This is a genomic window from Arthrobacter sp. MYb221 (genome assembly GCF_002979835.1).
GTDB lineage: Bacteria > Actinomycetota > Actinomycetes > Actinomycetales > Micrococcaceae > Glutamicibacter.
This window is the reverse complement of the sequence record NZ_PCPW01000017.1, coordinates 1-55025: the sequence shown is the minus strand read 5'-3', so window position 1 is coordinate 55025 and position 55025 is coordinate 1. Positions and strand designations below refer to the sequence as shown.

The window sequence follows — 55025 nt, the reverse complement described above, 5'->3', positions numbered from 1 at the left end:
ACCGCGATAACCCGCAGCGCGGTCTTCTCCCGGCGTCCGGGGTCGGGCGCGGCGAACTGCCAAGCCACCGCCGCGGCAGAGAGGACCTCGACGATCGAGTCCAGTCCGAAGCCGATCAGCGCCGCCGAGGAGGCGGCCGAACCGGCGATCAGCGCGATCACGGCCTCGATCACGTTCCAGGAGATCGTGATTGCCACGACGATCTTGATCCGCCGCCGCAGCACGTCCCTCCGTGCCAGCGTGAGCTCCGCGGCCATCACTGCACGGCACCCTTTGCGCAGCAGCCCGGGACCACACAGGCCGGATCCAGGCACGTCGCGCTTTCGTCCACGGCCAAGGTCACGTCCACGAGCGCGGTGAGCGCCGCGGCGAGGTGCGGGTCGGCGATCTCGTAGCGGGTTTGCCGGCCCTCGGGTTCGGCGACCACGATCCCGCAATCGCGCAGGCAGGCCAGGTGATTCGAGACGTTCGAGCGGGTCAATTCCAGGTCCCGCGAGAGCACCGCCGGGTAGCTCGCCCCACCGAGCAGGGCCATCAAGATGCGGGAGCGGGTCGGATCGGCCATGGCCCGGCCGAGCCGGTTCATGACATCCAGGCGAGAAGCAATAGTCAGCATACAATGACTATACAGCGCATACTGACCTATATGTCAGGGGCTCCAGATCAAGTGCCCGATCCCCTTGACATCGCCATGTGCCGCTCAACCGGCCCACTCGCTGCGCAACAAGCCATACACCCAGGAGTCGGATACCACGCCATCGACGATGCAGTCCTCGCGCAAGGTGCCTTCCAAGCGGAAGCCCAGTTTTTCGAGCACCCGAGCCGATGCGGCATTGCGGGTATCGACCTCGGATTGGATGCGATTGAGGTCGAAGGCGCCGAACGCCCAGCGCAGCAGGGCGTGTCCCGCTTCCGTCGCATAGCCGTTGCCCCAGGCGGCCTGGTTGAGGCAATATCCCAGAGAAGCGCTTCGAAATGCCGGATTCCAGCTGTTCAGCGTGCACCAGCCGACGAATGCCTGGTCGGAGCGGCGTTCAATGGCCACGCGGGCACCGCTGCCTTCCTCCGCCATTTTCCTGCACCCCGCCATGAATCGGGCGATCGACGCCCGGTCATCCCAGGGCGGCGAGTCCCAATAGCGCAGCACCTGGGCATCGCTTTGCAAGGCGAAAAGGTCCTCCGCGTCGGCATCCGTGAAGGGACGCAAGCGCAGGCGTTCGGTCTCCATGGTCGGGGTCGGCAGAATCATGAAATCATTCTGGCACAATCTCGAGAATCTCAACCCGGAGCCTGAGGTTGAAGTCGTGGATCGGCCCGGCTCGATTCGATTGTCGCCGCGAGGCCCGGACCGTGGGGATTCAGGCGCTTGCAGAACCATGCAGACCGTCCAGAAAGGCCTTGGCCGCCGGCGAGAGGTTGAAGCCGCTCCACGCCAGGTACTCGATGCGCGTCGGCCCGTCGCTGATCGGGATGGCGCGGAAGTCGCCGCTGTCGGGGATCACCGCCGGGGAGAGGAGCGCGATGGCGAGGTTGCTGCGCACCAGGCCCAGCATGAGGTCGGTGCTCATCGCCTCGAACGCGACCTCACGACGGATCCCGGCCGCCGCGAAGGCAAGATCCGAGGGGGCTCGTCCGGTTGTGCCTACGGGGAAGTCCACAAACGTCTCCTCGGCCAGCTCCGCCAGCCGCAGCTCGCGTCGGCCGGCGAGCTCATGCTGCGCGGATACGACGGCGACGAGCCGTTCACGCGCCAGCACGCTGGCGTCGACCCCGCCGTGCGGTATCGCCCCGGGGAGCCCCAGCACGGCCACATCCATGCTTCCGTCGGCGATGGCTGCGATGAATTCGTCGCTGCCTCCGCTGCGCAGCCTGATCCCCACTGCTGGATGTGCACGGTGGAAGGCTCCAAGCACCGCGGGAATGTCGAGCGCCGTCACCGTCGGAATCACCCCGATGGTCAGCGTGCCGCGGATCTCTCCGGTCGCGGCGGCGGCAGCCGAGACCGCGCGTTCGGCAGCCTCGAGGCTCAGCCGGGCCGAGACGAGGAACGCTTCGCCGGCGGCGGTGACTTCGACGCGGCGGCTGGTGCGGGCAAATAGGCTGAGACCCAGTTCGCGTTCCAGGGCCTTGATCTGGTGGCTGAGCGCGGACTGCACCACGTGGCAGCGCGCGGCGGCGCGGGTGAAGCTGCGTTCCTCGGCGACCGCGACCGCATAGCGCATCTGCTGAAGTTCCATGCATTCATGATTGCAGTTCATCGATGGCATGACAACAATGTGTTGGACTCATTCATCGGTGCGGCAGAAGATGAATATATGAACACAACGACGATCCCGCTGCCAGTTCCCGGCACCCTGCTGCCCTCGCGCATCGGCTGGACGCTGCTGACGGCGATCGCCCCGGCCGTATGGGGCACGACCTACATCGTCACGACGCACTTGCTGCCCGAGGGGCATCCCTTCTTCGCGGCGCTGATGCGCTCGCTGCCCGCCGGGTTGCTCACCCTGCTGATCGCCCGGCGGCTGCCGCGCGGGTCCTGGTGGTGGAAGTCCCTGGTTCTCGGCACGCTGAACATGGGCGCGTTCTTTCCACTCTTGTTCCTCGCCGCCCAGCGCCTGCCCGGCGGCATCGCCGCCACCTTGGGTGCGTCGCAGCCGATCGTGGTGGCGCTGCTCGCCGTGGCAATCCTGCACGAAAAGCTCTCCGCATGGCGGGTCATCTGGGGCCTCGGCGGCATGGCCGGGGTCGGCCTCGTGGTGCTCGGTCCCGACGCGGGGCTTGATCCCCTCGGCATCCTCGCGGGCCTAGCCGGGGCCGCCTCGATGGGCACCGGCGTCGTGCTCACGAAGAAATGGGGCAGGCCCGAGGGCGTCTCGGCGATCGGACTCGCCGGCTGGCAGCTCACCGCCGCCGGACTGCTGCTGCTCATCCCGGCCATGCTCTTCGACGGAATCCCGCCGGGCATCGATGGCCCGGCGGTCGCCGGATACCTGTGGCTGAGCCTGATCGGCACGCTGTTGACCTACGGACTATGGTTCTCCGGCATCCGCCGGCTGCCGGTGACCGCGACCGCACTGCTCGGGCTGCTTTCCCCGCTGGTAGCCGCAACCCTCGGCGCGGCCATCGCCGCCGAGGTCCTCACACCAGGCCAACTTTTCGGCTTCGCCGTCGCGCTCATCGCCATGGTCGCCGGTCAACTGGGCCCAACGAAGAAGAAAGCACGGTTCCCCGCATGAACATTGCAGTTCTCGGCGCCACCGGCATGGCCGGCAAAGCCATCGCCGCAGAAGCCCTCGACCGCGGACACCACGTCATCGCGCTCTCCCGAGGGCACCACGCCGCAGCACCTCGCCACGACCGACTGAGTACACTGGCCGTTGATGCAGCCGACACCGCAGCGTTGCACCCGGTGCTCGCCAAGGCCGACGCGGCGGTGCTCGCCATCCGGCTCGGCCCGGGCGAAGAGTCCCGATTGGCGCCGCTCACCCGAGGCGTTTTGGACGCCGCCGAGCAGCACGGCACTCGGGTGCTGATCGTCGGCGGCGCGGCACCGCTGCGCTCCCCGACGGATCCCGGCCGGCTCTTGATCGAAGACCCCGACTACGTGCCCGCTGCGTGGAAGCACGTCGCGCAGGCCAGCCTCGACCAGTTCAAAACCTGCCAGAGGCACCCCTACAGCGGATGGATCTATCTGAGCCCGCCGGCGCTTCTCGAGCCCGGCGAGCGCACGGGCGGTTATCGGCGCGGGCGGGGCACACTGCTCACCGGTGCGCATGGCATCTCGCGGATCACCGCGGCCGACCTAGCCATTTCCGTGCTCGACGAACTTGAGGGCGCCGGCGGCGGCCAGCATTTCACCGTCGCGCAAGCCGCCTCCTGCTGATCCACTCTCCCGGGCAGCCCGGCGGTAATTCCGAAATGCGGCGCATCGGTACCATGTATAGTTTCAGGCATGTCGAGTCCCGAGTCAGACAAGTCGGGGACTGCCGGTCACCCCGCCAGTCCCCCGAACCGCTAAGCACCAGCGCCGCACCCTGCGCGCACGCGTGCCTGACTTATCCGGGCCCCTGGCCGTGGTGACAAAAAGGAACCCCTTTTTTGACCTCTCACCTCGGAGTCCTCGATGCCTTTTGCTCTCTACCTGCTTGCCCTGGCCGTTTTTGTCATGGGCACCTCAGAATTCATGCTCGCGGGCCTGCTGCCCGCTATCGCCACCGAACTTGACGTGCCCCTCGGCACTGCCGGGCTGCTGACCTCCGCCTTTGCGCTCGGCATGGTCATCGGCGCGCCGGTGATGGCCGCTTTCGCCCGGCGTTGGCCGCCGCGGCTCACGCTGCTGCTCTGCCTTCTCCTCTTTGCCGCAAGCCACGTCATCGGAGCGATAACGGCCCTGTTCTCGATTCTGCTCATCACCCGCGTGCTCGGCGCCCTCGCCAACGCCGGATTTCTCGCCGTCGCACTGAGCGCGGCCGGCACGCTCGTGCCGGAGAACCAGAAGGGGCGCGCGCTGTCGATCCTGCTCGCTGGAACCACGCTCGCAACCATCGCGGGCGTGCCCGCGGGGGCGCTGCTGGGCACGGCGATGGGCTGGCGCACCACATTCTGGGCGATCGCCGTCCTCTGCATTCCCGCAGCCATTGGCATCCTGCGCGGTCTCGGGCCAACTGCCGGGCAGCCCGCGGACGCTTCGGGTGCTCCGAGGCTGCGCGTGGAACTCGGCGAGCTAGCCACGCCGCGCCTGATTCTCGCCCTGGGACTCGGCGCCCTGGTCAACGGCGGCACCTTCGCCGCGTTCACCTTCCTGGCACCGGTAGTCACCGAACACGCGCAGCTGGCCGAAGGGTGGATACCCGTAGCCCTGGTGATCTTCGGCGGCGGGTCGTTCCTCGGCGTCACGCTCGCGGGGCGGCTCGCGGATCGGCATTCGGGGGCCGTGCTCGCCTTCGGCGGACCGCTGCTGCTTGCAGGCTGGGTTGCCTTGGCCTTGAGCGCATCCCATCCGGGCGCCCTGATAATCCTGCTGTTCGTGCAGGGAGCGCTGTCGTTCGGCGTGGGCAGCACCCTGATCACACAAGTGCTGTACGCGGCTTCGGGGGCGCCGACGATGGGTGGCTCGTACGCCACCGCGGCGCTGAACATCGGAGCCGCTGCCGGGCCCGCGCTGGGTGCATTCGGCCTGGCCACCGGGCTGGGCCTGCTCTCCCCCATCTGGGTGGCCTCCGCGCTGACGGCGATCGCGCTGCTGATCATGCCCTTGGCGGGGCGCACCCAGGCGAAGACTCCTGCGGACGCCAATTGCTGACGCTCTGCAGTTCGGTGCCTGCCGCAAATGCCCCGGGGCGCACAGCTCTGCAGCTCTTATTCAGCGGCCAATTCGAGGAGCCAGAGCAGCAATCATGCTGATGCGGTGACCGCAAGGAAATCTGCGTCGAGTCGCAAGCCTGGCCTTCCGGGGAAGGGACGAGCTGGATATTATCCAGATAAGGACTACGGATCGTGCGAATCGCGAATCCCGCTATTGTTCCGTGGCGAAAACATCGACGGTCAGCCATTCGATAACAGATGAGCATTGCACGCCAGGTCTGAAATCCATAGAATGAACATCAGTTCATTCTATGGAGGTGTTCGTGCGTGTAGCAGAACAGAATCGGGCCTTGCGCGAGACTACGCGCCAGGCGATCGAGCGCGCCGCCGTCCGCATTTTTGCACGGCATGGATTTGCTGCGTCGAGCATCCGGCACATCGCGGAAGAAGCTGGGCTCAGCATCGGATCCATCTACCGGCATTATGCGAGCAAGGAAGTCCTCTTCGACGACCTGCTCAAGCAAGCCGCGGCCGGCCTAGAAGCGGTCTCCGATACTCTTTCGGGCGACGGCGATCCGCTCGCCTTAGTGCGCGGTTTCACACATGACTTCCTCTCCGACCTTGCGGGAGATCAAGAGGCAGCCGAGTTCTATCTCGTGATCAACCAAGGATTCCTGAGCGACACCCCGGCAGGAACGGCGGCACGGCTCGCGGCCGAACAGGGCTCTCTCTGGGAAGCCTTCGCCGAGCTCATCCGTCGGGGACAAACCTCCGGACAGTTCGCAGATGGCGATCCGGAGCAACTAACCGCCTATTATTTCGCAATGCTGTCGGGTATTGCGAACATGCGCCTGGTCATCCAGGACGCGTTGACCGACTCAGGCGCAGACGTTGTGCTTCGCCTACTAACTGGCGAGGGAAACCCATGATCGAGATCAAACGTGGCGACGAGCTTGGCGAGAACTCCCGCCGGGACATCACCGCGGTGCTAATCCACGGATTTGCCGACGACTTCAAGTACTTCTCGAAAGACCCGCAGGTTCTGGCGGACGCTTTCGAACACATGATCATCCTAGAGCGCTTCTATATTGCACTGGTCGATGGAGAACCTGCGGCGGTTGCGACCCTGACGGAAGGAGATCAGGAGTGCTTCAAGCCCAGCGGACGTGAATTTCGGCGTGCGTTGGGAAACTGGCACGGAGCAATCAGCTACTTTATCGTTCGGAGCCAGTTCCTCGGGGCCTACGCGGACGCACGGCCCGCTCTGGCCGAGATCGGCTTCGTGACCACCGTGCCACAACGTCAAGGCCAGGGCGTCGCAACCGCTCTGATGAAGCATTTGCTGCGGTTGCCTTACCAGGAATTCGTGCTCCGAGACATCAAGAATACGAACACCGCCGCGTTGGCGCTATACCGCAAGCTCGGATTCCGTGAATCGCACTCGCGCCCGGTGAAGTTTGCCAAGCGTGCCGGATTCTCGAACTATCTGTCGATGAGAATCCGGAGCTCAGAATAACGAGGAGAACAATGGACTTGACGGAACCACAGCTTTGCGACTTTTCAAGGTGCTACTCCATTGCCACTGTGCTCCGTAGTAATTGAATGGCCCGTTGGATCCTGCGTTGAACCCCCTGAGCTCGTCCCGGATTGAGCGTGCTCGCGATTTTTGGGGATACCGCTATTCCCGCACCGTGTAGCTGCTTGCGAAAAGTCAGCCGATCCCAGCAGAAACATTCAATAGCCACGGGCAGGGCAACGCGCCCGAGGCTGGCGCCCGCACCGGAATCAGACGCAGCTCAATGGCTTAACTAGATTGATCAATTTCATCAAGGTGCCCGCCGGTGCTTGTTCCCTCGCTAGCCGTTGCGCTCGGCCAGGCACGTGCCGAGCCGGAGCAATTCATCGAGGGAACCGGCGTTGCGTTCCATGCTCTGCTCATCCATGACGCCCATGTCCACCTCGTAGATGCCACGGTCCTGCAGGTTCAGCAGGATCGCGGTCCCGCCGCCGTCGTCGCCGATCATGAAGTAGCCGGGCAGGTAGGCCTGCACCTCGTAGTCGACGTTGCGTTGCACTACGCCCTCGGCCCCGAGGATGCTCAGGTTCCCTTCGGTGTACAGACCGTTGGAGATCCGAAGCAAATCCACATATTCCTCGGGCAGCGGACCGCCATACTCGCCCCGCTCGGTCTCCAGAACAGCGGGCGAGGCGGGCGGATGCAGGGTGAACTTCTCGCTCAGTGCCTCTCTTGAAAGCATGGTTCAACCATCCCACACGATGAATGCGTCGCGGTCGAGATAGTGCTGGAACGCCAGGAGCAGCTCCGCGGTTGTCGCGCCCGGTCGCTGCGCTAGGGCGTTGGCGACGATGCTTTGCACGTCATCGATCGCGAGGACATACTCGTAGTCGAGCGCGATCGCTTCGGCCGGCAGATCCATGGCGGCATCGGAGACGTCATCCACATCCCAGACCAGCACCGGCGCGGACTCCTCGAAGGACCGCCGGCCTGCGGAAGCATACAGGGCGTGCGTCCACGGCAGATCGCCCGCGGTCCGCAACACATCCCCCAGCAGCATTCTCATGGTTCTCAGCTTCCCTCGTTCAGACAGGCCAGTGGCGTGCGGCAGGATGCATGCACAGTTCCCAGGCAGGCGTTGGACGCAGAAAGGCAGAATTCCAGTTCATGGTTTCCACTTGGTGGCCACATGAGGACTTCACTCGCGGCTCGTCCTATTCCACAACTGATGGGTCAGTCCGCTGGAGGTGCCAATGGATTCGACGCTGAAGCGGTCTTCCAAGCCGGCCAGGTGATCCCAGATCCGGACACCGGAACCGAGCACGATCGGAACGATCACCACATGCAGGAAGTCGATGAGATCAGCCTGCAAGAACTGGCTCACGGTCGATGGTCCACCGCCAATCCGGACATCCAACCCGCCGGCCGCTTCCTGCGCCAGGCCAAGCGCTTGCTTCGGCGACGCATCGACGAAGTGGAAGCTGGTGCCGTTGGCGAATTCGAGTTTCTGGCGTGGATAGTGGGTCAGGATGTACACCGGGGTGAGGAAGGGCGGTTCGTCTCCCCACCACCCTTCCCAGCCGTCATCGGGCCATTCGCCCGTCTGCGGACCGAATTTACGGCGGCCCATGATCTCCGCCCCGATCCCCTGGCCCCACATGCTGAACATGGCCCGATCCACGGTCACCGGGTCATCGATGCCATGGATGCCGTGGATGACGCGTCCGTCGAATTTGCCGAAAAGCGCGCGGGCGTCACCGATCGGCTTCTCGAGCGTCACGTACTCACCTGCGGCATAGCCATCCGAGGAAACTAGCAAGTTATGTACCCGCGTCCGGACCATGGCAACTCCCTAAGCTCTTGAGATCTGGAATCACTTGAACCCTAGCGCAGAGCATTTTCGATCCGCAATCGGTTTGGCGGCCGAATATCTGGAGAGCGAGCTCCTTGACGGGCATGATGTTCTCAGCTCCACTGCTGCGATCCGGGAAAACGCCTCTCAGAATGCGGGTTTCTTGGCATTATTAGATCTTGATGCGGGCCCCTATCTCGTCGCCACACCTAACAATCACCGGTAAGTCCAACCAATCCCCCGCCACAGACACCCGGCTAGCAACCTTTGTTGACAGGCGATTGCTTGGCAACGTAGGTTGACAGCATGGAGTCAACACAGATCACCACGGTCGCGGCAGACACCAGCGACCCACGCTCCGGGCTTCGCGCTATCGCTTCCCTGCGTGCACTCACCGAGCGGCTCGAACTCGCGCAAGTTGAGGCGGCCCTGCGCTTGGGCATGAGCTGGCAGAACATTGCCGACGCACTCGGGGTCTCCCGCCAGGCAGCGCACAAGAAGTACGCGAAGAAGGTCGATCAGACTATCCCCGTAGCAAGGAGGGCCCATTGAGCAAGTTCAGCGACGCGGCAACTACATCGCACACGCTCTCGCTCGCCGCCATGGAGGAAGCCTCCCGCATCGGACAGCGCACCGCCGACATCGAGCATCTGCTTCTTGCACTCGTCCTCAGCGAGCAGAGCGCCGGACAGGTCCTGCGAAGCATGGGGATCACTCTTGAATCGGCAAGAGCTGCCGTCAACGAGCAGCATTCGGCACAACTCGCCTCGCTCGGCGTCAACAGCGGACTCCCGCCACAAGGGCGGATCGTCTTCCATGAAACCGGTGGCTACGAATGGAGCGACCGCGCGTTAGCCGTGATCAAACGCGCGAGCGGCGGCGGGCGTCGGGGAACTGCCGCTGACGTACTGGGTGAACTCATGACGGAGCCGAGCGGCATGATCGACCAAATACTACGGCGGCTAAATACGGCACCCGATCAGGTGATCGCGCTAATCGATGAAGCCCAGCACTTCACTGCCTTCAAGCCACGACACAGCATTCGGCCGGACCAACGTTCGGGAAGCATCGAGGCATTTATTCCCGCTGCCGTTGAACAGGTCTGGGATTTGCTCTACAGCCCGTCGCGGATACCTCAGTGGGAACCGACTATCAATGAAATCGCCGGCAACGATCCACTGGGACGCATCCATATTGGCGAACGCTGGAGCGCACGCACTCGCACGCAGCGGCCCGATGGCAAGCAGCTTCGAATTAAGCCTGAATTCCAGACCCAGGATGTCGAGCTTGTCGCATGCAGAGACGCAACATTGATCGAGTGGCAGTTCACCTTTCCAGAATCGGCGCGGGCCAACATCAAGCGAATACGTATTGAGTTGGAGCCTGCAGCTGGCGGCACCCAGCTTCATATCCACCTGCGCTGGGAACGCAATGCCAACCGCGTCGTTCACCCATGGATCGAACTGCTCCTTCGCCCGCTCGTTCGTTTCGGGATCTGGATGCACCTGTCGCAACTGAGCGGTGGCATCGGCCGAGTTTTCCGCTAAGCGCTCCACTGCTCACAGCTCTGTGGTGCCTCTTCGCTGCCAGTCCAAGCGACAAACCAACTATCGGGCCCGTCCAGATTCCAGAGGCGAGGGAGACTAAATTCAAACGGGCCAGCGCCATGCCTGGATCGAATCGCCACCCCAGTCCCTCGACGAAAGGTTGGGCTTCGCGGCCTTGACGGGGCCCTCGTGCTCAGCGGCTCGGTGATGTTCAGCCGGCCAGGTGCCAGCACCGCTATGTACTTTTCCCGCTCAACCAGCAAGGCTGGGATCATGGAAAACTCTGCGATTCGAGAAATTTGTGCGCTGGCCGAGATCCACGGATTGACGCTGGATCCTTCGAGTATCACCATCAACGAACTAGGCTTGGATTTCCAGGTCGCCATCGGCACCACAAATTCCGGCGATTCCTGGGTACTGCGGATTCCACGTCGCCCCGATGTCACCGAACGCGCGGCGGTAGAAGGCCGGCTGCTCCACTGCCTAGCGCCGCACCTGGACGTAGCGATTCCCGATTGGAAAATCCATAGCGAGCAGTTGATCGCCTATCCGCTATTGCCCGGCGAACCGGGGCTCACCCTCGACGAGGCAGGGCAGCCACACTGGCATTTCGACCTGGAATCCCGGCACTACGCGCACTCCTTGGCGGATGTGATTGCGCAATTGCATGCGGTGGATCCACGGGTAGTTGCCGACAGCGGGATCGAGGTGTTCACTCCCGACTCCGTGCGCCAACGCAAGCGAGAGGACATCGCCACAGTCGTGAACGAATTTGAGGTAGCCCCAGATTTGCAGGACCGCTGGAACGCCTGGTTGGCCGATGACCGGTACTGGCCGCAGCACACCACCGTGACGCACGGAGAAATTTATCCCGCGCACCAACTGATGACCGGCGAGCGCATCGACAGCATACTGGACTGGACCACCGCGGCCATCGGCGACCCGGCCCGGGATTTCGTCTTCCACCAGGCAAGCGTTTCTCCGCAGGCGTTCGATGCCACCGTGGCCCGGTACGTAGCTCAAGGCGGGGTGGTTTCTCCGCTTTTGGCGGAGCACTGCGCCGAACTTTTCAGTACCGCCGCCGTTGATTACGGCCTCTTCGCGCTGCAGACCGGGGCCGACGAACATCTCAAGGCCGCAGCGGCCCAGCTCAATTCCTAGGCCGACTGCCCAGAGACTTTGCCGCCGCGCTGAGTACCGGACTTCGTCCATGGCTGTCCGGCCGACAAGTGCAATCTAGTCCGCTCGGATTCTTGTCTCTTGAGCGTTGCTCGCCTCGGCAAGTACGGTGAGCTCACCGCTGATTGGTTTCCACAGTGCCGCCCGGATAGCGGTGAGCTGCTCCAAATTCCGTGGAGTCAGCTCATCCAATGCACGAATGTAGTCCGGGACGATTTCTCGTGGCAACCGCAGGCCCATCGTCAGATGCGGAGTCCATCTCGACCCTCGACCATCCGGGTTCAGCGCGCTAATCTCGCGTGCAGCAGATTCCAGTTCTTCGGAGGTTTCAAGCAACCAGGCGACGGTTTGCTTTCGCTTCGTTCCGAAAACAACGGTGCCCACACGCTCCAGCCGTGCCGGGATCAGCGCAGGAAGCAACCGCGCAGAACATTGCGCAACCTCATCGGCCATTGCAGGTGAAAAGGTGATGGTGATATGCGGCGTCTGCTGTTGCACCGGAAACCCACACTCGGAAAGACGCGCGAACACCTCGCGGATCTGTTGCTCCTCGGCATCCGCCAATCGCAACAAGATGTTTTCTGGCGAGCTTCTCATCAGCGCTTCCTTATCCTGCACCTTATCCCTTGACGGCGACAGTTTACCGGTTGGGCTTCCCCACCATATCGCTCATGGAGCGGGTCGATGAAAAGGCAGAGGTATTCCCAATAACTCTCGTTGGCCGGGGTAAACAACAGAGTGCTTACTCCCTTGGCTTTGCCACAGCTTAGAGGCCTAGTGCTTGAGGCAGTTCAAGGGCTTCCCGGCGGTCCATATAATTGCGCGAATCCCGGATTGCAGTGCGGTACAGATCAGACCCGAGAATAGTCGGTTCAGCTTCGACGCCTGATTGTTGCCTTCGGGAATAGCGGCTTCACCATAATCAGACAAGGGGTATCTTCGCCCCACAGGTTGGTCTCCTCCAGAGCAAGAAAACCGCACTTTTCATAAAAGTGGCGCGTGCGTCGATATCCTTCATCCGGATGAGATGCTCCGAGCGTCTTCACTTCCAGCAGCTTGACCCCGTTGCCGATCGCCTCGGCTTCAAGCGCCTCAACCATCGCACTACCCACGCCGGATCCATGGAATTCACGATCAACAACTATCAGATGGATTTCCGCGACATGCGGAAAATGTCGGTCAACCAGCGTGAGTCCAATGACTTTCCCCGCGTTGTCCCGAACCGTCCAGGTTTCTTTGGTGCGCGCGGCCTCGATGTACTCCGCGTTGGATTCAGGCTGCCCAAACCACTCGGGAACGGTTGACAACAGTCGTGCGGTGTCTTCCGGGAGCTGGGCATCTCGTCCCGCCGTCCAAGGTGCACTATTCATCTTCACAACCGCATCGGCCTTTCGCAAAGCTCGCTAACCGTCCTATTTGAGCGTAGCCCAGCCATCGACCGGCAAAACAACAGTTACCGCCACTTTCGTAATTCAAATATCTAGATACACATTATACTTAGATACATGAACGACGATGAGGTGAAACCGGAATGGCCGTCAACGTGGACTCGTGCCGCGCTGGGAACGGCCGTTCTCGCCAGTCTTGAGAACGGGCCGCTGCACGGGTACGGAATCGCGCAGGCAGTTAACGAACTTGGCTTCGGACGTCCAAAGGGCGGCTCCCTCTACCCGTTGCTAACCGGCTTGGAAAACGATGGCGCCGTGATCGCGCAATGGGAGCAAGGACAGAACGGCCCCGGAAAACGCAACTATGCACTGACTCCGCACGGGCAGACAAGGCTCCAAGAGGAACGCCGAGCCTGGCATGCTCTAGCCGAATCGCTAAGCGCGCCAAAACCAGCTACTGACAACGACTCGGACCGCGAAGGAAAGCAGCCATGACTCAGCATTCCCCTCAGCCACTCACCGAGCTTGATCTCACCGGGCTCATCGAAGAATTTCGTGCGGCCCGGGGAGCGGAAAGCGACGTTAAGTGGCTGCGAACCGTTGCAGGGCGGCTCATGCTCGACGGCGTCAAGATTGCTACCGCCAAAGAGACACTCATCAAGCTTTTGCCGGTACTCAGAGATGCGCAGGAACCGGCGGAAGACCTGTTTGGCGATCCAAAGGTCTGGGCCAAGGAACAGCAGGAGCGCTGGCAGCAGTCCGGAACCCCCGCCTACGACCGGCACGAATTGCTCTCGACGGGGCAGTTCACGCAAGCCATCTGCTTCAGCGCGACATTGATTACCGTGGCAGTAACCATTGTTGCGCTGATCGACGACGGGTGGACAGCACGCTTGAGCTGGATGATGTTCGCCCTTCCCTTCTTCTTGGCAGCAGCAACCATAGGCCTAGTGCAAGTTTGGAATCTGGCGGTGCGCAAATTTACGCGCCCGATGGCGATGGTCTGGACCGCGGTGTCCTTAATCGTTGGCACTCTTGCCCTCAGCTCTCTCGCCATGCTCTTGCAAGGTTCGGCTGGGACAGGAAGCGTTCTTTGGTATCTGGCACCGGTGCCGCTGTACGTGCTCATTCACTACGCAATCGGCGTCGTCCTGAAGCGCAAGCTAAAGGCCGCCGCGCACATCGCACCGGACGCCGCTGCAGTTTCTCAAGACGAATGGGTGGGCGAGCTCCAGGCGAATCTCCGGCTTCGTGGTGATCTCAGTGACCGGCGGATTCGCGTGATCGTGAACGAAACCCGCGCCTACGCCGCGGAGGCCGAGGCATCTCTGCAGGAGGAATTCGGCACTCCGGCCAGCTATGCGGCCAGCTTCACACCGAATGAGCCCTATCGCGCACGCCGTGCGGCGTGGGCCTGGACAGCTGGCAGCGCACTGATCGCGGCGCTCATCGTGGTTTCGATCCTCAACGCGCAATCATTCGTGACCTGGCGGACAACGATTTTCGCAGCATTGCTGGTCGGCACCCTCTGCTACGCAGTGCAGAGCTGGCGGGCATCTTTCAAGAATCGGTAACGTCGAGCAATAACGCGGAGTTCGCATCCGCCATCGAAGCCCAGCTTTCGCCAAGCCTTGCAGTTGCATGATTCCGCCACGGGCAACAGTGGAGCGGCTGCTGTGTTTGCCGATGGCAAATGGATAGGCTGGGTGGATGGCAACAGTTCTTCTCGTGCGGCACGGCCGCACCACAGCCAACGCCACGGGCCTGCTGGCCGGCCGGGCGTCCGGCGTCAATCTGGATCAGACCGGGATGGATCAGGCGGCACTGGCCGGAGAGCGGCTCGCGCCGGTGCCCTTAGCCGGGGTGGTCACAAGCCCGCTGGAACGCTGCCAGCAAACCGCACGGTACATTCTGGACCGCCAGGCCGGCACCCCCTACGCGCCCACCGATCTTGATCTCACCGAATGCGACTACGGCCAGTGGCAGGGCCGCACGCTCAGCGAGCTGGCTGCCGAAGACCTCTGGCCGGTGGTGCAGTCGCAACCCTCAGCAGTCACCTTTCCCGGTGGTGAATCCATGGCACTGATGCAGGCGCGATCGGTCGCGGCGATTCGACGCCACGATGCGGCCTTTGAAGCCGAGCACGGCCCAGAGGCCGTGTGGGCTGCGGTGAGCCACGGGGATATCATCAAGTCAGTTCTCGCCGACGCGCTCGGCATGCACCTTGACCTGTTCCAGCGCATCAACGTGGGCCCAGCCTCCATCTCGATCGTGCGCTACGGCGCTGGCCGGCCAAGCGTCTACGCGATGAACACCGATGCGGGTGATCTGTCGTGGCTGGCCAAAGGCCTCCACTCGGCAGATGCCCCGGTGGGCGGCGGCGCAGGGCAACAGACACCACGTACTTCAGGAGCCTAGAATATTTATATGCCTACACGTATTCACGAATTTTCCTGGCCCGATCGGGTCGTCGTTGGCGTCACCGGCCTTCCAGGGTCGCGTACGTTCTACCTGCAGGTGCGCGCGGGCAAGCAGCTTGTGAGCATCGTGCTGGAAAAGCAGCAGTCGGCTCAGCTCGCGGAGAATATCGATGACATTCTCGACCAGCTCCTCACCGTCGACGGCAACCCGTTCAGCATTCCCACCGGAACTCCCCCTGAACTTGTCGACAATGACCCGATTGAGGAGGACCAGGAGCAGTTCCGCGCCGGCGCAATGAGCCTGGGCTGGGACCCCTCCACGTCCCAGATCGTGATCGAGGCCCATCCCCTCGTCGAGGAAGATCCCGATGCGCAGCTCGGCGAGGAGTCGCTTCACCCCGACGAGGCTGAGGAGACCGAAATGCTGCGCGTCCGGATGCCGGTGGGCACCGCCCGCGCATTCGCCAAGCGCACCCGCGAGATCGTAGATGCCGGGCGTCCGATGTGCCTGCTGTGCGGCTATCCCGTGGACGCTGACGGACACACCTGCACCCTTCCCGAGGTCTAATGCAATCTCCTGAACTCATGGAAGCCGAGTTGGCGCTCACCGGCCGCATCACCACCGCGTCAAACGCCACCTTTCTAGGCAGCATCGGCGAGACGGTGGTCGTCTACAAGCCGATCGCCGGCGAAAGCCCGCTGTGGGATTTCCCCCAGGGAACGCTGGCCCACCGGGAGGTGGCCGCCTACCAGGTCTCGCAGGCCCTCGGCTGGGACGTGGTGCCCCGCACATGGCTGCGCGATGGCCCGCTCGGCGTTGGCATGGTGCAGCTTTGGCAGGAGCCGGACCCCGCCCAAGATGCCGTGAACCTTATCGCGTCGGAGCATGTACCGGCAGCTGGTTGGAAACAAGTTCTCCAGGGACAAGATGAGAGCGGACGAGCGGTCTCCCTCGTTCACGAAGACTCGCCGTCTCTGCGACGCATGGCGGTGTTCGACGTCATCGTCAACAACGCCGACCGCAAGGGCGACCACATCCTCGCCCTGGCCGACGGTCACCGGCACGGCGTGGACCACGGGCTCACCTTTCACCATGAGCACAAGCTGCGCACGGTGCTGTGGGGATGGCGGGGAGAGGCGCTAACCGCCGAGGAAGAAGCGGGCATAAACCGTGTCAGCGAAGGGCTGCACGGTGAACTGGGCCAAAGCCTGGCGGAGTTGCTCAGCGCCGAAGAACTCGCATCTCTCGCCGCGCGCTGCGCCAAGTTGAGCTCGGCAGGGCGGTTTCCGGCACCGAGCGGTGAGATGCCAGCAGTTCCATGGCCGCTGTTCTAAGAAAATGCAATGACAGCGGCCGTCACTCTCTTCTTCGACCATGGACCAAACGGCTCGATAATTGTCCTCAAGGCCGGTAGCTTGCATCCCTAGTCGGCCTTGCTGAAATTATCTATCCGCCACTCGCATTAAAGCGTTGAATTTGAGCGCACATTCGCACATGGAAATTGCCGCATAGGAGGGCTTGGTGATCTCCCAAAAACACACGAATCCGAACGAATTCTAACCTTGACGTAATGACAAAGTTTGCTGTCTGGCCCAAGACTATTTCAGTCATCGAAAGCGCCACGGCCATGCAACAACTCCTGGAGACCAAACCCGAAGACCAGATGAAAGTAGGCCGCGAATTGTGTTCTCGTATGGCCGGGATATATCGCTTCATTCCCGGAGAAGTGGAACGGACGCCTGTACATCGCCAGCGCCTCCGCTTCAATTGTGAACAGTGGCGCTGAAGATGACTCTCCCGGACATTAACGTGCCCGATCTTACGTCACCGCTGATCTCGGAAGCCCACGCGAATTAGCACGTTGTCGACGAGCTCCGGGGGCTCTCTGCATTCGGTGGGATGAGCGGATAGATCACCAGGATCGTCTGGCCCACGGCTCAGGTTCTGGAATGGTTTGTGGCGATCGTTATGCACGAACTACACCTCAACGAGCAATACTCTCCAGATGGCGTCGTATGGGATCCAATGATGGCAACGGTCGGAGAACAGGTGATATGGGAGGCTTGGCAGATGTGTTGCCGTTGAAGTTTATGGCGAGCACGGCTATACACATTTTGTGAGTGCACGGATCCAAGACGACGACGAATTCTTCACGAAGGTCGCATCAGGCTTACACATCACCGGCGTGCATAAATTCAATCCGTGAATTCATGGTCACGAGTGCAAAATTCCTCAGGGCTAAAACGGGAACGATCAGATATCAGAAACTGATCGAGCTCGCTCTCCGGCAAGTGCTCGGCGCAACAACTCCATCATCTCCTCATGATGTTCACGCACATCTGCGTCGTTCCAGCTCCCAGTCTCCGCTCGCCGTGCCATCAGTTCGAGCTTCAGGCTCTGTCGGCGGGCATCGAGGTTGTTCGCCTTCTGCACAGGGAGGTAGTTGCTGAACTTCGAGTTGGTGCTTACAGTGACCAGAGCCAAGTTCCCGAGCCAGTCGAGAAGGTGCCGGTCCTCCAAGCGGTACGCGAAGGAGGAGTGCTCGATGTCCTCGGTGCTCGGAGAAAAGTGCTCCACGGAGGTGCGGTAACTGAAGGTGAAGTCCCATTGGGCCATCTCTTCCACCAGCAGGTAGTCCAGGTATGTGAACACGATACGCGGGATGGAAAAACCGAGCGCCATCCCATCCGGGCTGGTCGCATCCTTGTCCGGATCCGGGGTCATCGCCTGGCGCAGACGCTCATGTGCATAGAACTCGAGACGGCGGAGGAATCCCTGAGCTGTGATTGGCTCATCCTGATCCGCAAGATCGGTGACGTAACGCAGTGCGTCGGTCATCCAGTGCATTGTTCGAGGGGAGGTGTAAGTGATCCTTAGCGCCGACTGCAGCAGCAGTATCCGTCGGTGCAAACTACGCGGGCCGGCACCAGATTCGTCTGCGGCGAAGGTCGAGGGGTATCGGGGCGTGTCTTGCCCATTGCTGCCGCGTCGGGACGTTCCTCGCGCGAGTCGGTACAACGACCAGCTGCCAGGTTCCTCGTCCGTGGTGGATTCGTGCCCGGTGGTCAGAGTCGCGTCACGCTTGAGAATGAAATGATCGAACAGGAACCGGATCCGCAGCAGGTCAGTGGTGAAATTGCGCACCCAGTCGATCCGTGCCGACGACTGCAGTGAATCGAGGCGAGCTGAGAAGCGCTGAACTAGCAGTTTGTCATCGAGCTGTCGATCGTCTTGCCGCGCAGAGCCGCTTCCTGCACCCTTCACTGCGAGAACTTGCAAGAGCAGAGTCGGGAAGGTGATCTGCGATGTGAATCGCTCACCACCGTCGGCATTTTGTAGCTCTGTCGCGACCGTGGTCTGGGAGTAGGCAGCCACCGCATCGTCGAGCGTCAGCGCGGTCGATACTGGTGTGCTTGAAGTGTCGTTCTCGGCAGGCGAGGCTGTTTCGGAGGTGGCGTCGGTGAGCTGGTCACGTAAACACGAGAAATCTCTTGTTGGTATCCGATCCCAGTCTGGTCCGAAGACTTCTGCACGTTGGGCGGTATTTCCGGCGGTGGCGCTCATCGCCACATAGTGTTCCATATCGGAGCATGCTGTCCAGACGCGGTTCAGCAAGGTGCGATCGCGGGGGTCAGGCAGGTAGCGGAGAAGCCGTGCCTTGACGATGTCCACAGGACTGAGCTGCGTACCGCGTGTGTTCATGACCTCGAAGTACCGGTTCAGATCGGTGCTCGGCTCGATCGGCATGCGGACGACGAGGACCCTGGTGAGCAGATAGTTGATCACCAAGGGTTCCTGTAAACGGCCACCGTAAGCCCCGCTGGCCAGTAGTTGTTCGATGATCACCGAAGCACGGAGGATACCGGAATCTTCTCGACCAATTTCGTCTTCCGACTGCTCATCGCGCATATCGAATATGCCGCGCAAAGCGCGGGTGGCCTTCTCCCTCGCCTCATAGGTGAGCGGCTGAAGCGTACCGATAAGATCTTTCAGTTCTGGCCGGGAAGAGAGCTTGACCAGCAGGATGTACAACGTGGTCAGGCGCTGCTGTCCGTCGATCACATCAAGCGGTTCGTCGGCCCGTTGCGCAGTGGCGACCACAAGATTGCCAAGGAAGTAATCCTTAGCTTCCTCCTGCTCGGCCTCGTCGAGGACATCGTGGATCAGGCGGTGTATCTGTTCCTCGCCCCAGGTGTAATTACGCTGGTAGAGGGGGATCGAATAGCTGGGAGCATCCGGGCCGAACAGTTGTCCGACAGGGATGGCTTGGACCTCATGCTGGGCGGTGGGCTGTGTCATTTCAGCGGGACTCCTTGAGCAGAGTGAGGAGGCGTGCGTCATCTGAGTTGCCGCTCCGGGCCGTGTTCGGTGCGATCAAGTTCTCCAGCTCGATCTCCCGCGGATCGAGACTATCGCGGATGGCGGAGAACAGGTTCACCTCGTTCAGGCTTTCCATGTTGTTACTGATCCCTCGCGCATAGTTGTCCGCGGATCTCCAACCCAGACGCTCGTACACCAGCCTGAGAGCGTAGGCCCAGCGGAAGAGGTGGCGTCGTACTTGCGGCATATCATCCTCTGAGTATTTGTTCGTGTAGTACAGCGCCACGGCGACGTATAGCTCCCGGCAGTACCTGAATCGCGCCCCATCGTGGAAGACCGTAAGTTCCGCACTCGTGAGGCCGGCCGTATTGACGTCGGAGAAAAGCATCTCGTCCAGCCGCTCATATTCCTCGAGCATAAACGTGGCGTAGTGGAAGAAGGACTTGCCTGCAGCAACTGGCGCATCGAGCTGGTGCTGGGCGCGCTTGAGATCTCTGCGAGTCACCGCGTCAGCATCTGGGTAGGACCATTCCTGCAGCCCGGGAAGCACTGTCTTGGCAGCGCGATGGTATTCGGCCCCCGGCAAACGGCGGGTGGACCTACCGACTCCCTTGAAGAGATCGAGGTCATCGGCGGTAAAAGCATGGGCTGGCATGTTGCGGCTCCACCAGTGTATGCGGGCCAGGTAGGTGCCGAAGAGCCGGTCCAGAGCGTTCTCGTCGGCCTTCTCCCATTGCTCAACCACGGCGCGTTGCTCGCTCGTGCTGGCATCTGCCATCTCTCGCAGGTGGAAGGCCTTTAGCAAGTCGTGCGGTCGCAGTGATTTGCCTCGGAAGTTCTGTGAGTCGAAGAACTGGAACGCCTCATCCTCGTCGTCGGTGACGATCTTCAGCACTCTGGCCTTGGAGTCTAGAAAATCCCGGTACTTGTCGAGGCGCCCCGGAGATCGTTCGAGGTCAGAGACCCGTCGCGAGAGTTCCTGATGGACGTGATGGATCGGGGTGTCGCCTGACTGGAGCTGGGGGATTCTCTGGCCGCGAAGAAGCGCCCTCAGCAGATGGAGGGTCAGGATTCGTTGTTGGCCATCGACCACCTCGAAATGCGACTCGTGCGGGCGCTTCAGGAGAATGACGGTGCCCAAGATGTACGAATGCTCAGGCCTGCCGTCGAGCGCCTCACCAACATCCGTGAATAGCTGTGCCGCGATGCGTGGGGTCCAGGAGTAAGGTCGCTGAAAATCGGGGATGCGCAGATCAGGTGCGTGAATGCCTAGCAGCTCCTCGATGGAGACGAACTGCAGCATCTCTCTGTTAATCGCCATAATTTCGACTGTAGACGATTAGTAGGACGCTAAACCACTGGTCGGGTGAGATATTACACCTTTCAATACGAAAACGAGTACATGCCAGAGCAACGCATCAGGGCACCAGAGGGCATTGACGACGCCTAGGAGAATGGAGGTCAGCGGCATTTGACCGATTTTGGATCTAGAGCCGTCAATTCTTTGCTCCCGGAGTGCCAAAAAGCAGCCGATGCGCAAGAAACCGGCTTCAACATGATCAGTCAGAGTGTGCCTTCACCTCATAGGTCTGCCGCCTCCAGCGGCAAGATTCCCCCACTTCTCGTAGATAGCGCGTGTGCGCATATCCGAGATCCGAATGAGAGGATGTGAGCGTCTCCGCTTCCAGCCGGCGGTCCCCGCGGTGAGCAGCGTCATCCTCGATGGCTCTGCGCATCGCCTTACCTGGGCCCGAACCGTGAACTGCGCGGTCGACAACCGCGAGATGTGGCGATCTATCAGCGTAACCCCGAAGATCCGTCCCCGGGAATCGCGAACCGTCTACCGCTCCCTGAAGCGTGCGGCCTCAATGTACTCGGCGCTGGACTCCGGTTGCCCGAACTACTGGGGAACCGTGGCGAGCAGACGCGCGACGTGAATTGGCACGTGCCTAGCAGGCCCTGCGGCCCACGCACCTCCGTTCATGCAACCTGCAGTGGCGTGATCAAAGCGATCTGCTCCCCTGCGATGTCCTCTGCACGATCGAGCTCGTAGTGGCTCTGCAGGTTGATCCAGAAATCCGCCGATGTGCCGAAGTACTTCGCAAGCCGCAACGCGGTATCTGCCGAGATCCCACGCTTGCCGTGCACGATCTCGTTAATGCGCCGCGGTGGCACTCCGATCGACACGGCGAGCTTGTTCTGCGTAATTCCGAATCCCTCGATGAAGTCCTCCATGAGGACCTCACCCGGATGGATGGGCTCCATCTTGTCAGTGGTAGTCAACGATCTCCACCTCCTCTGGTCCGGCGGCTGTCCATCTGAAGCAAATCCGCCATTGGTCATTGACACGTATGCTGTGTTGGCCGACCCGGTCGCCTTTCAAGGCTTCGAGCCGATTGCCCGGCGGACTTCGCAAGTCGTCCAAGTTTGTCGCGGAACCCACCTGGCGGAGCTTGCGCAACGTCACCCGGAGAATCCGAGGATCAATGGACGGCACGCGCTCACGACGCCACAGACGCTCGGTTTCCTTGCTGCCAAACGATCTGATCACAACACCAGCATATAACGGAGTGCGTCAATAACGCTAGACGTTAAACCTGAATTCAGCCACGTTCCGGTACGCACAACATCCTGAAAGTGGGTGCTTGCTCTAGCGGTCGGGCACGGCGAAGCGCTCAGTGCATTCGCCTCACGGATGGCCTTGTCTGAGTCTCCCCCGGAGTCCTCGCCCAGTAAGTTCAGTGGCGACTGGCCTAAGTGGTCCAGTAAGAACAGAGAGAACGCCGCATTTCACTTCCGATTCGTTCTCTTAGAACGAGTGGCTTCCTCTTCCCGTTGGTCGCGCAACGCGGTCGCTACAGTCGTAAATAAAGCGATAAACAGTGCAATCCAAAGGTTCTCTACGACTTCTACCGGCGACCTACCCGATAGGAGGCAATACATTCCAATCAGCAATCCCATACCAACAACGGAGATACCGAGGTATAACGCCACGCGCTGCATGGCAAGCCGCGAAAATTTTCTCACGTCAAATACCTCCCAATTTTAGATGCTTCTGAATACCTCACTCAGGGTAGGGTGCGATTCTTAGCGGAGCAAGTTGCCCTGCCCCTTGTACTTAGTCAACAGCTCTGCGGGAAGATGGCAGGAATCCTCAGGGAAACGCGCGAGCCGATCCTGATGCTCTTCGGCGCTTCGCACATAGTTGGCAAGTGCCAGTACCTCTACGGCGATGCGCTCAGCATCATCCCATGCCGCGATGAAGGCCCGAGCCTGCTCGAGGTGGACCGGCGTAGTGGAATACACTCCAGTGCGATACTTCTTGCCGAGGTCCGGTCCCTGTTTGTTCACGCTGTAGGGGTCGATGATCTCGAAGAGGTAGGCCATCAGCTGCTCAACACTCACAACCGTCGGATCGAATCGTGTTCGTACGCATTCGGCATAACCGTCATAGTCGCCGTCGATGCGCTGGCTAGTGCCGTTGGCCCTTCCAGCCTCGGTGAACGCCACGCCGGTCAGCGTCGCGATAAAGGCCTGCACACCCCAGAGGCAGCCACCGGCCAGATAAAGCTCCTCAAACTCACGCTCCGCATCCATATACCGATCCTACTGCCGCCTGCGCGGCAGTCCATCAGTGGGCGAAGTGGAAGTCAGCCAGGGTTTTCCCGAGTAGCTACCTGTTCTGACGAACTGTTGTCAGTTCGACCCGGTCATCTCCTACAACGTCACAAGTGATCGTCGTGTCGACGATTGTGAAGCTACTGCCCTGGGTGCAAGTTGGTTCTATCCCGCCGGCTTGGAAGTGGGCCTCGCCGCCTTCAACTGCCGACAGCAAACGGATACGGTCCGCAGAGCGCAACCCGTGATCGCTGTTGTAGGGCCGCGGAAATTTATGGAATTGATCGCCTTGAATCATGATTGAGCAGCTGCTCTTCGTATCGCATTTCGTACTCCACCTATCGCAGGCGGTCAATGGGAGGATGAGTGCAGCGATAGCGGTGGTGGCAATGATTGCTCGGGTGGGATGTCGCATGGGCTTAGCATCTCTCTTCAACAGGGGCTTGGATTGAACTCGCTCCGGGTGATGACCAACGAGGTTCTCGCGAGACTGGTCTAGCTCGGATTCATAGCGCTTGGCCCATTTGGCCTACCGATCGCCGGACCGAGCTTCGAGGGCTCATTGGGCACAGGGATCAATGCAGCCCAGCTCGTCTCCGAGCAGTGCGCGGTCGGCAAGTAAGGGGTATCAGCACCGCGAATTTAGCGGCGCGCAGACGGGCGTCGACGTCATCCTGAGGGCCCGAAGAAGTCCGGATCCGTAACGGGTTGCAATAGCCACGCAAACGGGAGTAGTTCGCCTTGCGAAAGATCGCGACGGCAGAGCTCCGGTCTCGCACGTCCAAACCGCGACCTGCGGAAATCTCCACCTGTTCGGCGTATGCTTTGGACTCTTTGACATCCTCACCCACGAACACCGCCTGATAAAAATGAGGACCGGCCCTGGACCTACCGAGGCAGGCGGAACCGGTCTTAGTGCTTAAATCGTACGCGAGCCCATTTACATGAGGCAACGCGGGCGACCGCAGTAGTCACAACCTTCGAGGCTGCTACATGTTGTTAGCTTGGTGGCGTTCACCGTGACACGCATGTAGTAGACCGAAGGACATCAATTGCTGCACGAAAATCGATCCAAGTACACGCAGTCACGGCCCCGATTGCCGAAGCACCCAGGGCCGATTCCGAAACGTACGTTAGGAGACGTTAGCCCCGAACGTGATTAAACGTTGAAGCAGAACTCCACGACGTCGCCATACAAACCAACCTACTTTGGACGGTCACCTTTGCCGTTGCGGTCAAGCTGCAGCGGCGTGCACTTGAAAATCTCCACAAATACTAAACTACCGGAAACATCGAGCATGATTCATGCGCACGGAAAGGCTCGGCGCTCACAAGGCCCGCAAAGCACAAGCCTACCGGGCGAGGTCGAGCGCCTATAGCCAACTCGTCAATTACAACACCGTGAGCGTGGACGTGGGCATCTTCGGGTGCACCCAGAGTATTATCTGGGCAAGCGATGCCCAGGCTCAGCGCCAAAGGATACGACCGTCGTCAGGGGGCTTTGTAGACGACACGGTCTTCCTCGGCCCTATGCGCGATTGGCCAGTTCCGCCGTCGTCAGGCTATACCTGTGCGGACGTGGTCAACTCCATCATCTCCCTCGCATAGGTCTCGCCGTCGATCTCTTCATCGTGATACTGACGCATGAGTTCGTCGATTCGGGCTTGCAATTCTACTTTGTCCATGTTGACCTCCTGATTGTTTGCACTTTACGTGGACCGGCTGGACACAACTTGGATTCGCCAACTAACTTAGCGGCCCCGAGAGACAACCCTCTGACGGGCATGTGGACGACGGGACTACGGAACCATTTCGTCCTCAGCTTCGCACCAATGGTCTCCATCGTGTCCAAGCTCCAGACGGCAATGCACCCCTCCGAACTTACGCCGGCCGAACGGGAAGTACAGAGCGTCGCACCACGTACCTGAATCCGCCATGTGTCCCCTCGATCCGAAGCGGCACTCGGGAAGTACCGCCAACGTCCCAAAGCCTAGTCGACGACTTCAAAATACGCACGCGCCTCGGCCTGCAGGAACGGAACCGACTCTTACCAGGCAATATGAGTTGAAACAGAACTTAATTAGACGATGAATCTAAATTTCACCTCATTCCATAACCGGATAACCTTTGGTCCAGATACGGACTGATGGCTGGTAGGTTGCTAAAGTTCTGTTGTCTTCCCGCGGAGTTCGTCATACTTTTGACGGGCAGCTGGCACCGCCGCAATCAGGCTCGCGAGAATTTGGCGTGACGCTGCCAGGAGCTCGTGGGCTTCCGGTTCGAGATAGTCTCGGTAGAGCTCCTGCTGATTGTTACCTTCACTTCTCCACTCTTCGGTCGTAATACACGTGTGAAGCCGCCCCGCACCGTTTGGCATAATCTGGATGGCGAGGGCCATGACCCAAGTGAAGGTGTGCTGTGGTTGGTTCTCCCCTACGATCATCAACCCAGCCTCGTAGGCAATGAATTCCCCCGGAACCCCTGGCCGATTGCGCCGGCCTTCCGGCGGGATAGCAGTTAACCCTGGATACGTGTTGAAGACAACGCCCGGCCAGGCAGAAATGAGCTCCGACCGTCCCATGAGCTCTTCACGCCATATTTTGAGCACGGGCTCCGCCGCCTGAATCACTGCCTCACGGTCGATGTCCGCGATTTGTTCAATCTCTTCTAGCGATCTCAGCCGCTGTGTGAGATCACCGGAGCGTCGCGGTTGAATAATTGAGGTGGCCGCCAGCATCGGCCCGGGCAATGACTCGGGCTCTGCCGGCGATTCAAGGGGATACAGATCGAGAATGCGGTTGTGGAAGCCAATATGAAGCACTTCTACGTCATCGAAGCCGGCCAGCATCGTGAGCAAGGCTGGGATCCGATCGTTCGGGAAAGCATCTCCTAGCACGACGCCAGTGAGAGCTTTAGAGATGTCGAAATAGTGAGGTTCCGTGGACAGGTCTGTTCGGACCAGCCTGAATTCGGATTCACTGGCCCAATCCGCGTGCTTGCGAAAAAAGACACGGTCGCGATGAACGTGTGCGTATCGTAGCGCGACGGCATCGATCCCGAACTCCTCAGCCTGCTCAAGGCTAATGCCGTGGGGTCCGACCCCAAATTCCGCCCGGCGATACCGGACGGGTCCATAAAATTGATGGGTGGCGTTTTCCTGTGCAGCCTCAAAAGCGGCTACAAGCCGATCGCGATCGAACCGAAGACAGACACCCGTATGACCGGCTCCGTAATGCGCCCACAGTGACAAATGAGCCCAACCACGGAGCGCATCTGAATGCATTAGCGAATCCGGCAATTCCCAGTCCTGCGTGAAGCACGCCACCTTCGAATATCCGCGGATGTAACGGTCAATGTCTTCCCAAATTGAATAGTAGCCGTCTGCGGGAATTTCGTTGTGGCGAAGCTCACCCTCAAGATTGGGCCAAAGAGGCCTTGACTCCCAAAGATCATTCGTCCCTTGGAACGGCGACATCCGAATACTTCGGTTGGCAAGAATTCCCAGAATGGCAGCGTCCGACGACGTGTAGTGATAGAGGCTTGACGTCAGCACTTTTGGAGCGCTGTCCAACTCCTGCTCTAGAAATTCATCGGCTTCGTCACTGTTGATCAAGTTAGTCCTCCGATTCCAGACAACGAGTTCACATTACCTTTCTATGGGCAAGGGAAGCCAATAGAGCTTCGTGCCAGAAAGGAACGCAGCGCCACATTGACCCTGAATCCAACCACCACGTTTCACAACAGTGCAACCTCAGAGTACGACCTGAGCTAAACCGTCGTGGACCGGCGGACGCGCTCAACGCCGAGGGCCTCACAACCGCAATCGGCGCACCGTGGACGTCGGATTCCGTCGTCAAGGTGCATTCGCGCTTCACTGCCGTCTGAGCGGTTCAGTCGTCGTTCGGCAAGTACCAGCCGTGCTCGCGGTGTCGAGGCTCTGGAGGGTTCGGGTTCTCGCACTCATTGGCATTGTTCGCACGGCGCGTCATCTCGTCGTCATAGCGGTGCAGCTCGTCGTAGAGATTCGACGCCTCGCCAACATCCCCGCTGGACACGTAGCGCTGCCTCAACGCCTCACGCTCATCCTCTAGTTCCGTGTCGGACAGTAAGCGGAGGCTACCCAAGCCGCGCGCAATGGAGTCGAATATGCCCATGGCTGAGATTCTGTCACGCTGGGGGCTGGCAGGCAATCTAGGCCTGCAAACGCCTGATTGTGGCGGAACTCCAAGACGTTCCGCAGCCGGATAACATTTAGTCTCCTATACCTTCGGAGGTGCCGACAGGCTCCTAGAGGGAACAATTCGCAGACATGACCCGTATAGTTCCGGCATTTTTAGGTGACACTTCCGGAAGGGGCTAAGCTCAGAAACTTCAGCCGAACACAGACCATTTCACATTGGACGTGGCCTAGCCACTGCCCAGTCGGCACGATACATCGTCGAACACCCTTGCTCGCTACTTACCCTTAGTAGGGTGAACACGTTGTGCTGAGGCCATTCAAGCTATATGCTTGCGGCCTCACCTGCACCCACTCCGAAAAGCGCCAGCACGCATCTCAGATACTAAAGCGCAGCTTCGAGTTCCTCCCAGGAGTACCCGAACATATAGTCCTCATCCTTACCGTTTGAGGCCCATATCTGAGCTGCGTCATAAACACTCAGTGTCTCGCTGACACCATCATCGTCGTCATCGTCATTTTCTAGACCGTAGTGACAAGCAAGGCAGTACAGCTCGGAATAGACAAACCTCTTCTCCAGAGGAGTCCCACAATTGGGGCAAGGGGACGTTTCGCCCTTGTTGGCATCGATCTCGTCCCAGCTCTTTTCCTTCTTCACAAGAAAATCAAAGAAATCCAAAACCCACCGCCCAATAAGTCTCGCCGAAGTGTGCTCTGGCATAAGAATCACCACCGACGACTAGAGCAACCGGACTTCCCGACACAGTCATCACCCCATACGCCTACTAGGCGTTGCCTCCACGGGTGTAAGACAGAATCGGGACCATCTTTACCTCAGTTCGGCCAGGACCGTAGTGCTGCAAACGCGAGTGTGCCTTGACCGCATGCTCGGTCGGAGATTGCTTGGGGACCTCCTTACCGATGCTCTCGAACGTCGCCGTAAACTCCGGGACATTCTCTATGAGAGCCGAGCTGGCCTGCTTGATTCCTTCTTGGGACCTCCATGCCAAGAGTGCGAGCGCACCAACAGCCGCAGCACCGCCAACGGCGAGACCTGTCTTGACCGCTGGATGCTTCTTGAATCGCCGCCAACGGGTAGGAGTATCGCTCATAACCTGTTCGCAGACATCCTCCTCAAGCTTCCGCGCTTCATTGGGGTCAGACTTAGCTGTCCCGTCCCTTGGCGGCTCAGTTCGTGATGGCTTGAGCGGCTCCGCCCTATCGAACTGGTCTTCTTGATCTTGATCTGGCATCCAAATTGGCCCTTTCTTCTGCCGGACTGGGTGGCGAAGTGCCTCATTAGGTACTCATACGGATCACCCAGCAGGTCGTCTCCCTCGGCTTTGGAGCCGGTGAAGTCTATGTCCTGGAAGATGCCGATCAGGTTCGAGACCTTGACTTGCAGGTCCTTGCCTGAGCCTAGCTTAGAGGGATGGTCGAAGTTGGCGTTGTTGATGACGCCCTGCAGATTGTTCTCTTCGGCGAGACGCCGAATGGCGATATTGACCTTCTCGCCGACGTCGGGCTTGCCCTTGAGGGAGATCAGGTTGTCGAAAGAACCGTCGTCGAGGACGTAGATTAGCGATGCATTGTCGGCCTCAAGCCTTGTCCGAGACGTATTTCACGAACAGGAGGGTGAGGACGTAATCCTTGTACTGGCTGGCGACCATCGAACCACGCAGCTCGTCAGCGCTGCTCCAGAGCGAGGAGTACAGATCTGATTTCTTTAGCTCCACAGTTTAATCTTTCTACGTTCAGATTCTTTTATCTTCGGCCGAGGACAGGCTTCCCGGGCCCGTCATCACTGCTCAGGGGTTTCCGCTGCCACCGCCCGGGTCAGGGATCGCAGCGCTGCCGCTCCGGCCCCAGACGTCGACCTCCCTGGTCTGTAACTTCCAGAGCCCACCAACCTCGCGTGCCGACACGGAACGTTAGGCGATCTAGGCGTACACGGTCTCCTTGGAACTCCGCTCAGTCGACGTTACTCGTCGCCCACCCGTATACGAGTGAATTTGAAACCCTCTTCTCGCGCAAGGGGCAAGATCTGTACCTTTATCTCCTGGCGCAGTTGCTCAAGTGATTGCGAGAAAAGCTCGAAATCTGAAACTCCTGACGTCACGACTATCTCGTCGATACGGACGTCGGACAGCTCTGCAAAGAACCTCAGTACAGCCGTTTCAATCCCCTGCAAAGCTTTACCGAAGCGAGTGTCCATGTCGTAAACGCTCGCGCGCAGTTGAACCAGTTTGACCCTCAGGGAATCCAGTGCGCTGCGAACTTCTGCGGGGAACTCACAGGAACCATCGACGTACATGAACCGGTGGCCGTCAAGCCACAATAAGAGGTCTCGCGCCAGGTCATGCGACTGACGCACCCCACCAAGTTTGAGCAGGCTCTGCTCCAGATCGAGCCCCACGAGACTCGACGCGCGCTCTTCGTGCTCCCGCTTCCAAGCCAGCAGCAGTTCAGCAGGAAAACCTTCGGGATCGGCGTCGGCTCGAACGTGACATGGAAGGCAGAGCCATATCGCATTCCCTTCGTCCCCCTGCTTGAGCTTGGTACCGTCAGGCAGGACAACTTCGGCATCCCGACGCGGCCCGGACTTTGCGGCCGGGAGGATGTGCGCCGCTTGCGCGACCGCCCTCGGCTTCCCCTTCGCTGTCTGAAATCCGGTCACCCTCAGGCACTCAGGGCTCGAGCAAATGTACATCGCTTTTCTTGCGACTTCGCGCCGAACCGACACAACGAACTCAACGCGTCGCGCCGTATCAGCGGTCACTTCTTGCCTTGGCCCGCAGACGCTATTCCGCTAGACATTGAACCTAAATTCAACCACGTCGCCGTCCTTCATGATGTATTCCTTGCCTTCGATGCGCGCCTTGCCCGCGGACTTGGCGTTGGCGATAGAGCCGACCTCAACCAGGTCCTCGAAGCCGACAACCTCGGCCTTGATGAAGCCGCGCTGGAAGTCGGTGTGGATGACGCCGGCGGCCTCGGGAGCGGTGGCGCCCTTGTTGATGGTCCAGGCGCGGGTTTCCTTCGGACCAGCGGTCAGGTAGGTCTGCAGGCCCAGGGTGTCGAAGCCGACGCGAGCCAGCTTGCCCAGACCGGACTCGACGATGCCCGCATCTTCCATCATCTCTTCGGCTTCGTCTTCTTCCAGCTCGGCGAGTTCGGCCTCGAACTGCGCGTCCAGGAAGATCGCCTCGGCCGGGGCGACCAGCGCCGAGAGCTTGGCCTGCATCTCGGTGTCGGCCAGTCCGGCTTCATCGGTGTTGAACACGTAGATGAATGGCTTGGTGGTCATCAGCTGCATCGGGGCGAGCTCTTCGAGATCCACCCCGTCGGTCTTGGCCGCGGAGTACAGGGTCTTGCCCTCTTCGAGGATCTTCTGCGCATTGAGCACCGCGTCCACGAAGGACTTCTCGATCTTCTTGGTGCGCAGCTCCTTCTCCAGGCGCGGCAGCTGGTTCTCGATGGTCTGCATATCGGCGAGGATCAGCTCGGTGGCGATCGTCTCGATATCCGAGGCCGGGTCGACCTTGCCGTTCACGTGGATCACGTCGTCGTTGACGAACGCGCGGGTGACCTGGCAGATCGCGTCGGCTTCACGGATGGTGGCGAGGAACTTATTGCCCAGGCCTTCACCCTCCGAGGCGCCCTTGACGATGCCGGCGATGTCCACGAAGGACACGGTGGCCGGCAGGATGCGCTCGGAACCGAAGATTCCGGAGAGCACCTTCAGCCGCGCGTCCGGCAGCGGGACGACGCCCACATTGGGTTCGATGGTCGCGAACGGGTAGTTGGCCGCCAGCACCTGGGCACGGGTCAGCGCGTTGAACATGGTGGACTTGCCGACGTTGGGCAGTCCGACGATTCCGATAGTAAGAGCCACGGGAGGAAATTCTACCTTTGCTTAGGAGATGCGGGAAATGAAGTGCTTAGCGGGTTTCTGATGAGCGCCGTCCGCCCAGGGCCCGGGCGTCGTCGCCGGATTCCTTGAGCTTGCCGCGGATTTCCTTGGGCAGCGAGAAGATGATGTCCTCCTGGGCGGTGGTGACCTCCGCGACGTCGGTGAAACCGTAGTCGGCGAGCAGGGCCAGCACCTCCTGGACGAGCACATCGGGCACCGAGGCGCCGGAGGTGACCCCGATGCTGGACACGCCCTCGAACCAGGTCTCGTCCACCTCGTTGGCGAAGTCCACCCGGTAGGCCGCCTTCGCCCCGTGATCCAGCGCAACCTCGACCAGGCGCACCGAGTTCGAGGAGTTGGCCGAACCGACCACGATCACCAGCTCCGAGCTCGGGGCGATCTCCTTGATCGCCGCCTGCCGGTTGGTGGTCGCGTAGCAGATGTCATCGCTGGGCGGATCCTGCAGGTTCGGGAAGCGCTTGCGCAGCCGGCGCACGATCTCCATGGTCTCGTCCACGCTCAGCGTGGTCTGCGAGAGCCAGATGAGCTTGTCCGGGTCCTTCACCTGCACGGTGTCGGCCTCTTCGGGGTTGTTCACGATGGTGGTGACCTCCGGCGCTTCGCCGTAGGTGCCCTCGACCTCTTCGTGGCCTTCGTGGCCGATCAGCAGGATTTCGTAGTCGTTTTTCGCAAAGCGCACGGCCTCGCGGTGCACCTTGGTGACCAGCGGGCAGGTCGCGTCGATGGTGCGCAGGCCGCGGTCCTCGGCGGACTGCACCACCGCCGGGGAGACGCCGTGGGCGGAGAACACCACCAGCGCGCCGGTGGGCACCTCTTCGTTCTCTTCGACGAAGATCGCGCCGCGGGATTCGAGTTCGGAGACCACATGCACGTTGTGCACGATCTGCTTGCGCACGTACACCGGGGCCCCGTAGTGCTCCAGGGCCTTCTCCACCGCGATGACCGCGCGGTCCACGCCGGCGCAGTAGCCGCGCGGGGCGGCGAGCAGCACCTTGCGTTCGGTGACCTGCGAGGAGGCTGCGGCGATCTGCTCGGGAGTGCGGCGAATACGCGGAATCCGAGGGATCGGCAACGAGACCGGGACAGAAGTGGAAGTAGCCATATCTCTAGTCTACGAACCCGGCGCAAGTTAGCGCATGCTCATATGATGCGCGCCACCCTTAACGGGCTGTGAGATCTGCCTCCGTGGCCGTAATCGCTGCTAGCAAGGCAGGGAACTCGGCAGCCTGACCGGGGTGCGCACCACGGCGCCGACGCCATCGGTCCCGTGATAGGCACGGCACACGTTCACCCCGCGCTGCGCCAGCCTGGCCTTGATCTGCTTCAGCGCATCGGGTGAGAATCCGTACCATTGCATATGCATCAGCACCGTGTCCCCGGGGACTGCCGCGCCGGCCCGAGCCACGGTGATCGACTTGGATTTCGCCTCCCAGTCCCGCGTGTCCCGCGTCCAGGTCCAGATTCCCATGCCGCGGCTGTCGTAGCCGCAGCGCACGCTGGCATCGATGGCGCCGTAGGGTGGCCGGCCGAAGTTCGTATGCACTCCGCTGCCGCTCAATTGGGCGCCGGCCTGCAGGCAGGACAGCGGACGCAGGTCCGGATGGCTGATCGAATGGTTGATGACCCATTGCCCCTTGGCCCGGGCCAGCGCCGCGAGGTCCACGCCGTAGCGCGATTTGTAGGAGCCGAGGCAATTACCGGTCGGAGCGAGCACCAGGCCGATGTTGTTGGTCGCCGCATAGGAAATGACCGAGTTGAAGGAGCTCAGGCTGCTCGGGCAGTCGTCGAAGGTCAGCACCACCCGGCTGGTCCGATTCGGGCCGGTGGACTGCGGGGCCGCCGGCGGCTTCGGATAGGTCGTGACATAGCTACCGCTGACCCAGCCGGTGCGCCCGGCATAACTGACTTTGTACCATCCGTTGCCCGCGCGTGCATAGGCCGGGATCGTGCTCCCGCGCGGAATGGTCACCAGAATCCTGTACGAGGTGGACGCTCCGCTGCGCAGATTCAGGCTGTCCAGGGTGCGCACCGTGGCGGCGACTACGTAGGATCCGCTGACGTAGCCGGTATGCCCTGCGTAGCTGACCTTGTACCACCCGTTGGAGGCGCGCCCGGAGACCGGGACCGCGGTGCCTTTGGGGATCGAGATCAGGATCCGATAGGCGGTGGACGGGCCGGTGCGCAGATTGAGGTTGTCGGTGGTGCGTACCTTGGCCGGCAGGTCGATGGACAGCTCCGCGGCCACAGCGATGGCCGCGCTCGCGGGGGCTGCCGCCGCGGCGGCCAGAGGCGCCATGCCCACCAGTAATCCCAAGGCCAAACAGGTCGCGGTGGACGAACGAACAAGATTTTTCTTCCCCAATGGCCACCGCATGATTCTGCATCTCTCTATGTAATTTTCCCCAATTACCGCTCAGTGTCCTCCCCCGCCCGAAGGCGGACAACGGCTTGAGGCAGGATTATCCCAATCGTTGAAAAACGCGCCGCGCACCGCCTGCGCGGCATGAAAATCCGTCATTTTTTGCCCGGATTGTGACCCTGGCACCGCCGCTCGCGCACCCCGGCGGGCACCCTGCAATCCGGCAAATCGTCGGCATTGTGCGATAGTCTCTCATGAGCCACCGGCACGTTTAATCACGGACGGGCCCCGGTTATGCAGGAGAGGACCCATGCCACCAGAAGCGCCGCGCACCATGCCGGCAACGGCCGCGGAGACCAGTGCCGAAAACCCGTGGCCGCTGCGCATACTGACCGAAAAACTGAAGATCCACATCGAGAACTCCCCGGTCACCTGGGTGGAGGGCCAGCTGCTCGAAGCGAATGTGCGCAATGGCCACGGCTATCTGACGCTGCGCGATGTGGACGCGGACAACTCCTTCTCGGTGACCGTCTGGTCCTCGGTGATGCGCAAGCTGGAATCCACCCCGGAGGTCGGCGCACGCGTGGTCGCCCGGGTCAAGCCGAGCCTGTATGCGAAAACCGGGCGGCTCTCGCTGAACGCCACCGACCTGCGCCCGGTGGGCCTGGGCGAACTGCTCGCGCGGCTCGAACGCCTGCGCCAGGCCCTGGGCGCCGAGGGCTTGTTCGCGATGGAGCATAAGCTGCCGCTGCCGGTGCTGCCGCGCACCATCGGGCTGATCACCGGCCGCGATTCGGACGCCGAGAAGGATGTGGTGCGCAACGCGACGCTGCGCTGGCCGGCGGTGCGCTTTCGGATCATCAACACCGCGGTGCAGGGAAACGACGCGGTCGCCCAGGTGCGTGCCGCGTTGTCCGAGCTGGACGCCGACCCGGACGTCGAGGTCATCGTGATCGCCCGCGGCGGCGGCGCACTGGAGGATCTGCTGCCCTTTTCCAACGAAGAACTCATCCGCGACGTCTTCGCCGCCACCACCCCGGTGGTGGCGGCCATCGGGCACGAGGCGGACCGGCCCATCCTGGACGATGTGGCCGATCTGCGCGCCTCGACGCCGACGGACGCCGCGAAGCGCGTCGTCCCGGATTTGAACGAGGAGTTCGCCGGCATCGAGCTCTCGCGCCAACGCCTGGACCGGGCGATCAACAACCTGCTGCAGCGCGAGGCGCAGACCATCACGGCGCTGCGCCAGCGCCCGGTGCTGGCCAATCCGCAGGCCATGATCGACGCGCGCGCCGAGGATCTGGGGCGCTGGCGGGAACGCTCGATGGCGCTGATCCGCCACCGGGTGCAACGCGCCGGGGACGAGCTGGGCCATCTGCGCGCGCAGATGCGTGCGCTCTCCCCGCAGCAGACCCTGGACCGCGGCTATTCGGTCACCCAGCTTGCCGATGGCACGGTGGTGCGCACCGCCGAGGAGCTGCATCCCGGCCAGGGCCTGCGCATCCGCGTGGCCGCCGGCAAGCTGAGCGCCACCGTCGACGAAATTTTCCCGGCCGCACCGGCCACCGAAGCACTTTAAGGAATGACCATGACCGAGCAAATCCCCGAAGATATCGCACAGCTCTCCTATGAGCAGGCCCGTGAGGAGCTGATGGCGGTGGTCAATCAGCTGGAGACCGGCGGAGTGCCGCTGGAAGCCTCGCTGGCGCTGTGGGAGCGCGGCGAAGCGTTGGCCGCGCACTGCGAGAATTGGCTCAACGGCGTCTCCGAACGCCTGGACCAGGCCCGCCGCCGGGTGGAAAACTCGGCCGACTAGTCCGCTCTTGCCTGCCCAGCGGCCAGTATCTTGGCTACGCTGGGCATTATGAGCATGGCATGGTGGGCACTGATCTGGGGTCTGGTTTCCGGGGCCTCGCTTTTATTGGGCGCCGCGGCGGGCTGGTGGCTGAAACTACCGCGGGCTGCCGTGGCCGGGATCATGGCCTTCGGCGCGGGCGTGCTGATCTGCGCGCTGGCCTTCGAGCTGGTCGCCGAGTCCTACGCCACCGGCGGGCTGCTGGTCACCGCGCTCGGGCTGATCTGCGGCGCGCTGCTCTACTTCTTCGCGAACCGGATCGTGGCCAAGCGCTCCCGCGCCCCGGGTTCCGCCTCGGCCTCGGGCAATGCGCTGGCCGTCGGGGCGTTGATCGACGGCATCCCCGAATCGGTGGCTCTGGGTGTCGGGCTGGTCGCCGGAGGCGCGGTGAATCCGGCGATGCTCGTCGCCATCTTCATCTCCAACATTCCCGAAGCGCTGGCCAGCACGGCGCAGCAGAAGCAGGCGGGCAAGAAGGCCGGCGGCATCTTCCTGCTCTGGGGCTCGGTGACGCTGGTCGCCGGGGTGGCCTCCTGGGCCGGGTTCGCCCTGCTTTCGCTTACCGATCCGGGGTGGACCGCCTTCGCGATCGCGCTGGCCGCCGGAGGCATCCTGACCATGGTGGCCGATACCATGATCCCCGAAGCCTGGGCCGTGGAGCACGACTTCACCGGGTTGATCGCCACCGCCGGCTTCCTCACCGCCTTCGCGGTGCATGCCGTCGGCTGAGCTCCTACTTGGTCGCGTCCAGGCGTTTGCGTTCGGCGGCGACGTCGAAGTCGGCCTTCGGCCAGAGCGGGTCGATCTCCCGCAGGGTGTGCAGCAGCAGCTCCGCCACGCAGAGCCGCGCCCGCCATTTCTGATCCGCCGGGATCACATACCAGGGCGCATCCACCGTCGCGGTGCGTTCGATGGCCAGCTCGTAGGCGCGCTGGTATTCGGCGAAGAGCAGCCGGTCCTCGACATCGGCCGGGGAATACTTCCAGTGCTTGTCTTCGCGATCCAGCCGTTCGCTCAGCCGCGCGTACTGCTCCGCGGGGCCGATATGCAGCATCACCTTGTGCAGGTGGATTCCGCGTTCGTGCAGGGCGTGCTCGAAGTCGACGATCTTCGGGTAGCGCGCCTCGATCTGCTGAGTGCTGCTGAGCTTCTGCACCCGGTGGATCAGCACGTCCTCATAGTGCGAGCGGTCGAAGACGCCGATGATCCCCGGTTCGGGGAGCCGCTGCTGAACGCGCCACAAGAAATCGTGGGCCTGCTCTTCGTCGGTGGGTGCCTTGAACGCGTGGTGGTCCACGCCCTGCGGGTCGAACAGGCCCATCACGTGGCGCACGATCCCGCCCTTGCCCGCGGTGTCCATCCCCTGCAGCACCAGCAGCAGCGAGTCGCGCAGCTGCCCGTGCAGCGCGGAGGCGAATAGCCGCTCCTGCAGCTCGGTGAGCTCCGCGGCGATGGCCTCCAGCCGCTTGGCCGCCTTGCGCTTGCTGCGCGGGGCGTCCTTCGGCCACCAGTCGGGTTCGCCGGTGGCGCGCTGGGACAGGTCGACCTCGCCGACCACGCGAAGCCGGGCCAGCAGATTCTGTGGATATTCGCTCATCGCTTCAGCTTAGCGCCAGGCCTAGGCCCGGGCGCGCCAATCCTCGAGGAACACCGAGATGCGGCCCACCGCGTCTTTCAGATCGCGCACCGCCGGCAGGGTGACCAGGCGGAAGTGGTCCGGGGCCGGCCAGTTGAACGCGGTGCCCTGGGTGATCAGGATCTTCTGCGCCTTGAGCAGTTCCAGGGCGAACTTCTCGTCGTCGTGCATCGGGTAGACCTCGGGGTCCAGCTTCGGGAACATGTACAGCGCGCCCTTGGCCTTCTGCACGCTCACCCCGGGAATGGCCTGGAGCAGGTCGTAGGCGGCGTCGCGCTGTTCGCGCAGCCGGCCGCCGGGCAGGATCAGGTCATCGATGGACTGGTAGCCGCCCAGCGCGGTCTGGATCGCGTGCTGCCCGGGCACATTGGCGCACAGGCGCATGTTGGTGAGCAGGTTGATGCCCTCCACGTAGTCCTTCGCCAGGTGCTTGGGCCCGGAGATGGCCATCCAGCCGGAGCGGAAGCCGCAGACCCGGTAGGCCTTGGACAGCCCGGAGAAGGTCAGCACCAGCACGTCGTCGGCCAGCGCCGCGGTGTTGATGTGCACCGCATCGTCGTAGAGGATCTTCTCGTAGATCTCGTCCGAGAAGACGATCAGGTTGTGCTTGCGCGCCAGCTCCAGGATCCCCTCCAGGGTCTGCTTCGGGTAGACCGCGCCGGTGGGGTTGTTCGGATTGATGACCACGATGCCCTTGGTGCGATCGGTGATCTTTGCTTCCATATCGGCCAGGTCCGGCAGCCAGCCCTCTTCCTCGGTGTTCAGGTAGTGCACGGGGGTGCCGCCGGCCAGCGAGACCGAGGCGGTCCACAGCGGGTAGTCGGGGGCCGGGATCAGCACCTCGTCGCCGTTGTTCAGCAGCGCGTTCAGCGACAGCGTGATCAGCTCGGAGACGCCGTTGCCCAGGTAGACGTCGTCCACCCCGATGGTCTGGATGCCGCGGGTCTGGTAGTACTGCGAGACGGCGGTGCGCGCCGAGAGGATGCCGCGGGAGTCCGAGTAGCCCTGCGCGTTGGGCAGGTTGCGGATCATGTCCACCAGCACCGCGTCGGGCGCCTCGAAGCCGAAGGGCGCCGGGTTGCCGATGTTCAGCTTCAGGATGCGGTGCCCCTCGGATTCCATCCGCTGGGCGTGCTCAAGCAGTGGCCCGCGAATGTCGTAGAGCACGTTGTGGAGCTTCGAGGATTGCTTGAATTCTGCCATGGGTACACTTTCTCATGATTGGGGCGGGGCGCGCGCCTTCTGGTCGGCGCATGAACACCCGCCGCGGTTAGTTGTTCAGCAGCTTGTACCGGGTGGCGGCGGTTTCCGGGTCCAGCGCGTCGGCTCCGCTGACCATCCGGTTGATGCCGATCAGCGCCTCCTGGTCCAGCTGCTCGCTGACTTGGTCCACGACGTTTTGCGCCGGCTCGTCGAGGTCCGCACCGGCCAGCGGCACCAGCGGCGCGTCCGCGAAGATCTCCTCGCTGCCCGGGACGATGTAGAAGCCCTCGTCGCCGATGATCGCGTCGGCGGCCCCGAGCACCAGCACCCGATCCAGCGAGGCGCGCAGCTGCCCGGGCAGCTGCTCCGCGGCCACGGTCTTCACCTCGGGCTTGGCGCATCCGGCGTCTTCCAGGGCTTCCAGCAGCTGGTCGCTGGCCGGCTGGGCGCCGATGAAGCTCAGCTCCGGGCAGGCGGCGGCGAGGCTGGGCACCGAATCCACCGCATGGTGCTTGGCCTCGGCGGCGCTCATCACCAGGACCGCGGAGCCATTGGTGCCGCTGGCGGCCAGGCTGCGCGCCGCGGTTCCGGCGGTGGCCGCCCGCAGCTCGGCTGCGGTGGACTCGGCGAGGGCCACGTCGGCGTTGCCGTCGAGCACCTGCTGGTAGGGATCCGCGCTCGGCTGGAGCTCGGTGACCTGGTAGCCGGCCGCACGCAGCGCCTCGGCATAGATCTTTCTCAGCGCGCGCTGGGTGGGGTCCGTCCCGGCGGACAGGGAGAGCTCGATCCCCTTGGATTCTTCGACCGGCTCCGGGGACTGGCTCGTGCAGGCGGACAGCGTCAGCGTCGCGGCGAGGGCCAGCGCGCCGGCGGTGGTGATTTTAGCTAAATTCATCTCCCCTGAATTCTAGGCCAGCGGGTCTTGCTTTTGCGCTAGCGCACGCCGGGCGAGGTCAAACGCAGGATGCTGTCCACCCGTTCGATGCGGTTCAGCCCCAGGATTTCCTCCCGGGTGAACCAGGCCGCTTCGCTGGTGGAGCCGTCCTGCTCGTGGCGCAGTTGACCGCCGAGCAGCCGCGCCCGGTAGGTCACCGCCACGGTCTGCATCGGGTGCCCATCCCCGGAGTAGCGCTTCGCGGCGGGGATGATGCCGGTGCTGACATCGAGCAGGGAGAGCTGGCCCACCCGGTAGCCGGTCTCCTCGTAGACCTCGCGGATGACCCCGTCGGTGGCCTGTTCGCCCAGGTCCACCCCTCCCCCGGGCAAGGACCAGCGCGGGGTGAATCTGGCGTCGCGATGACGCATATCCCACAGCGTGAGCAGCACCTTGGACTCGTGCTCCACCAGGGCGTAGGCCGCCAGGCGGGTGTCGAAGGGTTCACCGGTGGTTTCGGAACGTCGTGTCATAGGCCCCAATATATCGGCCGGGCGCCGCCGGCGGCGGGATCTGCGGGCTGAGGCGAAGCAGAAAACCGCCAAACATTTCAACGAACGGCGGCGGGTATGGTGAAATATTCTTATGTCATCGCACGCAGAGTCTTCCTTCGGCACCGATCTGGACGAGATCGATCGAATCATCATCGACGAGCTGGTCAGCAATGCCCGCATCTCCAATGCGACGCTCGCGCAGCGCGCGGGCATCGCCCCGTCCACCGCCTTGCTGCGCACCCGCTCGCTGGTGGACCGCGGCATCCTCACCGGCTACCACGCGGAGGTTTCGCTGGCCGCGGTGGGGCGCACCGTGCAGGCGCTGATCTCGGTCAAGCTGCGCGCCCACGACCGGGAGAAGATCGACACCTTCCGCCAGCGCATCCCGCAATTGCCCGAGGTGCTCTCGATGTTCCACGTCTCGGGCGGCACCGACTACCTGCTGCATATCGCGGTCGGCTCCACCGAGGAGCTGCGCGACTGGGTGCTGGACAACCTGGCCACCGACGAATCGGTCGGGCACACCGAAACCACGCTCGTCTTCGACCACCAGCTGGGAAACCGCGGGCCGCTGCCCTTCGGCGAGCTCTAGTCCCACCGGCATAGCAGAAGGCCCGCATCCTTGTCGATGCGGGCCTTCGTCATATGGTGTGCTAGGCGCGGCGGCGCTGCATCACGGCGTCCAGGTTCAGCTTCGGCTTGCTCGCTGCCGGGGCTTCGACCGGCTTTTCCGCCGGCGCCGGCGCCGGGGCTTCGGTTTTGGCCACGACGCTGGCGATCGAGGCGCGCTCCTCTGCGCTGACCTCGGCGGCCAGGCGCTTGGCGCCCTCGGCGGCCTTGAGGCTGATGTGCTTGGTCGGGCGCAGCGGTTCGGAGACCGGGATCGGCTCGGGACGCACCCGGGCGACGATTTCGCGCTGCGTCGCCTCGCGCACCTCCACGTAGGTGGGCTTGGGCACATTGGTCGGTTCCCAGGTGGCAGGCTGCTTGACGCCGCCGTCCCCACGGGCCACGCGCACCGCTTCGGCACGCAGTTCCTCGGCGGTGATCGCCGGGGCGCGCCGGGCCGAACCCGGGCGGGCGTCGAAAACCTCATCCTCGCCCGACTTGCGGGTGATTACCTGGTTCGCCTCGTCGGCGAAGGCCGGGGTCTGCAGGGCCTGCTCGCGGGTGGCCTGCAGATGCGCCAGCAGCTTGCGGTTGCGATCACGCACCGCCAGGGCGCGCAGCGTGGCCACCGACGCCAGGGCGACGGCGAAGAAGATGCCCACGGCGGAGAAGCTCAGCGCGGTGAAGGGCGCCAGCACGAGGCCGAGAAGCGTGGCGAGCACCGCCAACAGGCCGAGCACCGCCACCGCCAACCGCCCATAGCGCACACGTATCTTGAGTCCGCTCTCGGCAGACTGCGCTCGCGTTTCGCTCTGTGACGTGCCAGCCATGGGGTCCTCCAACACCGTTTGAACGGTCAGATCAGGTGGAAGCCGAATAGTTAGCTTCCTCGGTCAACACTATGCAACGCCGGGTGCATCGACGGGCAAATTTCTCGGTGTGTCCGCAAGAATTCGCAAGTGATGGGCACTTCTGGGCCCGCAGCGGGCTTTCGGCCAACGGGCGCACCGCTTTATTCGTAGATGCGTTCTAGCATGCTGGAATCCAGCTCCTCGCGGTTTAGTGCAAATGTTCGATGGTCGCGCCATTGCCCGTCGATATGCAGGAACCCCTTGCGCAGCCCCTCGTCGCGGAAGCCCAGCTTGTCCACCACGCGCAGGCTCGGGGCGTTCTCCGGGCGGATGTTGATCTCCATCCGGTGCAGCGCCAAGTCCTGGAAGCAGTAATCGATCACCAGCGCGCAGGCCTCCGGGACCAACCCGTAGCCCGCATGGGCGCCGTCGATCCAATAGCCCAGCGAGGCGGAGCGCGCCGCCCCGTACTGGATCCCGCTGACCGAAATCTGCCCGATGATCGGCGGGTGGGCTCGGTGCAGCTGCGGCAGCGTCATAATCCAGGAGTACCCGGTGCCCTCGCGCGCCGCGGCCCGCTTGGCGACGAGCAGCTGCCGGAAGCTCATCGGCTCCGGCGGACCCAAGGGATTTGTCGGGTCCCAGGGCTTGAGCCAGTTCGCGTTCGCCGAGCGCAGGGCAAGCCATTGCTCCTGATCGCGCAGCAGCAGCTCGCGAAGCAGCAAGCGCGAGGAGGACAACTCGGGCAACGCGGCTTTTCCGCGCAGAAAACTCAGCATGCACATATCGTATCCCCGCGGAGCTCACCTGCACTTTTATGACCCACGGCGCGGGTGGCGCGTAGAGTAAAACCATGAATGCAGCCACTTCCCCACCGCCGGGCGAGAGCAAGCAGGCCCGGCGCGCCGCCGTGCGGGCCGCCCGCCGGAAGATCACCCCGAACAGCTCGGCGCTGCTGGCCGAACAGCTCGCCGCGCGCGTGCTCGATTACCTGGACTCCTCCACCGGAACCGTCACCCGGGTCGGGCTCTACCTGTCCATGCCCGATGAACCGGACACCTCGGTGCTGCTGCCCCGGCTGGTGCAGGCGGGCATCGAGGTGTACCTGCCGGTGTGCGAACCGGAATACCAGCTGCGCTGGGCGCATTGGACCCCCGAGGTGCAGCTGGTGGACAGCGCGCGGGCCCCGGTGCGCGAGCCGGTGGGCGAACGCCACGGCGCGCGGCTCTTCGACACGGTGCACACGCTGTTCATCCCCGCGCTGCTGGTCGACGAGCACGGCCTGCGCCTGGGCCAGGGCGGCGGCTACTACGACCGCTTCCTGCCGCAGGTGGCGGACAAGGCCACCCGGATCGCCGCACTGGTCTACGCGGACGAATACGTGCCCGCCGGAAACTTCCCGGTCGACGCGCATGACCGCCCGGTGGACCTGGTGATCACCCCGGAGCTGGTGCACACCATCGACCCCTAGCCGGTTGCCCACAGTTCGCCGCCGGCCGTGCGGCGAGCGTGCCGGGCGGGGTTTTGCTGGGGGCATGAGCAATTTATCCCCACGCCGCACCCCGGTGATTCCGCGGCCCCGGATCCGCGCGGCGCGCAGCCGCAGCGAGCTGTTCCGCCGCTACCGCAAGCCGCTGGCGCTGGCCTTCACCCTGCTGGCGTTGGCCGCGGCGCTGAACGTGCTGGCCACCGGGCAGCTGGCCCAGCGGCAGGTGGTGGTGGCGCTGGCGGATATCGCCGCCGGGCGCACGGTGAGCGCGCAGCAGATCGAGGTGCAAAGCGTTCCGCTGGCTCCCGATGACCGGCAGGTGATCAGCGAGCCGGCCGCGGTGCTCGGCCAACGATTGGCGGTGGCGGTCCCCGCGGGCACGGTGCTGCGCGAGCACCTGCTGGTCGGGCCGAATCTGCTCACCGGTTCCGCCGCCGGGACCGTCGCGGTGCCCATCCGGCTCAGCGATCCGGCGACGGTGGCCCTGATTCATCCGGGCCAGCTGGTGGATATCGTCTTGACCACCGGGGACGGGTTCGAGCAGCAGATCAGTTCGCGCACCATCGCCCGCGCGGTGCCGGTGCTCTGGGTGCCCAGCAGCGATAGCGGCGGCGAGCTGGGAATGTTCAGCGCCGCCGGTACGCCCGGCGAAGGGATCATCGTGGTCGCCGCCGCCAATGCCCGCTCCGATGAGCTGGCCGGGGCGGTTTCGCGCGGCAAGGTCTCCGCGGTGCTGGTGAACTAGCCCCAGTGCGGCGGCTTGTCCCGCTTCATCGCTTCGGCCAGGTCCTCGGCCGGCTCTCCCCACATCCGCGGGTCATCGTCCTTGGCGCGCAGCTCGTCCAGCGGGTTCTGCGGTTGCTCGGCGGCTGGCGCGGAACCGTCCCGGCTTGCGGCCAGCGCCCGATCCACCGATTCGGTGGCGGGCACCGGCGCATAGCTGCCGGTCAGTTCGGCCTTGACGCTCAGCTGCTGGGGAGGGGCGATGACGCGCGGACGCTTCGCCCGGCCAGCTGGCTTGCCGGCCGGCTGCTGGCTCATTTCCCGTCGGTTTTCGGCTCTGCGCCTTCCGCGCGCGCCGGGATCGGCGCGGGAGTCGGCACGGCCTCCTCGGCGGGCTGCGCGGCCGCCGGTTTCGGCGCTGGCTTCTGCGCTGGCTGCTCCGCCGGCTTGGCCGCAGGTTTCTTCGCGGCCGGCGGGTCGGCGGTGACGGAGCTTGCGGAGACCGGCGGGGCCATCGGCACCCGGGTGCGCGGCCCGGTGTGCGTCGCCGCGGAGGCGGCGGGACTCAGCTCCAGGCTGCGGGCCAGCCGGTCGGTGACCGAGGCCGGGTCGGTGAACACGTCGATGGTCCACAGCGGCACGTAGCGCCAGCCGTGGTTCTCGAAGAATTCCGGACGCAGCCGGCTGCGTTCGCGCACGGTCAGCCCGGCATAGTGCTCGGTGCCGTCGTAGACCACGGCCAGCGGGCGCACGGCGCCGGCCCCGTCCATATCCAGCGCGTGGGCCGAAAGATCCAGCACCCCGCGGTAGTCCTCGGCCACGATCGCGCCGCGTTCGCGCAGGCGCCGGGCCAGATCGGAGACGAGCGCGTCGAAACGCGGGCTGCGCATGGAGCTGACTCCGGAATCCCCGGCCTGCACGCGGCCGAAGAGCTCGAAGAACTGCCGCGCCCCGCGGTACACCCGGTCCAGGTCCACATCGCTGGGCAGCAGCCCGGAGACCAGGGTCATCCGCTTGCGCGAACGGGTCATCGCGGACACGAACAGCTGCTCCCCGCCGGGGCGGGAAAGCGCACCGAATTCGTGCAGCGTCTTGCCGTGCGGGGTCCGCCCGAAGCCCCAGGCGAAGATGACCGCGTCGCGGCGCACCCCGATCAGCCGGTCCATGGTGGTCACCACGAAGGGTTCGACCTTGGAGCGCAGCGCGTTCATCGCGTACTTGTGGTTGGGCAGCTGCACGCGGATCGCCTCGGCGATGGCCGCGGCATGGGCCCGGTTCGAGGCGATCACCGCGAGCGACTCGGTGGAGTGCGCGGCGAAGTGCGCGAAGACCAGGTCCACGACCTTGGCGACCTCCGCGGCGGTGGTCTGCACGCCCTCCTCGCTGCTGGACAGCGTCCCGGTGGCATCGGGCACGTACACCCCGGTGAGCAGCGGGCTGCTTCCGGTGATCGTCACGGCCACCGGCAGCCGCGAGATGGCCGAATCGTAGTAGGTGTTCGAGAGCTGCTCGACCAGCCCCTCGTCGATGCCGCGGTACACGGTGGACAGGGTGCCGGTGACCAGCACGCGGTTCAGCGCGGTGAGCGCGGAGAGCCCGGGGTTGCGTTCCTTCAGCCGCGCGGTGGGATCCACCGACACCTCGAAGGTCTTCGGCCCGCCGAGCATCTCGTCGCCGATCGCGATGACCTGCTTGGAGCGGCGCACCGCATCGAGCACCTCGCGCAGCGTCAGGTAGTTGGCCTCCAGCAGGATCACCGCATCGAAGTCGGTGTCTGCCGGCAGCGCGCTGCCCAGCAGCAGCGGAGCCGAAACGAAGACCGGGGTCAGCGAGTTGACCAGCGCCGGACCGAAGTCGAGCAGGCCGGCGACGGTGGGGGTGCCGTCCTTCAGGATGCCGCGCAGCGCCTTGGAGGCGGCCCGGTGGTCGGCCAGCGAGGCCTTCCAATTGCGCGCCAGCGCCCAGCGGATCCGGGAGGGGCCCGAGGCGATATGCGCCCCGTCGGCCAGCCGGAAGTCCGCCTCGATCTTCTCCAGCTTCGCGCCGTCATTCATCGCGAGGAAGTCGTCCCCGGAGATCATCGCCTCCAGCGCCGACTGCCACCAGGCGAGCTCGAGCTCGGCGTCCACCGCGTCCGCATCGATTTCCCGTTCGGCGAAGTCGGCCAGCAGATCCGCGAGCCCGCCCTCGGAGAGCTGCTCGGCGATCAGCGTGCGTTCGGGCAGCTCGGCCAGGTCTTCCTTGCGGTCCACCAGCGCGGCGATGGTGTCCAGCAGCGTGGCGATCGGCATTTCGCGCAGCCGCGCACCGAGCTGGGCCGGCAGCACCGCGGCGAGCTTGTCGATCCGCGCGCCGGCGTCGTGGTATCCGGCTTCCACATCCAGCAGCCCGCCGGGAACCGCGGGGTTCCGCTGGCTGGTGGCGTAGGTCCGCCAGGCGTCGCGCTGGACGGAGACCGCCTGCAAGGCCGCCTGCAGATCGGAGACATGCATGCCGGGGCGCACGTACTCCTTGGCGATCTTGCGCAGCCGGGAGCGGACGATGGAACCCATCTCCACCCCGTGCTCGCGGCGCCAGGCGCTGGAGGCGGTCGCGGCGATCAGGTCGTCGATCTCGCCTTCGAAGATGTCCGCCTCGAACTTGTCCAGCGAACCGCGCACGGCGACCAGCAGCTGGAGCTGGTCCCCCCACTTGTCGTAGCTGTCCTCCAGGCGGATCTGCGATTGCGCGGCGATCTTCTGCATGTGCTCGTGCAGGATCGGCAGGTCCCGGCCCAGCCCGCTGGCCAGGGTGAGCGCCTGCTCGGTGGCTTCCTGGTTGCGCAGCGGTGCGCCGAACCAGGGGCTGGTGGTGTGCGATTTGGAGAAGGCGCCGAGCTGCGCGGCGCGCTTGAGCTGCGCGGCGACGTGGCCGCGCTGGCCCATGGAGTCGAGCACCGAGCGCTTGAGCCGCACCGTGGTGGACGGGGCCGGGTCCAGCGAGGTGAGCCGGGCCAGCTCCTGCATCGCCTGGTAGGGCGAGCAGCCCCAGCGGCTGCGCACCGAATGCAGCGACTTGACGTGCTCGTGCAGCGCATTGCGGCTTGCGCGCAGCTTTTCCAGCAGGCTCCCCAGCTGCGGTTCGGTGGCGCGCTCGTTGCGCAGGATCGCGCGGATCAGCAGGTTGCGCAGCGCCTCGGGGTCCTCATTGGGTTCCAGCAGCAGGCTGCCGGCGTCGAGCTGCTCGTTGAAGCGGCGCACGAATTCCTCGGCGGCCGAACGCTGCTCGGCGACGACCAGCACGCGCTTGCCCTGGGCTGCGAGCAGGCCGGCGGCGTTCAGCGCGGTCTGCGTGGCCCCGGTGCCGGCGGCGGCGTTGATGCTCACCGATTCGCCCGAGGAGATGTAGTCCAGCATGCGCGCCTGGGACTCGTCGGCGTCCAGCAGGTAGAGCTCTTCGGCCGGATCGCGTTCGTCGCTGTTCTTGGCCAGCACGCTGGTTCCGGTGTGCACCTTGCGGGTGGAGCCGCCCGGTGCCGGAGCGCTTGGCTCGCCGGAGCGCCGGGTTTTGGAGGAGTCCTTGATCAGGCTGGCGACGCGGCGCAGCCGCGAGCCGCCCGGCTCTTCGGTTTTGCCTTCGGGTTCCGCCTCTGTTGGCGTCTCGGAGTCCGCGTCGGCTGGAGCCTTGGCGGGCGCGGCTGGCGCGGCTTCGGCGGGCTCGCCGGCGTTTTCCTCGGCGCGGATCAGCGCCTCGATCACCGGGTGCGAGCCGGTGAGCTTCGCCGGGTCGGCCGGGTCGATCAGATCGGAGAAGGTGGAGACCAGCAGGCGGTGGCCGATGACCACGCCGGGAACCTCGGAGAGCTGCTGGCGCAGTGCGTCCATGCCGCGGACCGGGTCGAAGCGGGCGATGGAGTAGGCGGCGGCGTCCACCGCGTCCACGTCGATGCGGGCTTCGTGGTCGGATTCGAATTGCCTTACGAAGGCCGGGGAAATCTCCGCGCGGCCTACCAGCTGCACGTCGTAGTCGTCGTGGTCCAGGTGCTTGGTCAGGGTGATCCGGCCGAGCATGATCGGGGCGGACACCGGTTCGCTTTTGCCCTCGTGCACGGCACGCCAATTGGCGACACCGGCGGCCAGATAGCCCACGTCGATGCCGCGCTCTTCCCAGAGCTCGGCGGTTTTGGCACTCAGCGCCCGTGCGGTGCGCCGCGCGGCGGCAAACTGCTCCGCATCGTGCAGCAAGGTGGACAGGCGGGTGCGCCGACCTGCAAGAAACTGGGCCAAACCCGATGGATTTGCGTGAGTGATGTCGATGCTGTTCGACATCGACGGCGCAAATCGCAAGGTGGTGTCGGCGCCGGCACTCTGGCCCAGGGATTTCACCCAGGTGGCGACGCGCTCGGCAGCAGCATTTTGGCCACTAGTCACGACAGTTATTCCCTTCACTGAACCGACCATCACGGCGCGCCACAATGACAGCGCGCCTCCTTCCTAACGTAGTGCACGCACCGGTGAGAACCGGGGCGCGAAACACGTTTTAAACCCGGCAAGCGGAACCGGACCTCACCGAAGGTCCCCCAGAGGGGCGCTGCAGGTGAGGCGGTTCCGCTTGGCGGCCACGGGCGGACCCGTGCCAGCTAGTGCTGTGGGATTACTCCCACTCGATGGTTCCCGGTGGCTTGGAGGTAACATCCAGTACCACGCGGTTGACCCCGTCCACCTCGTTGGTGATGCGGTTCGAGATCTTCGAGAGCAGGTCGTAGGGCAGGCGCGACCAGTCTGCGGTCATCGCATCCTCGGAGGAGACCGGGCGCAGCACGATCGGGTGGCCGTAGGTGCGGTGATCGCCCTGGACACCCACCGAGCGCACGTCGGCGAGCAGGACGACCGGCATCTGCCAGACTTCCTCATCCAGTCCGGCTGCGGTCAGCTCGGCGCGGGCGATGGCGTCGGCCTTGCGCAATAGCGTCAGGCGTTCCTCATTGACCGAACCGATGATGCGGATACCCAGTCCCGGGCCGGGGAACGGCTGGCGTCCCACGATTTCCTCGGGCAGGCCGAGCTCGCGGCCCACGGCGCGGACCTCGTCCTTGAACAGGGTGCGCAGCGGCTCGACAAGCTCGAAGTCCAGGTCCTCGGGCAGGCCGCCGACGTTGTGGTGGCTCTTGATGTTGGAGGCACCTTCGCCGCCGCCGGATTCGACGACGTCCGGGTACAGCGTGCCCTGGACGAGGAACTTGACCGGTTCGCCCTTGCCCGCTTCCTGCTTCAGGATCGCGATCTCCGCGGCCTCGAAGGCACGGATGAATTCGCGGCCGATGATCTTGCGCTTGGTCTCCGGGTCGGTGACCCCGTCCAGCGCGGTCAAGAAGCGTTCGCGTTCGTCGGCGATGTAGAGCTTCGCGCCGGTGGCGGCGACGAAGTCCTTCTCCACCTGTTCGGCTTCGCCTTCGCGCAGCAGACCGTGGTTGACGAACACGCAGGTGAGGTTGTCGCCGATGGCGCGCTGCACGAGGGCTGCGGCCACGGCCGAGTCAACGCCGCCGGACAGGCCGCAGATGGCCTTGCCGTCGCCGACCTGGGTGCGGATGTGCTCGATCTGCTCCTCGGCGATGTTGCCGGCGGTCCAGTCGGCCTTCAGGCCCGCACCGTTGTAGAGGAAGTTCTCCAGGATGTCCTGGCCGAACTCGCAGTGCTTGACCTCTGGGTGCCACTGCACGCCGTAGAGGCGCTTGGCCTCGTTGGCGAAGGCGGCGACCGGGGCGCCTGCCGTGGTGGCGAGCACCTCGAAGCCTGCAGGTGCCTCGGAGACGGAGTCGCCGTGGCTCATCCACACGTTCGGTGCCTTTTCGGCACCGGCGAGCAGCGAACGGGCATCGCCGTTGAAGGTGGTTTGGGTCGAACCGTATTCGCGCAGGCCGGTCTCCGCGACGGTGCCGCCCAAAGCGTTTGCCATGGCCTGGAAGCCATAGCAAATACCGAGGACCGGGATACCGGCTTCGAAGAGGTCTGCACCAACACTCGGCGCACCCTCGGCGTAAACGCTGGAGGGACCACCGGAGAGGATGATCGCTGCAGGGTTCTTGGCCAGGATGGCTTCGGTGGACAGGGTGTGCGGAACGATCTCCGAGTACACACGGGCCTCACGTACGCGGCGAGCGATGAGCTGCGCGTATTGGGCCCCGTAGTCGACGACCAGAACCGGCTTATGTTCTGGGGTGAGGGGAGCAGTAGTCACGAGCTCTAGTCTACGCGGTTCGCCGGGCGCGAAATAGCGCATGACGTGTCATCAGCGTCACCCGGAGCATAAGGCGGCGCGCACGCATCGGGCGCGGGAAGCAAAAATCCCCGCCACGGCGATGCGTGACGGGGATGAAGCAGAGCAGCCTAGTAGCGTTTGGCGGCCTTGGGGTGGGCAGCCAGCTCGGCGTCCACCTCGGCGTGCACCGTGCGTTCGGTGAAGAAGGAGAGCAACGGGATCACCCCGCCCAGGGCGATGGTGATGAAGCGGCTAAATGGCCAGCGCATCAGCGACCAGAGGCGGAAGTCGGCGAACAGGTAGACCACGTACATCCAGCCGTGCACGATCAGGATGCCCAGCGAGATGTTCACTCCCCCGCTGATTTCGGCGCGGTTGAGCATCGAAATGGTGTTGGCGGTGCCGCCCAGCAATTCGCCGCCGACAAACAGCTCCAGCTGCCAGAAGTACTTGAAGATCATTTCCGCCACCAGCAGCAGCAGCATCACGCCGGTGGCGTAGGCGAACACCTTGTAGAAGATGGCGGCCGAGCGGATCTGGGCCGGGGTGCCACCGAATTTGCGGGGGCGGGCGGCGGGAGTGGTGCTGGACATCTGCAAGGAGTCCTTTCCGAAGGTGGGAGGTGGGGGCTAGTTCTCTAGGTGCTTCTCGCGGGCGGCGGTCTGCGCGGCGGCTTCGGCGATCTCGTCCATGCCGCGCTGGTAATCATCGCGCACCAGCCGGTACCAGAGGAAGAATGCGAAACCGGCGAAGACGACCCATTCGATGCCGTAGAAGACGTTCAGCCAGTTGATCTGCGGCTCCTGGGGCTGCGGACCGACATAGATCGCATCGATGCCCGGCTGGGCGGCCGGCTGGCCGTCGACGCTCAGTGCATGTGCGGTGACGAACCCGGAGTACAGGTCCTGGTCCCAGATGTTGGCCAGCTGCGCGGTGGACAGGGTGGCCAGCGCCGGGTTGCGCACATCATGGTTCAGCTCCGGGCCTTCCGGCGGCAGCAGGCGCCCGGTGATTTCCACCGAGCCCTCGGGAGCCGCGGACGGGGTGCCGGTTTCCGGCTGCCAGCCGCGGACCACGGCCATCGCCTCGCCATCCGGTGCGCCGTCCACGGCGAAGGCCGTTACCACCCAGCTGCCGAGGCGGTCATCGTCCACGCGGCCCTCGACCAGCACGTCGGTGCCGGGAAGGAATTCGCCGGAGAAGGTGACGATCTGATCCGATTTGGTGCCTAGCATCTCCACGCCCGGGGTGTAGTGCTCGGTCAGCGGGACCGGAACCTCGGTTTCGTCGATCTTGACGGCCGGTTCGGTGGAGGAAGCCCCGAATTGCCAGCCCGAGAGGGCCACAAATCCGGTGGCCACGAGCAACGCACCGAGCAATGCGGCGATCCATTTGGGTTTCAGAGCGGTTTTCAGCACACTCTAACCGTACTTCGATTGCTTGTAGAAGTTCCACTGGGCACGAGGTGAGATTGGCCTAACCCGATAGCTTGCGCACTTCGGGAACCATCTCGCATCCTCGTTCGTTGAGGGGCAGGTTAAACGCCGCAGTCCCGCCGCGCCGGGAATCGGCGTGGCGGGACTGCGGTGCAAAGAGCTTAGAAGCGGTCCGACTCGTAGGGCGAGAGAACCACGTCGACGCGCTGGAATTCCTTGAGCGTCGAATAGCCGGTGGTGGCCATCGAGCGGCGCAGCGCACCGACCAGGTTGGAGGTGCCGTTGGTCTCGTGGGACGGGCCGAAGAGCACGTTCTCCAGGGTGCCGACGGTGCCGATCTGGGCGCGGTCGCCACGCGGGCTGGCCTCGTGCACGGCCTCCATGCCCCAGTGGAATCCGGCGCCGGGAGCTTCTTCGGCACGCGCCAGGGCGGTGCCGAGCATCACCGCGTCGGCGCCCATGGCGACCGCCTTGACGATGTCCCCGGAGTTGCCCAGGCCGCCGTCGGCGATCACGTGCACGTAGCGTCCGCCGGTCTCTTCGATGTAGTCGCGGCGGGCCGCTGCCACATCGGCGATGGCGGTGGCCATCGGGGCGTGGATGCCCAGGGTGCGGCGGGTGGTCGAGGAGGCGCCGCCGCCGAAGCCGACCAGCACGCCGGCCGCGCCGGTGCGCATCAGGTGCATGGCCGGGGTGTAGCCGGCCGCGCCACCGACGATGACCGGGACGTCGAGCTCGTAGATGAACTGCTTGAGGTTCAGTGGTTCGGTGGTCTGCGAGACGTGCTCGGCAGAGACCGTGGTGCCGCGGATGACGAAGATGTCAACGCCGGCATCGAGCACGGTCTTGTAGTGCTCTTGGGTGCGCTGCGGGGTCAACGAGCCTGCCACGACCACGCCGGCGTCGCGGATCTCGGAGAGCCGGGAGCTGATCAGCTCCGGCTGGATCGGCGCCGCGTAGAGCTCCTGGAGCTTCGCGGTGATCTTCGAATCGTTGCGGACCGACGCCTCGGACTTCAGCCCAGCGATTTCGGCGAGCACCGGTTCGGGGTTCTCGTAGCGCGTCCACAGCCCTTCGAGGTTCAGCACGCCCAAGCCGCCGAGCTTGCCCAACGCGATGGCGGTGGCCGGGGAGGTCACCGAATCCATCGGTGCGCCCAGGATAGGGGTGTTGAACTGGAAGGCGTCGATCTGCCAGGACACCGAAACGTCCTTGGGATCACGGGTGCGGCGATTCGGTACGATCGCTACGTCGTCCAGGGAATATGCCTTCGTGGCCCGCTTGCCACGGCCGATCTCAATCTCGTTACTCACCAGACAAGGTTACCAAGTTCCGCGCAGATTCCCGCTTTATCTCGCACGGCACGCCCCGCACCAATACAGGCACGGGGCGTGATTCCGGGAGAAATCGGTGAGCAAGCTCACCGCTTTCCGCGCGCCGGGGCGGGTGGATTCGGGCTTAGCCGGCCGGATTCAGTGTGGCCAGGGTGCCCGCCAGGGCGGTGGCGGCACGTTCCTCGGCCTGCGCGATGCGTTCCATCTGATCGGCCATGCGCCCGAAGAGCTCGCTGCGGGCTTCGGGATCCACGTCCGGATCGATCATTTCGCTCAGGTCAATCCAGTCGGCGCTGAGCTGCGCGTAATCCGCGGCGTGTTCTGCCAGCGGTTCCAAGCCGGGAAGTTCCGCGCATTCGTCGAGGAAGTCCGCGTAGAGCCCGCGCAGGCCGCCGAATCCGCCGAAGCGGGTGTCGGTCATGAAGCCGTGCAGCTGGGCCAGCCCCGCGCTCAAGCGCTGCGGATCGGCGAAGATCTGCGTCCAGCCCTTCTTGGTGCTGGTGTCGCGCAGCCGTTCGGCCCAGGTGTGCATGCCGGCGATGCCGAAGCGGTTGGCGAAATGCACCGGGATCCCCTTCAGCTCGGCGGTGCCCAGCAGCCGGCCGTTGGTTTCGGTGATCGCCTCGAGCACATTGGCGGTGAGCGTTTCAAGCTTGGGCGAACGGCGCGAAGGGATCCACGCCTGCCAGTGCTTTTCCTTCTTGCGCTTGGCGCGGGCGGCAGCCAGGTCGCTCGGGCTGATCGGCATCAGCGAGCCCGATCCGTCGTCGACGAGCAGGTCATCCTCGTGTTCGCCGACGATGGCCAGGTCGATGGTTTCGGCCTCGTCGACCTCGCTGGATTCGATCCAGGGCAGGGCGCCGACGGCCACGCGCACGACTACCGCGCGTCCGGCGTCCAGCGCGTGGTCCAGATATTCGGCGGCGCGCTGCGCCGAACCGGTGGTGCGTTCGTTGACCTTCGCCCCGCTGCGGGTGAGCAGGTTCTGCGTGTACGGCTCGGGGTGTGCGCGGGTCACGATGGTCGCGGTGGTCACCTCTTCGTACTCGAAGGTGAAGACCATGAAGCCGATGCCTCCGGCCAGACCGGCCAGCAGGGCCTCGCTCATCGGTTCACCGGTGGCTGGATTGGTCACTCCGGCCTGGGTGAACACCCGATGCCAGAGGCCCGCGTCGTACTGCACAACCTCGGTCGGAGCCGGGTATTCGGGTAGCTCCTCCTCCGGTGAGGTGGCCGGTGCTGGCGCAGGGGCCGGCTTGGGCTTCTTGCCGGTTTTCTCTGCCGCCTTGGCATCCCGTGCTTCCTTGGCGTAGTTACGGGCGGCAGCTGCGCGCACGGCCTTGGGGCCTTCGGGCTTGTCGGTCAGGATGTTCTTGCGCGCGGTCGTATAGCTCTCCCCGGTACGTTCCATGCGTTCGCGGGCGAGCTTCTTCAGATTCGCGGGTTGTGCCAAGATAATGTCCTTCGTTCACGGATACGCGCAGGCGGGTAGCTCCCGCGCACCGGTGGGTGCCGCCGTGCCTTCATTCTACGTGGGCGCGGCTCCCGCTTTCATCCACTGGAGGCGCGGAGCTTGGCGTTCCGCTTTGGCTCCCCCGGTGGCGTGCCCCGCGCGGTGGGCGGAGTTCTCCCGCTCACCAGTGGCTAGTCCCAATACGTATTACGCCGCGGCTGCTGCTCCGGATCAACATGCTTCGGCAAAATCACATGCGGCAACCCATCCACCAATACCACCTGGATCCGCCCCGCATCGGCATCCATATGCGCACCACGGCACAAAGCCCCCAAATTGCCCAGCTTCGTCTCCCCGCCCTTCCACCACGGATCAATATGGTGGAACTCCACCTTCTCCGGCGGCTCCGTGCAACCAGGCACAATGCACCCGCGATCGCGGGCCAGCACCGCACGCTTGAGCTTCTCCGGCACAATGCGTTGGGCTCGGCCGTAGTCGAGCAGTTCGCTCTTCGAATTGAACACCGCCGGAATGATCTCGGCCTGGCACAAGAGCCGTCTCAGCTCGCCGGGCGGCAGATGCACCCCGTGCGCGGTCCGCGCATCCCCGGCAGCCAAATCCTGCAGGTTCTCCAGCTTCAGATGCACGATCACCTCCGGCCGGATCCGCGCCCCTCCACCAGCAGTGGTGGTGGTGGTGGTGGTGAGGATGTCCAGCAGAGCGTTCAGCGCCCGTTCGGGTACGGTGGCGATGGTTTCGGTCTCTTCGGGGTCCCAGCGTGCTTCGTTGCCCACGCCTTCGGGAAGGAAATCCGGGAACCCCGAACTGGCGGTGTTAGGTTCGGTGGTGGCTTCCGGTACGGCCGGTTCGAGAATGCTCGGATCCACGGCCGACGCAGCGTCTTCATCCTCGTCGGTGCCGTTTTGTTCGCCGCTGGTCGGGTCGATGGCCTCGGATGCTTCTGCTTCGTCGTGGGACGGCGCAGGGTCACCCGGGTTCGTGCGCACCGCCTGCCCCACCCGGGTACGCGGATTATTGGCCTGCGCGATCAACGAATCGAGCACCTCGCCCTCCAACGTGCTCACCCGCAAGAGGAACTCCCGGCTCAGCGCATTGCGCACCGGCAACGCATACAACCCGCGCCGCACCGACG

The 55025-nt window shown here is 63.5% G+C and carries 59 protein-coding genes (1 of these 59 running past the window's edge); 21 read left to right on the top strand and 38 right to left on the bottom strand.

Annotation, left to right across the window (positions count from 1 at the left end; translation table 11 throughout):
• From CQ015_RS16700 to CQ015_RS16685, 4 genes are all read right to left on the bottom strand, one after another.
• Nucleotides 1-257, bottom strand: the beginning of a protein-coding gene (locus CQ015_RS16700) for a cation transporter (RefSeq protein ID WP_105650683.1). The gene continues 424 nt to the left of window position 1, outside the view; the window shows 257 of its 681 coding nt (coding positions 1-257); the start codon lies at nucleotides 255-257; its stop codon lies off the left edge, out of view.
• Entirely contained in the window at nucleotides 257-616 is a 360-nt protein-coding gene (locus CQ015_RS16695) for a helix-turn-helix transcriptional regulator (protein ID WP_105650682.1), read from the bottom strand. Before CQ015_RS16695 ends, CQ015_RS16700 begins: the two co-directional genes overlap by 1 nt.
• A gap of 84 nt (nucleotides 617-700) precedes the next feature.
• The gene (locus CQ015_RS16690; RefSeq protein WP_105650681.1) at nucleotides 701-1249 is read right to left on the bottom strand and encodes a GNAT family N-acetyltransferase; all 549 of its coding nucleotides are present in this window, start codon (nucleotides 1247-1249) and stop codon (nucleotides 701-703) included.
• Between the two features lie 109 nt (nucleotides 1250-1358).
• The gene (locus tag CQ015_RS16685) at nucleotides 1359-2237 is read right to left on the bottom strand and encodes a LysR family transcriptional regulator (RefSeq protein WP_105568818.1); all 879 of its coding nucleotides are present in this window, start codon (nucleotides 2235-2237) and stop codon (nucleotides 1359-1361) included.
• Between the two features lie 78 nt (nucleotides 2238-2315).
• Here CQ015_RS16685 and CQ015_RS16680 point away from each other — a divergent pair, with 78 nt between their 5' ends.
• From CQ015_RS16680 to CQ015_RS16660, 5 genes are all read left to right on the top strand, one after another.
• Complete coding sequence (locus tag CQ015_RS16680) at nucleotides 2316-3236, top strand: EamA family transporter (RefSeq protein ID WP_105650696.1); 921 nt, start codon at nucleotides 2316-2318, stop codon at nucleotides 3234-3236.
• Nucleotides 3233-3883 (top strand): NAD(P)-dependent oxidoreductase, encoded by a 651-nt coding sequence (locus CQ015_RS16675; RefSeq protein WP_105650680.1) that lies wholly within the window; start codon nucleotides 3233-3235, stop codon nucleotides 3881-3883. The genes CQ015_RS16680 and CQ015_RS16675 overlap by 4 nt, the downstream gene beginning before the upstream one ends.
• 240 nt (nucleotides 3884-4123) lie before the next feature.
• Nucleotides 4124-5302: a Cmx/CmrA family chloramphenicol efflux MFS transporter gene (locus CQ015_RS16670; protein WP_105553046.1), complete on the top strand. Its 1179-nt coding sequence runs from the start codon at nucleotides 4124-4126 to the stop codon at nucleotides 5300-5302.
• Between the two features lie 325 nt (nucleotides 5303-5627).
• Nucleotides 5628-6233, top strand: a complete 606-nt coding sequence (locus CQ015_RS16665; protein ID WP_255248534.1) for a TetR/AcrR family transcriptional regulator — start codon at nucleotides 5628-5630, stop codon at nucleotides 6231-6233.
• Nucleotides 6230-6820 (top strand): GNAT family N-acetyltransferase, encoded by a 591-nt coding sequence (locus CQ015_RS16660; protein ID WP_096288878.1) that lies wholly within the window; start codon nucleotides 6230-6232, stop codon nucleotides 6818-6820. The genes CQ015_RS16665 and CQ015_RS16660 overlap by 4 nt, the downstream gene beginning before the upstream one ends.
• A gap of 340 nt (nucleotides 6821-7160) precedes the next feature.
• On the opposite strand, the gene CQ015_RS16655 is transcribed toward CQ015_RS16660, so the two are convergent.
• From CQ015_RS16655 to CQ015_RS16645, 3 genes are all read right to left on the bottom strand, one after another.
• Nucleotides 7161-7562, bottom strand: coding sequence for an SMI1/KNR4 family protein (locus CQ015_RS16655; RefSeq protein WP_096288880.1), 402 nt, complete (start codon nucleotides 7560-7562; stop codon nucleotides 7161-7163).
• 3 nt (nucleotides 7563-7565) lie between these two features.
• Complete coding sequence (locus CQ015_RS16650; RefSeq protein WP_146112440.1) at nucleotides 7566-7886, bottom strand: hypothetical protein; 321 nt, start codon at nucleotides 7884-7886, stop codon at nucleotides 7566-7568.
• 132 nt (nucleotides 7887-8018) lie between these two features.
• On the bottom strand, nucleotides 8019-8663 hold the full coding sequence (locus CQ015_RS16645; RefSeq protein ID WP_105553049.1) for a dihydrofolate reductase family protein: 645 nt from the start codon (nucleotides 8661-8663) through the stop codon (nucleotides 8019-8021).
• Nucleotides 8664-8978: 315 nt separating this feature from the next.
• Here CQ015_RS16645 and CQ015_RS16640 point away from each other — a divergent pair, with 315 nt between their 5' ends.
• From CQ015_RS16640 to CQ015_RS16630, 3 genes are all read left to right on the top strand, one after another.
• Nucleotides 8979-9224, top strand: a complete 246-nt coding sequence (locus CQ015_RS16640) for a hypothetical protein (RefSeq protein ID WP_096288886.1) — start codon at nucleotides 8979-8981, stop codon at nucleotides 9222-9224.
• Nucleotides 9221-10219, top strand: coding sequence for an SRPBCC domain-containing protein (locus tag CQ015_RS16635; RefSeq protein ID WP_105650679.1), 999 nt, complete (start codon nucleotides 9221-9223; stop codon nucleotides 10217-10219). Before CQ015_RS16640 ends, CQ015_RS16635 begins: the two co-directional genes overlap by 4 nt.
• Nucleotides 10220-10492: 273 nt before the next feature.
• Nucleotides 10493-11380, top strand: a complete 888-nt coding sequence (locus tag CQ015_RS16630; RefSeq protein WP_096288943.1) for a macrolide 2'-phosphotransferase — start codon at nucleotides 10493-10495, stop codon at nucleotides 11378-11380.
• 75 nt (nucleotides 11381-11455) lie between these two features.
• Here CQ015_RS16630 and CQ015_RS16625 read toward each other — a convergent pair whose 3' ends face one another.
• Together CQ015_RS16625 and CQ015_RS16620 are read right to left on the bottom strand one after the other, a co-directional pair.
• Nucleotides 11456-11995, bottom strand: a complete 540-nt coding sequence (locus CQ015_RS16625; RefSeq protein WP_105650678.1) for a 2'-5' RNA ligase family protein — start codon at nucleotides 11993-11995, stop codon at nucleotides 11456-11458.
• Nucleotides 11996-12270: 275 nt separating this feature from the next.
• Nucleotides 12271-12795, bottom strand: coding sequence for a GNAT family N-acetyltransferase (locus tag CQ015_RS16620; RefSeq protein WP_258138751.1), 525 nt, complete (start codon nucleotides 12793-12795; stop codon nucleotides 12271-12273).
• Between the two features lie 108 nt (nucleotides 12796-12903).
• On the opposite strand from CQ015_RS16620, the gene CQ015_RS16615 reads away from it, so the two are divergent.
• The 6 genes from CQ015_RS16615 (at nucleotide 12904) to CQ015_RS16590 (ending at nucleotide 16993) form a co-directional block, all read left to right on the top strand.
• Nucleotides 12904-13281, top strand: coding sequence for a PadR family transcriptional regulator (locus CQ015_RS16615; protein WP_105553051.1), 378 nt, complete (start codon nucleotides 12904-12906; stop codon nucleotides 13279-13281).
• Nucleotides 13278-14360, top strand: coding sequence for a hypothetical protein (locus CQ015_RS16610; RefSeq protein WP_105650677.1), 1083 nt, complete (start codon nucleotides 13278-13280; stop codon nucleotides 14358-14360). Before CQ015_RS16615 ends, CQ015_RS16610 begins: the two co-directional genes overlap by 4 nt.
• Before the next feature lie 136 nt (nucleotides 14361-14496).
• Nucleotides 14497-15204 (top strand): histidine phosphatase family protein, encoded by a 708-nt coding sequence (locus CQ015_RS16605; RefSeq protein WP_105650676.1) that lies wholly within the window; start codon nucleotides 14497-14499, stop codon nucleotides 15202-15204.
• 9 nt (nucleotides 15205-15213) lie between these two features.
• A complete protein-coding gene (locus tag CQ015_RS16600; RefSeq protein WP_105553054.1) occupies nucleotides 15214-15774 on the top strand; it encodes a DUF3090 domain-containing protein in 561 nt (186 codons plus the stop codon).
• Nucleotides 15774-16541, top strand: coding sequence for an SCO1664 family protein (locus CQ015_RS16595; RefSeq protein WP_105650675.1), 768 nt, complete (start codon nucleotides 15774-15776; stop codon nucleotides 16539-16541). The genes CQ015_RS16600 and CQ015_RS16595 overlap by 1 nt, the downstream gene beginning before the upstream one ends.
• A 236-nt stretch (nucleotides 16542-16777) precedes the next feature.
• Nucleotides 16778-16993, top strand: coding sequence for a hypothetical protein (locus tag CQ015_RS16590; RefSeq protein ID WP_105650674.1), 216 nt, complete (start codon nucleotides 16778-16780; stop codon nucleotides 16991-16993).
• A 467-nt stretch (nucleotides 16994-17460) separates the two neighbouring features.
• Here CQ015_RS16590 and CQ015_RS16585 read toward each other — a convergent pair whose 3' ends face one another.
• The 10 genes from CQ015_RS16585 to CQ015_RS19635 form a co-directional block, all read right to left on the bottom strand.
• Nucleotides 17461-19506 carry a DUF262 domain-containing protein gene (locus CQ015_RS16585; protein ID WP_181150452.1) on the bottom strand — a complete coding sequence of 682 codons (2046 nt, stop codon included), beginning with the start codon at nucleotides 19504-19506 and terminating at the stop codon, nucleotides 17461-17463.
• Nucleotide 19507: 1 nt separating this feature from the next.
• A complete protein-coding gene (locus CQ015_RS16580; protein WP_105650672.1) occupies nucleotides 19508-20848 on the bottom strand; it encodes a DUF262 domain-containing protein in 1341 nt (446 codons plus the stop codon).
• A gap of 659 nt (nucleotides 20849-21507) precedes the next feature.
• Nucleotides 21508-21810, bottom strand: coding sequence for a HigA family addiction module antitoxin (locus CQ015_RS16570; RefSeq protein ID WP_105650671.1), 303 nt, complete (start codon nucleotides 21808-21810; stop codon nucleotides 21508-21510).
• Nucleotides 21797-22078, bottom strand: a complete 282-nt coding sequence (locus CQ015_RS16565) for a type II toxin-antitoxin system RelE/ParE family toxin (protein WP_105650670.1) — start codon at nucleotides 22076-22078, stop codon at nucleotides 21797-21799. Before CQ015_RS16565 ends, CQ015_RS16570 begins: the two co-directional genes overlap by 14 nt.
• A gap of 536 nt (nucleotides 22079-22614) precedes the next feature.
• Nucleotides 22615-23124: a peptide-methionine (S)-S-oxide reductase gene (locus CQ015_RS16555; protein ID WP_105650668.1), complete on the bottom strand. Its 510-nt coding sequence runs from the start codon at nucleotides 23122-23124 to the stop codon at nucleotides 22615-22617.
• 1583 nt (nucleotides 23125-24707) lie between these two features.
• On the bottom strand, nucleotides 24708-24830 hold the full coding sequence (locus CQ015_RS19495; RefSeq protein ID WP_258138744.1) for a hypothetical protein: 123 nt from the start codon (nucleotides 24828-24830) through the stop codon (nucleotides 24708-24710).
• Nucleotides 24831-25306: 476 nt separating this feature from the next.
• The gene (locus tag CQ015_RS16545; RefSeq protein WP_105650666.1) at nucleotides 25307-26758 is read right to left on the bottom strand and encodes a DUF2971 domain-containing protein; all 1452 of its coding nucleotides are present in this window, start codon (nucleotides 26756-26758) and stop codon (nucleotides 25307-25309) included.
• Nucleotides 26759-27035: 277 nt separating this feature from the next.
• A complete protein-coding gene (locus CQ015_RS16540) occupies nucleotides 27036-27299 on the bottom strand; it encodes a hypothetical protein (RefSeq protein WP_105650665.1) in 264 nt (87 codons plus the stop codon).
• A 408-nt stretch (nucleotides 27300-27707) separates the two neighbouring features.
• Nucleotides 27708-28043, bottom strand: coding sequence for a hypothetical protein (locus CQ015_RS16535; RefSeq protein ID WP_258138741.1), 336 nt, complete (start codon nucleotides 28041-28043; stop codon nucleotides 27708-27710).
• A gap of 387 nt (nucleotides 28044-28430) precedes the next feature.
• Complete coding sequence (locus tag CQ015_RS19635; RefSeq protein WP_258138739.1) at nucleotides 28431-28622, bottom strand: hypothetical protein; 192 nt, start codon at nucleotides 28620-28622, stop codon at nucleotides 28431-28433.
• Between the two features lie 132 nt (nucleotides 28623-28754).
• Here CQ015_RS19635 and CQ015_RS19630 point away from each other — a divergent pair, with 132 nt between their 5' ends.
• Nucleotides 28755-28904: a hypothetical protein gene (locus CQ015_RS19630; protein ID WP_258138737.1), complete on the top strand. Its 150-nt coding sequence runs from the start codon at nucleotides 28755-28757 to the stop codon at nucleotides 28902-28904.
• Nucleotides 28905-28920: 16 nt separating this feature from the next.
• On the opposite strand, the gene CQ015_RS19625 is transcribed toward CQ015_RS19630, so the two are convergent.
• The 5 genes from CQ015_RS19625 to CQ015_RS16500 all read right to left on the bottom strand — a co-directional run bounded on the left by CQ015_RS19625 (nucleotide 28921) and on the right by CQ015_RS16500 (nucleotide 33552).
• Nucleotides 28921-29058 carry a type I restriction-modification system subunit M N-terminal domain-containing protein gene (locus CQ015_RS19625; RefSeq protein ID WP_374955698.1) on the bottom strand — a complete coding sequence of 46 codons (138 nt, stop codon included), beginning with the start codon at nucleotides 29056-29058 and terminating at the stop codon, nucleotides 28921-28923.
• A gap of 245 nt (nucleotides 29059-29303) precedes the next feature.
• The gene (locus CQ015_RS16515; RefSeq protein ID WP_146114085.1) at nucleotides 29304-30101 is read right to left on the bottom strand and encodes a hypothetical protein; all 798 of its coding nucleotides are present in this window, start codon (nucleotides 30099-30101) and stop codon (nucleotides 29304-29306) included.
• A 30-nt stretch (nucleotides 30102-30131) separates the two neighbouring features.
• Nucleotides 30132-31217 carry a redox-regulated ATPase YchF gene (gene ychF, locus CQ015_RS16510; RefSeq protein WP_096283047.1) on the bottom strand — a complete coding sequence of 362 codons (1086 nt, stop codon included), beginning with the start codon at nucleotides 31215-31217 and terminating at the stop codon, nucleotides 30132-30134.
• Between the two features lie 46 nt (nucleotides 31218-31263).
• Nucleotides 31264-32358: a 4-hydroxy-3-methylbut-2-enyl diphosphate reductase gene (locus CQ015_RS16505; protein ID WP_096283046.1), complete on the bottom strand. Its 1095-nt coding sequence runs from the start codon at nucleotides 32356-32358 to the stop codon at nucleotides 31264-31266.
• 99 nt (nucleotides 32359-32457) lie between these two features.
• The gene (locus CQ015_RS16500; protein WP_181150451.1) at nucleotides 32458-33552 is read right to left on the bottom strand and encodes an SH3 domain-containing protein; all 1095 of its coding nucleotides are present in this window, start codon (nucleotides 33550-33552) and stop codon (nucleotides 32458-32460) included.
• Between the two features lie 373 nt (nucleotides 33553-33925).
• Here CQ015_RS16500 and xseA point away from each other — a divergent pair, with 373 nt between their 5' ends.
• Genes xseA through CQ015_RS16485 form a run of 3 tightly spaced genes read left to right on the top strand, consistent with a single transcriptional unit; the run spans nucleotide 33926 to nucleotide 36199 of the window.
• Nucleotides 33926-35194, top strand: coding sequence for an exodeoxyribonuclease VII large subunit (gene xseA / locus CQ015_RS16495; RefSeq protein ID WP_105650661.1), 1269 nt, complete (start codon nucleotides 33926-33928; stop codon nucleotides 35192-35194).
• A 9-nt stretch (nucleotides 35195-35203) separates the two neighbouring features.
• Nucleotides 35204-35431: an exodeoxyribonuclease VII small subunit gene (locus CQ015_RS16490; protein WP_096283043.1), complete on the top strand. Its 228-nt coding sequence runs from the start codon at nucleotides 35204-35206 to the stop codon at nucleotides 35429-35431.
• Nucleotides 35432-35479: 48 nt separating this feature from the next.
• Nucleotides 35480-36199 (top strand): ZIP family zinc transporter, encoded by a 720-nt coding sequence (locus tag CQ015_RS16485; RefSeq protein WP_308727290.1) that lies wholly within the window; start codon nucleotides 35480-35482, stop codon nucleotides 36197-36199.
• A gap of 4 nt (nucleotides 36200-36203) precedes the next feature.
• Here the strand turns inward: CQ015_RS16485 and CQ015_RS16480 are convergent, their stop codons facing one another.
• The 4 genes from CQ015_RS16480 to CQ015_RS16465 form a co-directional block, all read right to left on the bottom strand.
• Entirely contained in the window at nucleotides 36204-37067 is an 864-nt protein-coding gene (locus tag CQ015_RS16480) for a PPK2 family polyphosphate kinase (protein WP_105650659.1), read from the bottom strand.
• Nucleotides 37068-37088: 21 nt separating this feature from the next.
• Nucleotides 37089-38309, bottom strand: a complete 1221-nt coding sequence (locus CQ015_RS16475; RefSeq protein ID WP_096283041.1) for a pyridoxal phosphate-dependent aminotransferase — start codon at nucleotides 38307-38309, stop codon at nucleotides 37089-37091.
• Nucleotides 38310-38376: 67 nt separating this feature from the next.
• Nucleotides 38377-39204: a glycine betaine ABC transporter substrate-binding protein gene (locus CQ015_RS16470; RefSeq protein WP_105650658.1), complete on the bottom strand. Its 828-nt coding sequence runs from the start codon at nucleotides 39202-39204 to the stop codon at nucleotides 38377-38379.
• A gap of 38 nt (nucleotides 39205-39242) precedes the next feature.
• Nucleotides 39243-39716: an NUDIX hydrolase gene (locus tag CQ015_RS16465; protein ID WP_105553079.1), complete on the bottom strand. Its 474-nt coding sequence runs from the start codon at nucleotides 39714-39716 to the stop codon at nucleotides 39243-39245.
• A 112-nt stretch (nucleotides 39717-39828) separates the two neighbouring features.
• Here CQ015_RS16465 and CQ015_RS16460 point away from each other — a divergent pair, with 112 nt between their 5' ends.
• On the top strand, nucleotides 39829-40329 hold the full coding sequence (locus CQ015_RS16460) for an Lrp/AsnC family transcriptional regulator (RefSeq protein WP_105553080.1): 501 nt from the start codon (nucleotides 39829-39831) through the stop codon (nucleotides 40327-40329).
• A gap of 61 nt (nucleotides 40330-40390) precedes the next feature.
• Here CQ015_RS16460 and CQ015_RS16455 read toward each other — a convergent pair whose 3' ends face one another.
• Complete coding sequence (locus CQ015_RS16455) at nucleotides 40391-41176, bottom strand: hypothetical protein (protein WP_105650657.1); 786 nt, start codon at nucleotides 41174-41176, stop codon at nucleotides 40391-40393.
• A 182-nt stretch (nucleotides 41177-41358) separates the two neighbouring features.
• Nucleotides 41359-41976: a GNAT family N-acetyltransferase gene (locus tag CQ015_RS16450; RefSeq protein WP_105650656.1), complete on the bottom strand. Its 618-nt coding sequence runs from the start codon at nucleotides 41974-41976 to the stop codon at nucleotides 41359-41361.
• A 74-nt stretch (nucleotides 41977-42050) separates the two neighbouring features.
• Here CQ015_RS16450 and CQ015_RS16445 point away from each other — a divergent pair, with 74 nt between their 5' ends.
• The gene (locus tag CQ015_RS16445; protein WP_105650655.1) at nucleotides 42051-42668 is read left to right on the top strand and encodes a 5-formyltetrahydrofolate cyclo-ligase; all 618 of its coding nucleotides are present in this window, start codon (nucleotides 42051-42053) and stop codon (nucleotides 42666-42668) included.
• 64 nt (nucleotides 42669-42732) lie between these two features.
• The gene (locus tag CQ015_RS16440) at nucleotides 42733-43431 is read left to right on the top strand and encodes an RcpC/CpaB family pilus assembly protein (protein WP_105650654.1); all 699 of its coding nucleotides are present in this window, start codon (nucleotides 42733-42735) and stop codon (nucleotides 43429-43431) included.
• Here the strand turns inward: CQ015_RS16440 and CQ015_RS16435 are convergent.
• From CQ015_RS16435 to CQ015_RS19620, 8 genes are all read right to left on the bottom strand, one after another.
• Nucleotides 43428-43727: a hypothetical protein gene (locus CQ015_RS16435; RefSeq protein WP_105650653.1), complete on the bottom strand. Its 300-nt coding sequence runs from the start codon at nucleotides 43725-43727 to the stop codon at nucleotides 43428-43430. The genes CQ015_RS16440 and CQ015_RS16435 overlap by 4 nt on opposite strands.
• Nucleotides 43724-47818, bottom strand: coding sequence for a DNA helicase (locus CQ015_RS19070; protein WP_181150450.1), 4095 nt, complete (start codon nucleotides 47816-47818; stop codon nucleotides 43724-43726). Before CQ015_RS19070 ends, CQ015_RS16435 begins: the two co-directional genes overlap by 4 nt.
• 223 nt (nucleotides 47819-48041) lie before the next feature.
• The gene (guaA, locus tag CQ015_RS16425) at nucleotides 48042-49670 is read right to left on the bottom strand and encodes a glutamine-hydrolyzing GMP synthase (protein ID WP_258133811.1); all 1629 of its coding nucleotides are present in this window, start codon (nucleotides 49668-49670) and stop codon (nucleotides 48042-48044) included.
• 107 nt (nucleotides 49671-49777) lie between these two features.
• Nucleotides 49778-50242: a DUF3817 domain-containing protein gene (locus tag CQ015_RS16420; RefSeq protein WP_096283031.1), complete on the bottom strand. Its 465-nt coding sequence runs from the start codon at nucleotides 50240-50242 to the stop codon at nucleotides 49778-49780.
• A gap of 36 nt (nucleotides 50243-50278) precedes the next feature.
• Nucleotides 50279-51067 carry an SURF1 family protein gene (locus CQ015_RS16415; protein WP_105650652.1) on the bottom strand — a complete coding sequence of 263 codons (789 nt, stop codon included), beginning with the start codon at nucleotides 51065-51067 and terminating at the stop codon, nucleotides 50279-50281.
• A gap of 179 nt (nucleotides 51068-51246) precedes the next feature.
• Nucleotides 51247-52398: a GuaB3 family IMP dehydrogenase-related protein gene (locus CQ015_RS16410; RefSeq protein ID WP_105553087.1), complete on the bottom strand. Its 1152-nt coding sequence runs from the start codon at nucleotides 52396-52398 to the stop codon at nucleotides 51247-51249.
• Between the two features lie 145 nt (nucleotides 52399-52543).
• On the bottom strand, nucleotides 52544-53872 hold the full coding sequence (locus tag CQ015_RS16405) for a DUF4872 domain-containing protein (RefSeq protein ID WP_105650651.1): 1329 nt from the start codon (nucleotides 53870-53872) through the stop codon (nucleotides 52544-52546).
• Nucleotides 53873-54063: 191 nt separating this feature from the next.
• Complete coding sequence (locus CQ015_RS19620; protein WP_374955699.1) at nucleotides 54064-54666, bottom strand: DUF222 domain-containing protein; 603 nt, start codon at nucleotides 54664-54666, stop codon at nucleotides 54064-54066.
• Between the last annotated feature and the right edge of the window lie 359 nt (nucleotides 54667-55025).

What these genes read in the sequence shown, in the direction of transcription:
- CQ015_RS16695 (WP_105650682.1), bottom strand. Translation starts at nt 616, where the DNA reads ATGCTGACTATTGCTTCTCGCCTGGATGTCATGAACCGGCTCGGCCGG.
- CQ015_RS16690 (WP_105650681.1), bottom strand. Translation starts at nt 1,249, where the DNA reads ATGATTCTGCCGACCCCGACCATGGAGACCGAACGCCTGCGCTTGCGT.
- CQ015_RS16685 (WP_105568818.1), bottom strand. Translation starts at nt 2,237, where the DNA reads ATGGAACTTCAGCAGATGCGCTATGCGGTCGCGGTCGCCGAGGAACGC.
- CQ015_RS16680 (WP_105650696.1), top strand. Translation starts at nt 2,316, where the DNA reads ATGAACACAACGACGATCCCGCTGCCAGTTCCCGGCACCCTGCTGCCC.
- CQ015_RS16675 (WP_105650680.1), top strand. Translation starts at nt 3,233, where the DNA reads ATGAACATTGCAGTTCTCGGCGCCACCGGCATGGCCGGCAAAGCCATC.
- CQ015_RS16670 (WP_105553046.1), top strand. Translation starts at nt 4,124, where the DNA reads ATGCCTTTTGCTCTCTACCTGCTTGCCCTGGCCGTTTTTGTCATGGGC.
- CQ015_RS16660 (WP_096288878.1), top strand. Translation starts at nt 6,230, where the DNA reads ATGATCGAGATCAAACGTGGCGACGAGCTTGGCGAGAACTCCCGCCGG.
- CQ015_RS16655 (WP_096288880.1), bottom strand. Translation starts at nt 7,562, where the DNA reads ATGCTTTCAAGAGAGGCACTGAGCGAGAAGTTCACCCTGCATCCGCCC.
- CQ015_RS16650 (WP_146112440.1), bottom strand. Translation starts at nt 7,886, where the DNA reads ATGAGAATGCTGCTGGGGGATGTGTTGCGGACCGCGGGCGATCTGCCG.
- CQ015_RS16645 (WP_105553049.1), bottom strand. Translation starts at nt 8,663, where the DNA reads ATGGTCCGGACGCGGGTACATAACTTGCTAGTTTCCTCGGATGGCTAT.
- CQ015_RS16640 (WP_096288886.1), top strand. Translation starts at nt 8,979, where the DNA reads ATGGAGTCAACACAGATCACCACGGTCGCGGCAGACACCAGCGACCCA.
- CQ015_RS16630 (WP_096288943.1), top strand. Translation starts at nt 10,493, where the DNA reads ATGGAAAACTCTGCGATTCGAGAAATTTGTGCGCTGGCCGAGATCCAC.
- CQ015_RS16625 (WP_105650678.1), bottom strand. Translation starts at nt 11,995, where the DNA reads ATGAGAAGCTCGCCAGAAAACATCTTGTTGCGATTGGCGGATGCCGAG.
- CQ015_RS16615 (WP_105553051.1), top strand. Translation starts at nt 12,904, where the DNA reads ATGAACGACGATGAGGTGAAACCGGAATGGCCGTCAACGTGGACTCGT.
- CQ015_RS16610 (WP_105650677.1), top strand. Translation starts at nt 13,278, where the DNA reads ATGACTCAGCATTCCCCTCAGCCACTCACCGAGCTTGATCTCACCGGG.
- CQ015_RS16605 (WP_105650676.1), top strand. Translation starts at nt 14,497, where the DNA reads ATGGCAACAGTTCTTCTCGTGCGGCACGGCCGCACCACAGCCAACGCC.
- CQ015_RS16600 (WP_105553054.1), top strand. Translation starts at nt 15,214, where the DNA reads ATGCCTACACGTATTCACGAATTTTCCTGGCCCGATCGGGTCGTCGTT.
- CQ015_RS16595 (WP_105650675.1), top strand. Translation starts at nt 15,774, where the DNA reads ATGCAATCTCCTGAACTCATGGAAGCCGAGTTGGCGCTCACCGGCCGC.
- CQ015_RS16590 (WP_105650674.1), top strand. Translation starts at nt 16,778, where the DNA reads ATGACAAAGTTTGCTGTCTGGCCCAAGACTATTTCAGTCATCGAAAGC.
- CQ015_RS16585 (WP_181150452.1), bottom strand. Translation starts at nt 19,506, where the DNA reads ATGACACAGCCCACCGCCCAGCATGAGGTCCAAGCCATCCCTGTCGGA.
- CQ015_RS16580 (WP_105650672.1), bottom strand. Translation starts at nt 20,848, where the DNA reads ATGGCGATTAACAGAGAGATGCTGCAGTTCGTCTCCATCGAGGAGCTG.
- CQ015_RS16555 (WP_105650668.1), bottom strand. Translation starts at nt 23,124, where the DNA reads ATGGATGCGGAGCGTGAGTTTGAGGAGCTTTATCTGGCCGGTGGCTGC.
- CQ015_RS19495 (WP_258138744.1), bottom strand. Translation starts at nt 24,830, where the DNA reads ATGGACAAAGTAGAATTGCAAGCCCGAATCGACGAACTCATGCGTCAG.
- CQ015_RS16540 (WP_105650665.1), bottom strand. Translation starts at nt 27,299, where the DNA reads ATGGGCATATTCGACTCCATTGCGCGCGGCTTGGGTAGCCTCCGCTTA.
- CQ015_RS16535 (WP_258138741.1), bottom strand. Translation starts at nt 28,043, where the DNA reads ATGCCAGAGCACACTTCGGCGAGACTTATTGGGCGGTGGGTTTTGGAT.
- CQ015_RS19635 (WP_258138739.1), bottom strand. Translation starts at nt 28,622, where the DNA reads ATGAGGCACTTCGCCACCCAGTCCGGCAGAAGAAAGGGCCAATTTGGA.
- CQ015_RS19630 (WP_258138737.1), top strand. Translation starts at nt 28,755, where the DNA reads ATGGTCGAAGTTGGCGTTGTTGATGACGCCCTGCAGATTGTTCTCTTC.
- CQ015_RS16505 (WP_096283046.1), bottom strand. Translation starts at nt 32,358, where the DNA reads ATGGCTACTTCCACTTCTGTCCCGGTCTCGTTGCCGATCCCTCGGATT.
- CQ015_RS16500 (WP_181150451.1), bottom strand. Translation starts at nt 33,552, where the DNA reads ATGGCGCCTCTGGCCGCCGCGGCGGCAGCCCCCGCGAGCGCGGCCATC.
- xseA (WP_105650661.1), top strand. Translation starts at nt 33,926, where the DNA reads ATGCCACCAGAAGCGCCGCGCACCATGCCGGCAACGGCCGCGGAGACC.
- CQ015_RS16490 (WP_096283043.1), top strand. Translation starts at nt 35,204, where the DNA reads ATGACCGAGCAAATCCCCGAAGATATCGCACAGCTCTCCTATGAGCAG.
- CQ015_RS16485 (WP_308727290.1), top strand. Translation starts at nt 35,480, where the DNA reads ATGAGCATGGCATGGTGGGCACTGATCTGGGGTCTGGTTTCCGGGGCC.
- CQ015_RS16480 (WP_105650659.1), bottom strand. Translation starts at nt 37,067, where the DNA reads ATGAGCGAATATCCACAGAATCTGCTGGCCCGGCTTCGCGTGGTCGGC.
- CQ015_RS16475 (WP_096283041.1), bottom strand. Translation starts at nt 38,309, where the DNA reads ATGGCAGAATTCAAGCAATCCTCGAAGCTCCACAACGTGCTCTACGAC.
- CQ015_RS16470 (WP_105650658.1), bottom strand. Translation starts at nt 39,204, where the DNA reads ATGAATTTAGCTAAAATCACCACCGCCGGCGCGCTGGCCCTCGCCGCG.
- CQ015_RS16465 (WP_105553079.1), bottom strand. Translation starts at nt 39,716, where the DNA reads ATGACACGACGTTCCGAAACCACCGGTGAACCCTTCGACACCCGCCTG.
- CQ015_RS16460 (WP_105553080.1), top strand. Translation starts at nt 39,829, where the DNA reads ATGTCATCGCACGCAGAGTCTTCCTTCGGCACCGATCTGGACGAGATC.
- CQ015_RS16455 (WP_105650657.1), bottom strand. Translation starts at nt 41,176, where the DNA reads ATGGCTGGCACGTCACAGAGCGAAACGCGAGCGCAGTCTGCCGAGAGC.
- CQ015_RS16450 (WP_105650656.1), bottom strand. Translation starts at nt 41,976, where the DNA reads ATGCTGAGTTTTCTGCGCGGAAAAGCCGCGTTGCCCGAGTTGTCCTCC.
- CQ015_RS16445 (WP_105650655.1), top strand. Translation starts at nt 42,051, where the DNA reads ATGAATGCAGCCACTTCCCCACCGCCGGGCGAGAGCAAGCAGGCCCGG.
- CQ015_RS16440 (WP_105650654.1), top strand. Translation starts at nt 42,733, where the DNA reads ATGAGCAATTTATCCCCACGCCGCACCCCGGTGATTCCGCGGCCCCGG.
- CQ015_RS16435 (WP_105650653.1), bottom strand. Translation starts at nt 43,727, where the DNA reads ATGAGCCAGCAGCCGGCCGGCAAGCCAGCTGGCCGGGCGAAGCGTCCG.
- guaA (WP_258133811.1), bottom strand. Translation starts at nt 49,670, where the DNA reads ATGCGCTATTTCGCGCCCGGCGAACCGCGTAGACTAGAGCTCGTGACT.
- CQ015_RS16420 (WP_096283031.1), bottom strand. Translation starts at nt 50,242, where the DNA reads ATGTCCAGCACCACTCCCGCCGCCCGCCCCCGCAAATTCGGTGGCACC.